The organism is Adhaeribacter pallidiroseus (assembly GCF_003340495.1).
GTDB lineage: Bacteria > Bacteroidota > Bacteroidia > Cytophagales > Hymenobacteraceae > Adhaeribacter > Adhaeribacter pallidiroseus.
Window position 1 is genome coordinate 3,458,243 of the sequence record NZ_QASA01000001.1, and the last position, 57,671, is coordinate 3,515,913.

The 57,671-nt window shown below is 44.5% G+C and carries 40 protein-coding genes, 1 tRNA gene and 2 pseudogenes (2 of these 43 running past the window's edge); 15 read left to right on the forward strand and 28 right to left on the reverse strand.

Annotation, left to right across the window (positions count from 1 at the left end):
* On the forward strand, positions 1-28 hold the end of the coding sequence (locus tag AHMF7616_RS13745; protein ID WP_115373410.1) for a ClpP family protease. 662 nt of this gene lie to the left of the window's left edge; only the last 28 of its 690 coding nucleotides appear in the window; the start codon falls outside the window, past its left edge; its stop codon occupies positions 26-28.
* A 662-nt stretch (positions 29-690) separates the two neighbouring features.
* Here AHMF7616_RS13745 and AHMF7616_RS13750 read toward each other — a convergent pair.
* Positions 691-3,924, reverse strand: coding sequence for a T9SS type A sorting domain-containing protein (locus AHMF7616_RS13750; protein WP_115373411.1), 3,234 nt, complete (start codon positions 3,922-3,924; stop codon positions 691-693).
* Between the two features lie 2,020 nt (positions 3,925-5,944).
* Between AHMF7616_RS13750 and AHMF7616_RS13755 the strand changes: the two genes are divergently transcribed.
* Complete coding sequence (locus AHMF7616_RS13755; protein ID WP_115373412.1) at positions 5,945-6,424, forward strand: group II truncated hemoglobin; 480 nt, start codon at positions 5,945-5,947, stop codon at positions 6,422-6,424.
* Between the two features lie 70 nt (positions 6,425-6,494).
* Here the strand turns inward: AHMF7616_RS13755 and AHMF7616_RS27155 are convergent.
* Positions 6,495-8,275 (reverse strand): annotated as a pseudogene (locus AHMF7616_RS27155) (DUF885 domain-containing protein).
* Between the two features lie 440 nt (positions 8,276-8,715).
* On the opposite strand from AHMF7616_RS27155, the gene AHMF7616_RS13765 reads away from it, so the two are divergent.
* The 3 genes from AHMF7616_RS13765 to AHMF7616_RS13775 are packed head-to-tail and all read left to right on the forward strand — an operon-like array spanning position 8,716 to position 10,642.
* On the forward strand, positions 8,716-9,603 hold the full coding sequence (locus AHMF7616_RS13765; RefSeq protein ID WP_115373413.1) for a sigma-70 family RNA polymerase sigma factor: 888 nt from the start codon (positions 8,716-8,718) through the stop codon (positions 9,601-9,603).
* Positions 9,604-9,616: 13 nt separating this feature from the next.
* Positions 9,617-10,045, forward strand: coding sequence for a DoxX family protein (locus AHMF7616_RS13770; RefSeq protein WP_115373414.1), 429 nt, complete (start codon positions 9,617-9,619; stop codon positions 10,043-10,045).
* Positions 10,046-10,072: 27 nt separating this feature from the next.
* Positions 10,073-10,642 carry a carboxymuconolactone decarboxylase family protein gene (locus AHMF7616_RS13775; protein WP_115373415.1) on the forward strand — a complete coding sequence of 190 codons (570 nt, stop codon included), beginning with the start codon at positions 10,073-10,075 and terminating at the stop codon, positions 10,640-10,642.
* A 303-nt stretch (positions 10,643-10,945) separates the two neighbouring features.
* On the opposite strand, the gene AHMF7616_RS26430 is transcribed toward AHMF7616_RS13775, so the two are convergent.
* The 3 genes from AHMF7616_RS26430 to AHMF7616_RS13785 form a co-directional block, all read right to left on the reverse strand.
* Positions 10,946-11,110, reverse strand: coding sequence for a hypothetical protein (locus AHMF7616_RS26430; protein WP_158546169.1), 165 nt, complete (start codon positions 11,108-11,110; stop codon positions 10,946-10,948).
* Between the two features lie 72 nt (positions 11,111-11,182).
* Positions 11,183-11,380: a BLUF domain-containing protein gene (locus tag AHMF7616_RS13780; protein ID WP_115373416.1), complete on the reverse strand. Its 198-nt coding sequence runs from the start codon at positions 11,378-11,380 to the stop codon at positions 11,183-11,185.
* Between the two features lie 478 nt (positions 11,381-11,858).
* A complete protein-coding gene (locus AHMF7616_RS13785; protein WP_115373417.1) occupies positions 11,859-12,161 on the reverse strand; it encodes a DUF1330 domain-containing protein in 303 nt (100 codons plus the stop codon).
* A gap of 321 nt (positions 12,162-12,482) precedes the next feature.
* Between AHMF7616_RS13785 and AHMF7616_RS13790 the strand changes: the two genes are divergently transcribed.
* Positions 12,483-14,396 (forward strand): CocE/NonD family hydrolase, encoded by a 1,914-nt coding sequence (locus AHMF7616_RS13790; protein WP_199474224.1) that lies wholly within the window; start codon positions 12,483-12,485, stop codon positions 14,394-14,396.
* Between the two features lie 314 nt (positions 14,397-14,710).
* Here the strand turns inward: AHMF7616_RS13790 and AHMF7616_RS13795 are convergent, their stop codons facing one another.
* Positions 14,711-17,527 carry a S8 family serine peptidase gene (locus tag AHMF7616_RS13795; protein ID WP_115373419.1) on the reverse strand — a complete coding sequence of 939 codons (2,817 nt, stop codon included), beginning with the start codon at positions 17,525-17,527 and terminating at the stop codon, positions 14,711-14,713.
* A 776-nt stretch (positions 17,528-18,303) separates the two neighbouring features.
* Here AHMF7616_RS13795 and AHMF7616_RS13800 point away from each other — a divergent pair.
* Complete coding sequence (locus AHMF7616_RS13800) at positions 18,304-19,356, forward strand: glycerophosphodiester phosphodiesterase (protein ID WP_199474226.1); 1,053 nt, start codon at positions 18,304-18,306, stop codon at positions 19,354-19,356.
* A gap of 1,035 nt (positions 19,357-20,391) precedes the next feature.
* On the opposite strand, the gene AHMF7616_RS13810 is transcribed toward AHMF7616_RS13800, so the two are convergent.
* The 5 genes from AHMF7616_RS13810 to AHMF7616_RS13830 all read right to left on the reverse strand — a co-directional run bounded on the left by AHMF7616_RS13810 (position 20,392) and on the right by AHMF7616_RS13830 (position 23,615).
* The gene (locus AHMF7616_RS13810; protein WP_115373421.1) at positions 20,392-21,024 is read right to left on the reverse strand and encodes an XAC2610-related protein; all 633 of its coding nucleotides are present in this window, start codon (positions 21,022-21,024) and stop codon (positions 20,392-20,394) included.
* 95 nt (positions 21,025-21,119) lie between these two features.
* Positions 21,120-21,569 carry a hypothetical protein gene (locus tag AHMF7616_RS13815; protein ID WP_115373422.1) on the reverse strand — a complete coding sequence of 150 codons (450 nt, stop codon included), beginning with the start codon at positions 21,567-21,569 and terminating at the stop codon, positions 21,120-21,122.
* 101 nt (positions 21,570-21,670) lie between these two features.
* Positions 21,671-22,366, reverse strand: coding sequence for a hypothetical protein (locus AHMF7616_RS13820; protein WP_147275685.1), 696 nt, complete (start codon positions 22,364-22,366; stop codon positions 21,671-21,673).
* 101 nt (positions 22,367-22,467) lie between these two features.
* Complete coding sequence (locus AHMF7616_RS13825) at positions 22,468-23,004, reverse strand: hypothetical protein (protein WP_115373424.1); 537 nt, start codon at positions 23,002-23,004, stop codon at positions 22,468-22,470.
* A gap of 119 nt (positions 23,005-23,123) precedes the next feature.
* Positions 23,124-23,615: a hypothetical protein gene (locus tag AHMF7616_RS13830; RefSeq protein ID WP_115373425.1), complete on the reverse strand. Its 492-nt coding sequence runs from the start codon at positions 23,613-23,615 to the stop codon at positions 23,124-23,126.
* 158 nt (positions 23,616-23,773) lie between these two features.
* Between AHMF7616_RS13830 and AHMF7616_RS13835 the strand changes: the two genes are divergently transcribed.
* From AHMF7616_RS13835 to AHMF7616_RS13845, 3 genes are all read left to right on the forward strand, one after another.
* Entirely contained in the window at positions 23,774-24,637 is an 864-nt protein-coding gene (locus AHMF7616_RS13835) for a chromate resistance protein ChrB domain-containing protein (RefSeq protein WP_115373426.1), read from the forward strand.
* Between the two features lie 70 nt (positions 24,638-24,707).
* Positions 24,708-26,057, forward strand: a complete 1,350-nt coding sequence (gene chrA / locus AHMF7616_RS13840) for a chromate efflux transporter (RefSeq protein WP_115373427.1) — start codon at positions 24,708-24,710, stop codon at positions 26,055-26,057.
* A gap of 595 nt (positions 26,058-26,652) precedes the next feature.
* Positions 26,653-27,222, forward strand: coding sequence for a hypothetical protein (locus AHMF7616_RS13845; protein WP_233507548.1), 570 nt, complete (start codon positions 26,653-26,655; stop codon positions 27,220-27,222).
* Between the two features lie 110 nt (positions 27,223-27,332).
* Here AHMF7616_RS13845 and AHMF7616_RS13850 read toward each other — a convergent pair whose 3' ends face one another.
* The 7 genes from AHMF7616_RS13850 to AHMF7616_RS13880 form a co-directional block, all read right to left on the reverse strand.
* Positions 27,333-28,235, reverse strand: a complete 903-nt coding sequence (locus AHMF7616_RS13850) for a TIGR01777 family oxidoreductase (RefSeq protein WP_115373428.1) — start codon at positions 28,233-28,235, stop codon at positions 27,333-27,335.
* A 252-nt stretch (positions 28,236-28,487) separates the two neighbouring features.
* Positions 28,488-30,005 (reverse strand): hypothetical protein, encoded by a 1,518-nt coding sequence (locus tag AHMF7616_RS13855; RefSeq protein ID WP_115373429.1) that lies wholly within the window; start codon positions 30,003-30,005, stop codon positions 28,488-28,490.
* 24 nt (positions 30,006-30,029) lie between these two features.
* Positions 30,030-31,457 carry a DoxX family protein gene (locus AHMF7616_RS13860; protein ID WP_233507550.1) on the reverse strand — a complete coding sequence of 476 codons (1,428 nt, stop codon included), beginning with the start codon at positions 31,455-31,457 and terminating at the stop codon, positions 30,030-30,032.
* Positions 31,458-31,696: 239 nt separating this feature from the next.
* Positions 31,697-33,010, reverse strand: a complete 1,314-nt coding sequence (locus AHMF7616_RS13865; protein WP_115373430.1) for a RagB/SusD family nutrient uptake outer membrane protein — start codon at positions 33,008-33,010, stop codon at positions 31,697-31,699.
* An 11-nt stretch (positions 33,011-33,021) separates the two neighbouring features.
* Complete coding sequence (locus AHMF7616_RS13870; protein ID WP_115373431.1) at positions 33,022-36,177, reverse strand: SusC/RagA family TonB-linked outer membrane protein; 3,156 nt, start codon at positions 36,175-36,177, stop codon at positions 33,022-33,024.
* A 504-nt stretch (positions 36,178-36,681) separates the two neighbouring features.
* The gene (locus AHMF7616_RS13875) at positions 36,682-37,314 is read right to left on the reverse strand and encodes a peroxiredoxin (RefSeq protein WP_115373432.1); all 633 of its coding nucleotides are present in this window, start codon (positions 37,312-37,314) and stop codon (positions 36,682-36,684) included.
* 31 nt (positions 37,315-37,345) lie between these two features.
* Positions 37,346-37,416 (reverse strand) — tRNA-Gly (locus AHMF7616_RS13880).
* A gap of 279 nt (positions 37,417-37,695) precedes the next feature.
* Here AHMF7616_RS13880 and AHMF7616_RS13885 point away from each other — a divergent pair.
* Entirely contained in the window at positions 37,696-38,094 is a 399-nt protein-coding gene (locus AHMF7616_RS13885) for a c-type cytochrome (protein ID WP_199474228.1), read from the forward strand.
* A gap of 323 nt (positions 38,095-38,417) precedes the next feature.
* Positions 38,418-38,984, forward strand: coding sequence for an HD domain-containing protein (locus AHMF7616_RS13890; protein ID WP_115373434.1), 567 nt, complete (start codon positions 38,418-38,420; stop codon positions 38,982-38,984).
* Positions 38,985-39,144: 160 nt separating this feature from the next.
* Here AHMF7616_RS13890 and bshB1 read toward each other — a convergent pair whose 3' ends face one another.
* The 3 genes from bshB1 to AHMF7616_RS13905 form a co-directional block, all read right to left on the reverse strand.
* Positions 39,145-39,864 carry a bacillithiol biosynthesis deacetylase BshB1 gene (gene bshB1, locus AHMF7616_RS13895; RefSeq protein ID WP_115373435.1) on the reverse strand — a complete coding sequence of 240 codons (720 nt, stop codon included), beginning with the start codon at positions 39,862-39,864 and terminating at the stop codon, positions 39,145-39,147.
* Positions 39,865-39,898: 34 nt separating this feature from the next.
* Positions 39,899-41,149 carry a sulfite dehydrogenase gene (gene soxC / locus AHMF7616_RS13900; protein ID WP_115373436.1) on the reverse strand — a complete coding sequence of 417 codons (1,251 nt, stop codon included), beginning with the start codon at positions 41,147-41,149 and terminating at the stop codon, positions 39,899-39,901.
* Between the two features lie 61 nt (positions 41,150-41,210).
* Positions 41,211-41,858, reverse strand: a complete 648-nt coding sequence (locus tag AHMF7616_RS13905; protein ID WP_115373437.1) for a c-type cytochrome — start codon at positions 41,856-41,858, stop codon at positions 41,211-41,213.
* 265 nt (positions 41,859-42,123) lie between these two features.
* On the opposite strand from AHMF7616_RS13905, the gene AHMF7616_RS26715 reads away from it, so the two are divergent.
* The gene (locus AHMF7616_RS26715) at positions 42,124-42,297 is read left to right on the forward strand and encodes a hypothetical protein (protein WP_182412163.1); all 174 of its coding nucleotides are present in this window, start codon (positions 42,124-42,126) and stop codon (positions 42,295-42,297) included.
* A 221-nt stretch (positions 42,298-42,518) separates the two neighbouring features.
* Here the strand turns inward: AHMF7616_RS26715 and AHMF7616_RS13910 are convergent, their stop codons facing one another.
* From AHMF7616_RS13910 to AHMF7616_RS13940, 7 genes and pseudogenes are all read right to left on the reverse strand, one after another.
* The gene (locus tag AHMF7616_RS13910) at positions 42,519-43,808 is read right to left on the reverse strand and encodes a YeiH family protein (protein ID WP_115373438.1); all 1,290 of its coding nucleotides are present in this window, start codon (positions 43,806-43,808) and stop codon (positions 42,519-42,521) included.
* 442 nt (positions 43,809-44,250) lie between these two features.
* A pseudogene (locus tag AHMF7616_RS13915) lies at positions 44,251-45,686 on the reverse strand (phytoene desaturase family protein).
* Between the two features lie 368 nt (positions 45,687-46,054).
* A complete protein-coding gene (locus tag AHMF7616_RS13920) occupies positions 46,055-47,710 on the reverse strand; it encodes a hypothetical protein (RefSeq protein WP_233507552.1) in 1,656 nt (551 codons plus the stop codon).
* Positions 47,711-47,741: 31 nt separating this feature from the next.
* Complete coding sequence (locus AHMF7616_RS13925; RefSeq protein WP_233507553.1) at positions 47,742-49,169, reverse strand: DoxX family protein; 1,428 nt, start codon at positions 49,167-49,169, stop codon at positions 47,742-47,744.
* A gap of 191 nt (positions 49,170-49,360) precedes the next feature.
* Positions 49,361-50,710 carry a RagB/SusD family nutrient uptake outer membrane protein gene (locus tag AHMF7616_RS13930; protein ID WP_115373439.1) on the reverse strand — a complete coding sequence of 450 codons (1,350 nt, stop codon included), beginning with the start codon at positions 50,708-50,710 and terminating at the stop codon, positions 49,361-49,363.
* A 12-nt stretch (positions 50,711-50,722) separates the two neighbouring features.
* On the reverse strand, positions 50,723-53,833 hold the full coding sequence (locus AHMF7616_RS13935) for a SusC/RagA family TonB-linked outer membrane protein (RefSeq protein ID WP_115373440.1): 3,111 nt from the start codon (positions 53,831-53,833) through the stop codon (positions 50,723-50,725).
* Positions 53,834-54,611: 778 nt separating this feature from the next.
* Positions 54,612-55,328 carry an RDD family protein gene (locus tag AHMF7616_RS13940; RefSeq protein ID WP_115373441.1) on the reverse strand — a complete coding sequence of 239 codons (717 nt, stop codon included), beginning with the start codon at positions 55,326-55,328 and terminating at the stop codon, positions 54,612-54,614.
* Between the two features lie 70 nt (positions 55,329-55,398).
* On the opposite strand from AHMF7616_RS13940, the gene AHMF7616_RS27745 reads away from it, so the two are divergent.
* Together AHMF7616_RS27745 and AHMF7616_RS13950 are read left to right on the forward strand one after the other, a co-directional pair.
* Positions 55,399-57,231: a stage II sporulation protein M gene (locus AHMF7616_RS27745; protein WP_115373442.1), complete on the forward strand. Its 1,833-nt coding sequence runs from the start codon at positions 55,399-55,401 to the stop codon at positions 57,229-57,231.
* On the forward strand, positions 57,215-57,671 hold the 5' portion of the coding sequence (locus AHMF7616_RS13950; RefSeq protein WP_115373443.1) for a DUF4129 domain-containing protein. 293 nt of this gene lie beyond the right edge of the window; 457 of the gene's 750 nt are visible here — the first part of the coding sequence; its start codon is at positions 57,215-57,217; its stop codon lies off the right edge, out of view. Before AHMF7616_RS27745 ends, AHMF7616_RS13950 begins: the two co-directional genes overlap by 17 nt.

Below are 57,671 nucleotides of genomic sequence, written 5' to 3' on the forward strand. Positions count from 1 at the left end.
AGTGCTGTTAAAAGAAAACAGAAAGTAGTTGTAAATAATACCGGGCCGCTATTATCCTGTTCAAATCTGGGAAAAGAAGTCTGTTTACCCAAAATAGATTTCTTTCCCGTTCATTCTTGATTGTAGTAAAGGGTTAGCTTAATAACCCCTTACACCAACCGGAGGCGCCGGATTGAAAAAAATTTCCCTGGTCATCTAGTTCTGACCGCGCTGCAATACAGAGTCCCAAATGCCTATAAAATTTTATAGCCTGCTTATTTTTATTCATTTACATCTACTTTGTTAATCTGAAATTGCGCCACGGCGTGTTTTATGAGCATTTTCCCGATTCCCTTACCTCTGTTTTCTGGTTTCTGAAAAGCATTTCCAGCTTTTCGTCCGCCATGCCCATAAACCCCAAATCTCCTTACCCGATTTTCTAATAACGGTAATATTCACTTGATGGAAAACCCGATTTTCTGAATTAATTGCTTATAAAACGTAATGTACTGTTCCGACAAGAAATGATGATTCGCTCTGACGGATGTCTCGCAAATCTTGGAGAAGAACCAGGTACTCGCCGGGGCTTGGTGTATCTAGTGCGTACATTCCGGAATGGTATGCTTTCTTATAGTGACGGACGGTTTTTATAAAAATAAAAAAGCTGGATAGTACCCGCAATACTATCCAGCTTTTTAAAAAAATAAGAAGTTACTTGCTCAAAAGCACTTTTTGGGTATTTCGTACGGCAGGGGTTTGCAATTGCAGCAGGTACAGGCCATTGGTTTGTTTACCGGCTTGCCATTCTACTTCGTACTTTTTATCTGCCTGCGCTTCTCCCTGAAATAATTTTTTAATTTCCCGGCCCTGACTATCGAGTACGCGTAGGGTGGCCGGTTGCGTTTTAGGTAAGCTAAACCGAACGCGGAGGCGGTCCGAGAAAGGATTAGGATAAGCTACTACGGTTGAAAGACTAGCGGTGGCTGGAGCTTCCTCCGTAAACGAAGTTGTTCTGGCCGCTGCCATTGCGCTTGTTGTGGGTAAAACTTTCACCAGCCAGAAATCGGTACTGCTTTGGCTCGGCTGGGTTTTATCGCCGCGTACGCCCGAGTTGGAGCGACCACCTAAGAGCAAACCGCCCTCCCGGGTTTGCGTTATCGTGCGCAGTTCTTCCGTACCGCTGCCGCCGAAACGTTGGTCTTGTACTTTGTTGCCATTTTCATCTACTTCTACCAGCCAGTAATCGCTTTCGCCCTGGCTGGCCTGGCTTTTATCGCCGCTTACCCCGGAAAGAGAATGCCCCGCCAGCAGGTAATGCCCCTGGCTGGTGTAGGTACTGGCCCGGAGCTCATCGTCGTTGTTGCCCCCAAAGGTTTTATCCCAGATTTTGTTTCCCGCTGCATTAAATTTGAGAAGCCAGTAATCTTTGCCGCCCTGGTTATCCTGAGATTTTTCGCCGCTCTTACCGGAGTAACTCCAGCCCGCAATAAAGTAGTTACTCCCTTGCGCTTGACCGATAGTATAAGCTTTTTCGGTATCGTCGCCGCCAAATGTTTTGCTCCACTCCAGCGTGCCTCGCGCGTTGGTTTTTACTACCCAGTAATCGCTGTATCCCCGGCTATTTTCTTTTTTATCGCCCCCGGTGTTCGAATCAGAAGTACCGCCCAGCAGCAAGCCGCCATCCGCGGTTAGAATAAAGCTACCTAGTTCTTCAGTCGCAGCGCCTCCGTAGCGTTTATCCCATACCTTGGTACCTGTTTTACTAATTTTTACCACCCAGTAATCACGGCCGCCCCGGCTCGCCTGGCTTTTATCTCCACTTATGGGCGAGTTGCTGTAGCCCCCTAAAATATACTCGCCCGAAGCCAACTGAATAACTTTTATTAATTCATCCTGGCCTGTGCCGCCAAAGGTTTTATCCCATTGTTTAGTACCGTTTTTATCGGTTTTCACGATCCAGTAATCCCGGCTGCCGCGACTAGCCTCGGTTTTATCCCCTTCTTTGCCCGAGAAAGAAGAGCCTGCCAGTAAATAGCCGCCGTCCTGGGTTTGAATAAGCCGGTTGAGGTAATCGTTACCCGTTCCGCCAAAACGTTTGTCCCAGATTTTTTGACCATTTTTATCGGATTTAACGATCCAGTAATCGTTCTGGCCTTGACTGCCCTGCGTTTTATCCCCGCTCACGCCCGAGTTGGTGTAGCCGCCGGATAAGTAGCCCCCATCCGCAGTCTTAATCACGGAAGTAAAATTATCGGTACCCGAGCCGCCGTAGCGCCTGTCCCAGGCCAAAAGTACTGGGGTTACCCGAAAGGTTTGCGTAGCTTCGGTAGGTTTAAACTGCGCATTTCCCGCTTGGATAGCTTTAATTGTAACTGTGCCTACGCCGGTTAGGGTAATAGTACTATCCTGGAGGGTGGCCGGGCCAGATACAATACTAAATGTAACGGGTAAACCGGAGCTGGCCCGGGCCGATAGAGTAAAGGGCACACTAGCCACAGTTTTATCCGGAATAGTTTCAAAGGCGATATACTGACTAATATTAGTGTTACTATTATCTAGTTTTACTAACCATAAACCCGTTTCGGCGGCTGTTTTGTCACCGCTGATTCCGGATGAAGAAGTGCCCGCCAACAAATAATTGCCATCCTGAGTTTGCAGAATAGTGTTTAACTCGTCTTTCTGATCTCCCCCAATGGTTTTATCCCATACTTTCGTACCGTTGGGGGTTAATTTTACCACCCAGTAATCTACAAATTCTTCCGGAAACTCACTATTAACATTCCCAACCGGGGCTTCGGTTTTATCTTCCCCCACTCTCGAAACCGAAGATCCGCCTACGATGTACCCGCCATCCTGGGTTTGCTGAACCCCGGCCAGAAAATCGTCCCGGTCGCCGCCAATGGTATTATCCCAAACCTTATTGCCTTCGGCGGTTAGCTTTACCACCCAGTAATCCGGTATGCCCGGAACCAGACTTTTAAAAGATTCGGATTTATCGCCGCTCTTATCGGAGTCCGAGGTACCTCCCACGATAAAGCCTCCATCTTGGGTGGCTTGCAACGACTCGAGAATGTCTTCCCGGGTTCCACCAATGGTTTTATCCCAAACTTTGTTGCCCTGCGCATTGAGCTTGATGAGCCAAAAATCTAAAAAATTAGAACTGCCAATCTCATCCTGGGTTTTGTCGCCGCTAATGTCCGAATTAGAAGAGCCTCCTAATATATAGCCACCATCCTGGGTTAACTGCACCGTGGCTAACTGATCTTGATCATCGCCGCCAAACGATTTATCCCAGGCTTTGCTCCCGTTGGCGGTTAATTTTACCACCCAGTAATCTTGGGTGTAACCAATGGAGGCGCCGTTTTGATTTTCCTGGGTTTTATCGCCGCTGATTCCGGAAGTAGAACTGCCCCCCACGATATAGCCACCATCCGGGGTTTGTTGAATGGCAGCCAGCAAATCATCCCGATTGCCTCCCAGGGTTTTATCCCACTCTTTGCTGCCATCGGCTTTTACTTTAACCACCCAATAATCAAATTGGCCTCTACTGGCTTCGGATTTATCGCCGGATTTGCCGGCGTTGGTATAACCGCCCAGAATATAGCCATCATCTTGGGTTTGTTGCAGGGCAGTTAAGAAAAAAGAAGTACCGTTCCCCACAAAAGATTTTTCCCAGATAAGGATGCCATCGGCCGTTAGCTTAATCAATCCAAAGCCTTGCTTGCTAGCAGAACGAACATTACCCGCCGTAATAAAGCCACCCTCGCGGGTTTGCTGAATCCGGGGAAAGTTACCGCCGATACTCTTATCCCAAATTTTATTTTGAGCACAGGTTACCGCTGGCAAAGTTAGCGTAAACAGAAGAATAGCACCTACTTGGCGCCACCAGGGTGTAAATATCCGGCTCTCCAGAACCAGATAAAAACAAGATAAAGGTGTTTTCATAGAGTGATGATGGAAAAGGTAAAATGTTTGATTCCGGACAGTTTCGATTAGTGACTCTTGCCCATATATACATTCGGTTCACGAGTAACTTGTTACACGTGAACCGAATAAAAATTTAAAAAAGAAGCTTGGTTGCTGGCACTAAACTTTCTAGCCCGTTTATTGATTAGCTGGGGAGAATACTTGCCCGGGAAATTGATGGGCAGCTCGGTCGCAATAATATTTCAGGAAAGAAATGCGTATATTTAGGATGATTCAAAGAGGCACAAATTAATAAGCAGCTTTATTTACCTGAACCACGAGACTCATTTTACGCCCCTTAGAAAGCAGTTCTAAAACAACTTTACAGCAGCGGGTATAAAAAAATAATCTTTTCCCAATAAATATCGGATTTAATGGTGTGAGATTTTGAAAGTTATTTATCTGCTTCGGCTCGGTAAGTTATGATTAAACCTGCATGGTATTGTTTGTTCAATGGCTAGCCTTTTTAAGTGTTTTGCAGAAAAGTACTCTAATTCTTCCCGTAATTCAGCGCATGTAACACGCGTAAATTTTTTAAATAAATGCCTCGCTTGAACTCATACGATTGATTCTACTCTTAAATAGCTACAACGCACACGCCCGCTTAACATTTCATAACCTTTTTACCGTTTTTACTTGTTCTAAGCAGCTTCTACCGCGGTTAATTGCTGTGGTTTATTGCTGTTGGATAATCACTTGATTTCCGCAGATAGCGATGATAAATGAATCGATTCACGTGCATCAATGCACAAAATGCAGCAGCGGACGCGTTAGTACATCTTGTTCCGATGAACTAAAACGTTCCACAAGAAAATAATAAAGATTTTTAAAATTTCATGCCGTTAGCAAGCGCCGCATCCGTTTCTTCATTTTTAGTGCTCCCCTAAGAGCGAAACAGAGTTGGCTTTCAGGCCCACTTTAATTTTCCCTCTCCTTTTTATTCAGCAATAAATGGTGTTGTATACTATACCAAGAGCTTGGTATAGTATACAACACCATTTGGGCATTATTCTGTATGTAAAGTAACTCGGCGTTAAAATCAGCAACCTATTTCCGCTGCTGCTCATGAATAATTCTTTTCTTTTATGATTGGGCAATATTAAATTAGTGACCTGGGCTGCTTTTTCAAATTATCGCCCTGCACTCAAAAAGCCTGAAAGCTTACTCTTCTAAAATCTTCGGGGATCGCCATCTACTCCATCTTTCAGGAGCATGGCGAAAACAGTATAATCATTCGGGCAATTAGGTACATGTTTTTCATGGTTTCCAGAACACATAGAGCATGGCACCACAATTTTCTTGTTATCAGCCTGCTGTGCATTTGCGTGTTGTAATTTGTTTTCCATCTGCTTGCTATATTTTAGAGTAGTAAAAATTAAGGTAAAACCATTATAATGGCTAAATATATTTTGCCTAATATAGCAATCTTTGGTTTTTCCGAAAAATTTTCAACCCTATTGTTGTCTATTTTTTTTAATTTTTTTTAAAATTCTCCTGTATTTATCCTATTGCTAGCTATAAAATTTTCTATTACACTTGTAATTACTGCCTTTTTTAAATCTGGGTAATTTTTAAAGGTAAAATACAGGCCATCGCTTTTATTAGGGTAAAAAGAAATATGTGAGCTTGTTTACCAGCTAATAAGCCGAAATATTTACTTTTTTGTTGTGGCCAATGCCTGTTACTTATTGAGCCTAAGAAAGTGCTTTTAACTATTTTATTGTACTAAAAGCTTCCTGGGTTTATGCTAAAAAAAAGGCTTTTTAAGACGTGGAGATTTAAAGAAATTACCCGTTGCTGTAGTATAAATAGGTTGCAACTCTTACTGCTGGTCTGGTCAAAGAATAAAATGAATGTTCTTGGTAACGTATATTTATACTTCTATTCTATCGTATCTGCCTAAATCTGATTACATTTCGCCTAAAGGGGTAAATCAACTCTAGCCAGAAACCGGGTGAATGGGTGGTTGCGTGTTTATCTACCTTACACACAGACAAGAATGAAGAATATACCTACCTTATACGAATGGGCCGGGGATACCCAGACCTTCGAAACCTTGTTTACCACTTTTTACGACAAAGTTTTACGAGATGATTTACTGGGCGAAGTATTTCAAAACATGTCGGCTAACCACGTGAAACACGTGGCTCATTTTGTAGCAGAGGTTTTTGGGGGCGATAAGCTATACACCCTGGAAGACGGGGGCAGCCATGCTTCGATGATTAGTCACCACATTGGCAAAATGCTGAACGAAGAAAAAAGGCAACGCTGGGTACACCTTTTACTTCAATCCGCGGATGAAGTGGGATTAAAAAGCGATCCGGAATTCCGTTCGGCCTTTGTGGGTTATCTCGAATGGGGTACGCGTATTGCCGTGATTAATTCGCAACTAACAGAAAATCCTATGAACCAGCAAGAACCCATGCCGCAATGGGGATGGGGTGAAACGGGTGGGCCTTATATTGCAAACGCGAATTAATAATTTTAACCCTAACTCGATTCCAGAAAGATAAAAATTATTCTTTCTGCTTGGAGTTTTGCACCTCCGCTTATTTCTTTTGCTCCCCCGGAATAAATAGCTTCATCACGGCTTCCCGTATCAGCATAGGTGATAATAGTCCTTGGGATAAGATAAAATCATGAAATCGCAGGGCATTAAACTGGGTACCCAACGCCTGCTCCGTGACCTGCCGCAAAGCCAGCATTTTGGTGTACCCGTAAAAGTAGCTATTCGCCTGCCCGGGAGCCCGGATGGTATAGCGTTCTACTTCTTGCTGGGCAAAGGCCGTAGATTGCACCACGTCTTGGGTGAGTACCGCCAGCGCTTGTTCTTGGGTAATGCTACCGGCCTGCAGTTCCGGATCTAGAAATGCGCGCGCTGCCCGTAGCAATAAATAATCCAAAGAAATGAGTTTTCCTTCGAGCGGCATATACGGACGCATAAGGTATTCGGAATACAAGCCCCAGCCTTCGGCATTCGTTGAGTTAAAAGCATATAAACTACGGGCCTGCGAAACACCTTCTTCTACCATTTTGTCGAATTGCAGTTCGTGCCCCGGGCGGGCTTCGTGGGCGGTAATCGTCCAAGACGCGGCATCAAAGGTAAAGTCATCGTATTTGTTTAGGTTTTTTTCGCCGGGAGCCGCGGGCATGTTCAAAGGCAAAACAAATACGCCGCGCTGGCCGGTATTATTTAAAAAAGGCGGGGGTACCATGTGCGGAGCCGGCGACTGCGCCGTTTCGGCAGCAGAAGCCAATCGAATAATAGCCGGCCGGTTAGGCAACGTTACCAGTTGGTGTTCATTAATAATTTTTTCAAGGTCTTTCAGGTGCCGCTCGTAAAGCGGAATAATGGAATCGCCATGAACTTGTTCTTTTTTAATTCCCGGATTACGTCGCGGTAATTACGCGAGGGCAGGTTACGCTTTTTGGCAATTTGCTCCGCTATGGGTTTCATTTCGTTCTGAATTTCGGTAAAAGCAGCGTGCGCAATTTTCGCCAACTGGGCCGGCGGAATATCAATGCCGTAATCTTCCAGAGCTAAAGCGTATTCTTCCGGCGGCAGCCGAAAATCGGTCCGTGCTTTTATTAACACCTGCTCGCGTGTCCATTGGTCGTACGCCTGCACTTGTTTTTTTAGTTCGGCGTAAGGCTGCTCCCAGCCCGTAAGTTTATGTTTTTGGCATAGTTCGGCTATACCCGTGATGATACTTTCGTTCCGGGATAATTCTACTTCCATCTGTTGGCGCGAAGGATAGATCATGTCGTGGCCGGCGATTTGCTGCGCTACCCGATCCTGCAACGTAGCTGTAAGGGGTCGGTAGCCTTTTTCCAGGCCAGCGTATTTTTGCATCCGAACAACCGCTGCTTGGCGGCGAGCAGCCGGGGTTTGGTCGTCCAACAGAATCTCCAGCCCGTCGTAAATCATCGAAGCAGCGTTCAGAAACGGTACTTTCCGGCGCATTTCAAAATCCTGCCGCCGAAAGCCTAACTTTAAGTGATCGATCAGAATATGCAAATCCTGCGCCACCGGTCCTGCTTTTTCTGTTTTAGCAGCAGCCACATACCGAGCTACTAAAGCTTCCTGCTCTTTCCGTTCGGCTCGTTGGTTGGCCAAAGTAGGAATTGCTATTTGCGTATCATATTCCGCTAAACCCTGCGCCGAACCATATTCGGGCGTATACTTTTTATCCAGATCGATGAGTTGCTTGGTATACCGGTTCGATTGATCAATCCAACTTCTATCATTTTTTTCCGGTTTAGTCTGCGATCTTACCTTAATCGGCAAAAAAGATAAAGTGAGAACAAGTAGCGCCAGGAAGCCTTTCATATTTTAAGATTCAAGTTTCTGTTTTTAAAATAACAATTTATATCCAGCAATTAGTAAATGCAATGTTAGCCCTTGTCTTTTATTTCGCTAGGCTTGCATTTTCCAGGCAAATCTACTCCTTAGTTCTACGGAGACACTCTGGCGAAAACCAAACTCTATAAAGTTTAAAAAGGGTTTGGCGCTGCTTTTCATTTTTAATTGCTCCGGATTAAAGTGTTTAAAAAGGCATATAACTGGTGGGTTGCTTCTTCCGGCTATAATTCACAACAGACAGCTTTTCAGAATTAAATTGCCGGCAGTTTATACATTTTTTAAAAAAGTGTCACGTTTTGTGGCACTCAACTGTCTTTCATAAAACCAATGTTTATCCGGGCAAACTATTAAATCAAAGCTGTAACTATAAACCCTTTAATCCCGGATAAAAGTTAAACGGAACTACCATGAACCCAGCGTTACCCCACCACACCTTTGATAAATACCTGGATGTACTATTCCCTTATGCTTATAACATTTTGGGGGTAGTAGACGACGCGAAAGACGCCGTACAAGAAGTATTAATGAAGCACTTGTCCGGTTCTAACGAGCAGGTTAAAGACGAAAAAAGTTATTTGATAAAATCGGTAATCAATCGGGCTATTAATTTAAAAACCCAGCAAAAGAAAACCGTCCGCAGCAAAGAACTTTGGTTACCGGAGCCCGTAGCCACCGACGACGCCGCGGACCGCAATCTTCATCTCGACGAAGTGCTTTCGTATTCTTTGTTGGTGTTAATGGAACGATTGAGCGCCGTGGAACGAGCTGTGTTTATTCTGCGGGAAAGCTTTGATTATTCCCACGCCGAAATAGCAGAAATATTAACGATAACCGAAGAACATTCCCGGAAGCTGCTCAGCCGGGCCAAGGCCAGCATATTTAAACCAGCCCCCAAACGCACCAAATTGCCCGATACCCACGCGCGCGAAGTGTTAGAACAGTTCTTAAGCGCCATCCGACAACGAGATACCCAAAAACTGGAGAGTATTATGGCCGCTGACATTCGCTTTTATGCCGATGGGGGCGGCAAAGTGCCGCTGGCAGCCAGTATTTGTTTGGGTGCTACCCAAGTAGCTGCTTTACAAATAATGATTTATCACCGGTTTCTCCAATCGGCCAACATCCTATACACGGTTGTCAATCACCAACCAGCCCTTTTGACATTTGTAAACAACCGGCTGACTTCCTGCTCGGTTTTCGATCTGCACCCGGAGTTGGGCACTTTGCTCCAGATTAATGTGGTTCTGGACCCGGATAAATTAAAAATATTAAAGCAAATCCACTTTCCATCTTAAATATTGTACCCTTATGACAAACCTTCTTAATTTTCCGGTAACATCCCCTTATTCTAAATACCGGATTACCGTTTATTGGCTCGTAACCGTGTTTTTAGTATTTGAACTCTTCTACGGCGCTTTATGGGATTTCAACCTCCTGAATAAAGGCTATGTCTATTCTATTTTAAATCACTTGGGCTATCCCTTGTATTTAGCTGCTATCCTGGCCATTGGTAAAATAGCCGCCGCTGTGGTAATTCTAATTCCTGGGCTCTGGTTGTTGAAAGAATGGGCTTACGCGGGAGTAGTGATTCTTTTCATTGGTGGTTTTTTATCGCATGTAATCGTGGGCGATGGTTTCGGTCAGTTTATCTGGTCGTTGTTGTTTGGAATAATGGCTTTAGTCTCCTGGAAACTGAACTACCAATCGGATAAAGTAAAATCCATCCTTATTAAATAATCTTTTAATCATTTAACTATAAAACAAATGGAAACCTTTCTGCAGCCAATTGAAAAGCCCGCTAGCTGGGGCATGAAACTAGTTTATTTTTTTACTAAAAAGCAATATGGTAAAGTAATTACACCTTTAAAAGTTTACTCGGCCCGCATGCCCCTGGCTTTTGGCCGGTGGGCGGGTAAAATTTCGGAACTAGATAAAAAAGTAGTACTCTCTCCGGAAACTGCTTTACTGATCCGGGAGTGGGTAGCCCGCTTAAATATTTGTTTATTCTGTATGGATATTGGCCGGTACCATATTATTAAAAACAACCTGAATGAGGCGAAATTTGATGCCTTGCTGGATTACTCAATTAGCCCGTTATTTACGGAAGCGGACCGGGCTGCTTTGGATTACGCCACAGAACTTACCCGGGACAAAAAAGTAGAACCAGGCACTTTTCAGCGTTTAACACAATTTTATTCTGAGCGGGAGATTTGTGACATTATCTATCTGATTGTTAGCGAGCACGTGTATAATCTTACCAATATCGGTTTAAACATTCACTCGGATATGCTCTGCGATGTTACTAAAAACAAAAAACAGCCCAGTGTTCTTTAAATTTTTAAAAACCAGGCCTTCAGCCAATAAAGCTTATGGCAACTCGATTATTCTGGAATAGAGCATTAAAATAATTTTTCTGGCTGAAACAAGTGGCATGATCCGGGAGAGAAACTATTGGTTTCAGCCAGACAACAAATGCGGGCAACACTTGTAGTTCCAGCAACGCCTCGACGCTCTTTTTGTCTGCTTATTTTACCGGACATACCGTAATGGAGTAGCGTTTTTAAAATAGCCCGCGATTTTCCCGGAAGCATTCGTAATATTAAAAGTAATGGTATCCGGAATAAGCAATGGCTACTATTAAACAGCATTGTTTTTTATGTTGTACTGCACGAATTGTTTTAGCACGGCTATCGGCGAGTTTTCTTCGGGGTCGGGTAGTTTAGCCTCAAAATGAGTACTTACCGGATTTACGTATCCTTTAATGCCAGCCAGCGATTCTTCGGCTACGCTTTGAAAACCCATGGTCCAATCAGCAAATAAACGATGCGTAATTTCCCCGTCGGCTAACTTTATGATATTGGTATGATGGTAATCCTAGTTGATCTTGATGAACAGTTTTTTTAAATTTTCAACGGGCCCTTCAATTAATTGCACGTAATGATCGCCACTGTACAACAGCATTCCCGTTATGCTATCCCTTTCGTTATTCTGCCCCCAGTGCACAACCATTTCTTTTAACTCTTCTTCCGGAATGGCTACAATAGCCTTACTAATGTACATAATATGGTGCATAGGCGTTTATTGTACTCCATAACAGTTGTAACCGGCCATGTATAAGCCGGTATTATAGCCCGGATTTATGATCCGTAACTTTTACCTAGCGGGTCAACCATTATTTCTATCCGCAGGAGCAATTATTCAAAACTTTACCACGCAGTGCGCATCCTTCACCCCACAGGTTTAAGGATACACCAAAAATATTCACCTTAAAAAGCGCCCAGAGCGGCTGACCAAGACGAATATTCCGAAAAAAGCTTTAAAACAGATGTCCGTTTTCCGGAAATCAGGCGATTCAGGGTACTGCTATTACCCTAACCAGTATTCTACAGATTTAAGAAGAACCAGGTTTTTGCAGCAAATTAAATTACGTATTACCAGCAAGTTTTTCCGTATTTATCGCCATTAAATTTACCGGCACATGCAATACGAAAATTTAAAAAATCCCGGAAAAAAGCCTCACTACGTTTTGTGTAAAACGGCAATTTTGGGATTAGAGCTTCTCGCCTTTTATCAACAAAACCGATTTTATCGATTGTTCTTTTAAGTGCAGAAACTTTTGGCGCTCTTTGTCCTGCATAAAGTTAGCCAGGTCGTGGTCCGATGCAAAGGTTACCAAGTGAATCTCATAAGGCTGCTCTATCGCGCTCTGGATGTAAGCGGCTTGGGCTGGCCGTACCCGGAACAAAAGCTGGCCCTGGTATTTGGCAATCAAGGGAATAGCCATCGCTTCAAATTGATCGAACACAGTTTCCTGCCCTTCTATAAGGTAAATAAGCTGGGTGATATAAATCATTTTTTTAAATTTTTAAGCACTTTGTCTAAGGGTAGATTCTTCCTGCACCGGTAGTTTATTGAGCGCTGATTCTACCGCAGAAATTTGTCCGGTAACTGCTGGTATCTGCTTCTAAAATAAAATGGTTTTACCATAGAAAAAACTTTATCGCGGTTATTTACTTCTCTAGAAAACAAAATGTGGCCTTTTAAAGCAACCGGTAGCCAAGTTAGGGGCATTAAACCTTGCAATCGACCTTCTTTTTTAAAAAATAAGTACGGGTGTGGTAAATCTCTTTAATTTTAAGCATTGATGTCGCTAACACTTTACTTTAAACAAACCATGCTACAAAAGCTACTTTGTGTTTTTATCATGAGTGCCTCTTCTATTTTAAATAATTATGCCCAAACGCCGGTTGTAAAACTCACCGCTCAGCAAAAAAAAGATAGTGTGTACCTGGCGCAGAACTACGAGTGGCGCCAAGAAATGATTCCCATGCGGGATGGCGCAAAGTTATATACCGAAATACTGGTGCCCAAAGACACCGGCCAAGGAAAAAAATATCCCTTTCTGATGACGCGTACCCCGTACAATGCCACGCGGTTGTACAGCCGTTTTTATACTGCCGCCAGCTTTGCACGGCTCCTGCAGGAAGGTTTTATTTTTGTAGAGCAGGATGTACGTGGCCGTTGGCGCTCTGCGGGCCAGTACGACCACGAACGCGCACTGGTCGCCAACCCCAACAAGCAAAAACAAAAGCAACCCGACGAAGCCACCGATACTTACGATGCCATTGATTGGCTTTTAAAAAACGTAAAAGGTAACAACGGCCGGGTGGGAATTCACGGGGTCTCCTACCCGGGTTTTTACAGCACCGCCGCGGCCATTAGCAACCACCCGGCTTTAAAAGCAGTTTCGCCGCAGGCCCCGGTTACCGATTGGTTTATTGGCGACGATGTGCACCACAACGGCGCTTTTTTCTGGATGGACTTTTTTGATTTTCTACCGCGCTTTAACCAGGACTCGCCCGACAAACCCGCCACCCGTACTTTTGGCGTAACCAACAGCAAAAACCGCAACAACTACGATTATTTTTTGCGCACGGTGCAAACGCCCAAACGCGCCAATACCGAATATTTTAAAGACAGCATTCCGTTCTGGAACGATATTCTGGCCCACCCCAATTACGACAGCTATTGGAAAAGCCGGAATCCGCTTTCGCACGCTAAAAATCTAAAACCAGCCTTGCTCGTTGTGGGAGGGTGGTTCGATGCCGAGGATTTATACGGGGCTTTGGAAACCTACGAGAAGCTGGAAAAACAAAACCCGAAAGCTACAAACCAATTGGTAATGGGGCCATGGTGCCACGGTTGCTGGTGGTCGGATGCCAGTTCCTTAGGCGATATAAAGTTTGGTGCTCCCACCGGCCAGTATTACCTGGATAGCTTGTTTTTGCCTTTCATGAACTACCATTTAAAAAATCAGGGCCCAGCTCCGAAACTAGCCGAAGCTACTGTTTTCCAAACTGGAGCCAACAAATGGCGAAAATTCGCGACCTGGCCGCTGGCTAACCTGGAAGAAAAGTTTTTGTATTTATGGCCGAACGGTAAACTCGGCTTTACGGCTCCTACCGGTGCTAATTCGTTTCAGGAGTACGTATCTGATCCGGCTAAACCAGTGCCTTACCAAGGTTTGGTGCACCGGTCGCGCAGCCGCGAATACATGCTCGACGACCAGCGCTTTGCCGCTTCCCGCCCCGACGTTTTAACTTTTGCCACCGAGCCGCTTGCCAGCGATTTAACTCTAGCAGGTTCCATTCTGGCGGATTTGCGCGTGAGCATCAGCACCACCGATGCTGATTTTGTAGTAAAACTGATTGATGTTTACCCCGAAGATGCCCCGGACTCCCTGGTCGCTGCCGGCCGTACGGCTAACATGAGCGGTTACCAGCAACTGGTGCGCGCCGAAATTATGCGGGGCAAATACCGGAGTAGTTTCGAAAATCCAACTCCTTTTATACCTGACACAGTAACCCCGGTTAAATACGAAATTCCCGATTTACTACATACTTTTAAAAAAGGGCATCAACTCATGGTGCAAATCCAAAGCTCGTGGTTCCCGCTCGCTGACCGCAATCCGCAGCAGTTTCTAAACATCTACGAAGCGAAACCCGAAGATTACATCAAATCCACGATCCGGGTCTATCACGATGCCCAACGTGCTTCTAAATTGCAGGTAAAGGTGTTGCGGAATTAAAAAAATTTAAAAAATTATCTTGCTATCCAGTACTTTCCTGATTTTATTTTCAGAATACATGATTTAAATTCTATAAGTTAATCAGCCAGAAAAAGCCTTTTCGGGATAACCGATAGGCTTTTTCTGGCTAATAAGCATTCCTTTTATTACGCAGATGCTTTATACTAATCAGGTTAAAAAACTTGGGCCTAACTCAGAGACCTCCTGCCATACATACCCGTTTAGGTAGCTGGCACTTTGCTATGCTGTTAAAAACAAAGCCGCCTGACCCCGGAAAATCTAAGGGACAGGCGGCAGGATTGCTTTTTTAAATTTTACTTTAGCAAGCGAATTTTCTGGTGCAGCGCGGTTTTGCCCGTTACTAAGCGACTAATGTACCAACCGCCCGGCAGCGAACCACCATTCCAGGTATATTCATACTGCTGGCCCGCTCTGGCTTCGCCGCGGTGCAGTACGGCTACTTCGGCCCCGTTTAAATTGTAAATCGTAAGCGTGGCATTTTGGGTGGCAGGTACACTAAAGCGCAGTTTAGCTTGCTGCGAAAACGGATTGGGATACACTGCCAGCTGCCCATCTTGGGTTTTAAGGCTACGGTCTATTACCCGGAAATGAACGGTTAAAGTACCGCCCGCTGCTCCGCGCGCCATTTCGTAAGGATAAATAGCTGCCGTTAAAGCGTAGTCGCCGGGTTTAAACGCAATACTCTGGCCGGAGCTGCCGGCTAAGTCGTAGGTATTAATATTTTCGACGGTCGTTTGGCCGTTGAGGTTAAACTGTACGCTGCCCACTACCACCGGGTTGGTTACCGCCCGGATGTTTAGTTGCGCCGGTAAAGTTGCCAGGTCTAATACATCATCTTCCGCGAGTTTCTGAATCATGGCGCCATCGCTGACGTTATACAACTCAAACCGTACCACTTTCTCTTCTACTGCCCGGAAACTAATGGTAAGCGGAACGCCTTTGCTGCCCTTGCCATTGGCCTGGGTATAAGGTACTGCCGTTAACGTATAGCTGCCTTCGGTTAATTTAAAAAAATCAGCCGTTGCCCCCGGAAACAGGTACGGCGTTTTGTTTTCGGTTACCTCGGTTTCGTCAAAATTAAAAAGTACACTACCTACCTGGGTCGGACCGGTACGGGCCTGAATGTATACGTTGCGCGAAGGTAATCGGGTCAGGTTCAGAATATCGCCGGTTTGTAGTACCTGAATTGTTTTTCGCGAATCGGCATCTACCAGTAACAATTCCAGTACCCGGGGCATGGCCACCCGCGCAATGGCTTTTTGCGCGTTAATAAATCCATAACCGGTTTCGTAGTCGAAGCCGGGTTCGTTCATGTTCAGGGCGGTTTGCTGCAGGGCGGTTTTAATCTGGTCGGCTTTTAAGGCATTGCCGTTGGCTTCCTGCATCAGGGCGGCTACGCCAGCGGCGTGGGGTGCCGCGGCCGAAGTACCAAAAAAGTAGAATTCATCCAAAAACGAATCACCAAAAAAAGTATTATTAACCCCGTCGGGTCCCATTATTTCGGGCTTTCGGCGGACTAACCGTGACCGGGGCTTTCCGTTTACATCAAATAAAATAGGCGTACCCCCTACCGAAGAAAAACTTTCGGCAACCGGCGTTGAGGTGCCATAAGCAGGAGAATCTAAAAAGAATACCGCCCCGGTAGTAATGGCACCGGCCGCATTACTATGCCCGAAAATGGTGCTACCCGCGTTGTAGTATTCTTCAATCGAAATCTCGTCGCTACCGCTTTTAAAAACAATATACTTTATAATACTCGGGCCTGATCCTGGACCTTCAAATTTGTCAATGAGCAAGTTAAAATAATTGCTTTCGTAGGAACCATCGTTGGTAAAACGAAACACTTCTACGGGATCGTCGCCGACGTTGGCGCGCGCCGAGCCGGCAACCACATTGGTAGTATCCTCCGAGAGTAAGTAAATATCTAAATCGGATTTAGCGCCTGCGCTGGTACCATCTCCCACCGAATAAAACGGTTCGTTGTACTGAAAGGTAATATAAATGGTGGCCCCAATCGGTACGTATATTTTTTGGGTAACATCTTTTTTCTTACCCGCCGGAGCAAAATTATGCGCGTTTTTCACTTTTACCGGGCCAAATTCAGATTTACTGCCAAAAAAAGCGACGCCCCCCGATTTAAAAGCGGCCTGGTACGCGTTACTTCCATTGTTACCAGCCGCCGTAAAATAACTGGCGCCTGCTTTTTTAACCGAATCGATGGCTTGGGCAATCACTCCATCTTGAAACATGGGTTCGGCGAAGTAAATAAGATCGTCGGTGATAATGTTGCAACCCGCTTTTTGTAAATCCAGGATGCCCTGGGCAAAACTGGCTTCGCCAAAGTTTCCGGAGTAAAAAGCTAATTCGGCACCCGGTGCCAGATCATGCACAATTTCGGCCATGGCCCGGCCCTCGTCGGGAGCCGTGTCAGCCGCTTCGTCCAGTAATACTTGCACGGGAGTGGTAAAATTATTCGGATTCTCTTTGCCGGGTAAATCACCGGATCTCACTCCGGCATCGGCTCCCCCTAAAGAATTATAACTATCGGAAATAATACCTACTTTACTGCCTTTACCGGTGATTATCTGCTGTTTGCGGGCTTCATCGGTATAAAGGGCCTTGTTGCCCTGCGAAGTAGTTTTACCAATTTTTGTAAAAGGTTTATAAGCCGGTCGGGCGGAGTGTAAGCTAGCCAGGGCCGCTACTTTATCCAGGGCCGCAATCGGCACTAGGCCCGAGACTAACCGGCCGAAGGAGGCTGGGCGAGTCATGCCTAAAGCTTGCAAATCGGCTAGCAATTGAGCGGGGGAGTTTTCGGCCAGAGCTTCTATTACCACGTAATTGCCTCGTGTTTGCAACAGGCTTGTGTTGGCGTGCCGGGTTATGGCGGGTAATGTAGCAGTACTCTGGCGGGCCACCTGCTGCTTTTTTAAAATTGCCAGCTCCGGACCTATTTTTTTTAAAGCGTCGGTAGGAGCCATTTTCAGGGGCGAGCGCCCCGGTTGGTTAGTTGGCTGGGCCTTACTTTCGGGTATAGCCAAGCAAATAGGAAATACTAATAAACAAATCCATCGGAAAGCAGCTAAATGCTTCGGGTAAAGGTTGGTCATAGAGTTAGTTAAATTTAAAAATACATAATGGTTTACAGCAAATAAAGTATTCTCCGGAAAGTAAAATTTTTAAAAAAACTTGCCGGCACCAAGCAAACAAGACACTACTTCTAAAAAACAAAAAGTACTTTTTACAACAAAATGGCACTAGTTACAGCAAAAACACCAAAGCTTATTTTAGGATTGGAGCCGTGGTTTTAGCAATTGGTTAATAAATTAAAAAATTGAAGCATATAAAATTGAAGCTGTATATAGAGAGATTACCGCTAACGCAAAGTAAATTTATTTTGGACGAAACAAAACAAGTTGTAAAATAAAAAGGCTTCGTTAAAAGGCAACTTAGAAGTATACATACTACATCCTCCCGAAATAGTTTGTTTCGATTATCCACTACGAATAAAACCTGCTTTTACTATGTGCTTATTGCTGCGTAAGGGGGTTAAGCTCCGAAAAACTAAACCCAAAATTGATTTACCAGCTAGCCCGTTTTTACAGGAATAAAGCGCTAATGGTGCGGTAAGCAAGCATTTTAAAGGTAAAAAAAGAACGCAATTCATTACTTTAACAAGCAGCACAGCTGTTTAAACTCAGTTTTTAAGAAGCCTCCGGCTTAGGAATGATTAACTAAGAGGATGGAGCATGGAAATGCTGGTTTGAGTAATAATGTTACCGCAACATTAAGCTTTTCTGATCTTTTTTAAATTTTAGTTAAGGAGGCGCCTTCTTTTTACCTCAGCTAGTATATTTAGCGTACTTTACCACCAATAACCTGCTTTATGAAGAAAATAGTGTTTCTAAGTTTTATTTTCATGCTTTATTTTTATCAAAACAGCATCGGTCAAACCAACCAGTTTTCACCGGTTTACTTGGCTAATTATACCTTTGCAAAAGACCGGTTAGTAATTGGTTTGGTTAAGCTAAGAACCGGAAAGGATCTAAAAATTCAAAGTACCAGCCTGAGCGGCAAGCACGCCGACTTTTTTAAAATAAGTAAAGATCACCAGCTTTCTGTCCGGAAAGAAAAAGTAAACAGTGCCAACAGCCCGCTGGAGGTAGTGGTAAAAGTAAAAACTGCCACTGCCGAATACCAGAATAGCTTCCGGATTGTGAAAGACGCGTTTATCCGGAATAAAGTAGTGGCGCACCGCGGCGCCTGGAAGAATACCGGCGTAGCAGAAAACTCGGTGGCTTCTTTAAACCACGCGGTAGCTCTGGGCTGCGAAGGCAGCGAGTTTGACGTGCAAATGTCGGCCGACTCCGTACTGTATGTAAACCACGATGCCGCTATTCAAGGCATTTCCATTGCTAAAGCAGCTTCTCAGGAGTTGAATGCCCTTAAACTTTCGCACGGCGAAGCTTTCCCTACTCTCGAGAATTACTTAAAGGCGGGTTTAAAACAAACCAAAACCAAGCTTATCCTGGAAATTAAAGCTTCGGAGTTAGGAAAGGAAAGCTCCCTGGCAGCCACCCGTAAAATTGTGAAAATGGTAGAAGACTTACAGGCCCAAGCCTGGGTAGATTACATTAGCTTTGATTACGATGTTTGCACCGCAGTAATGAAGTTGGCGCCTTATGCCAGAGTGGCGTATTTAAACGGCGATAAAACGCCAACCGAGCTGGCTCAAGCTAATTTCTTCGGGCTGGATTACCATTTTAAAGTATTACAGAAAAACCCCAGTTGGATGAAGGAGGCCAAACAAAACAAGCTTACCATTAACGTCTGGACGGTAAACGAAAAAGCGATGTTGGAAAATTTTTTAAAAGAAAACGTTGATTTTATTACTACCAACGAGCCGGAGATGTTGTTAGAGATGATCACTGGCAAATAGAAATTAAAACCAGTGTAAAACAGTCCCGTACGCGAAAGATTAAATCAAATAATTTTTAAAATTTTAATCTCATTAACGGATAAGATATATATATCTAGCATTTTTTAAATTTATAACCCGGTGCGGGCAGATCAGGAAACACTCTTCATCTGCCCGCACCGGGTTGTTTTGTGTTTAGGGAAGTTCTAATGCAATTGCCTGGAAAAACTGGATTACACTCGCTGCTTCGGATTCCACCTGCTTCCGTTTAGTAACTTAAAACCCAGGTGTTCCCCCAGAGTAAGAGCAAATGATGGTTTACCCTATTCTATCAATTATTTAAGATATCTTTTATATCTTAAAATGGTACTTTTTACTATATTATTTAAACCAGGCTTATACTTATTCAGGCGACTGGCAGGACCGACTTAGAAAGTTTCTTCATTGGAAGTGGAATACAATCCGGCTGGGGTAAAGGTATGGTTAGAAGGCGTTATTTTATTTTTCTATTTTAAATGCTTTGTCTCTTGCTATATCTATAAACACAATGAATCCTCTGGAATAGCTAACAGAAAATTTACATTTATCTCTTAATCGTTGATATGTGATTCCCATTGATGCGTCGAATTTTTCAGGGAGCCGCTCCCTGACTATTTTTAATCTGATGAACTTTCTGAATTATTTCTTCACTTCTAAATCTTTGCACTTTATCGACTACAAATACAGCAAAAATTTGAGAAACAATAAATGTTGGTAGAATGGAGAAGATGAATAATACCTTGTTTGTGTTCGTATTTCCAATGAAGAAGTTCAATAGTAAGTAAACTAAGGTTAATATAAAGATGATAGCAAAAGGTATGATTAGAAAAAAAGCTTCAATTATTGCCAAAGAGGGAATGAAAGGAACTACAATTCCAAATAAAAATACGGTAAAAAGCAGAAGCCTTCTTTTGTTATAATTTTTTGACCTTACCATCTTCTATTTTTATTTCCAATTACCATTAACGGATTGGGCTAAGGCATGCTTTAGTGTGCTTTAGGTGTGGTTGGGCGTTGTTATTTTTTACAATAACTTTTCAATCTATGACTCTTTTCTTTCCATTTATTTATTCTGGTATTAAAAGAATAAACATGTTTGGCTATGCTACATGCGCCAACCGGCACAATCACCTGAAGACTTGTTCTCTTTTTGTCAAACTTTGAAGGAAAGAATTCAACTTCTTCGCTTAAATAGCTATCCTTTACAAACTTCCCAGCTCTGTCTTGGATATAATAATTATACACAGGACCACTACTACCTCCGGCCCAGTATTTTTTAATTGCAAAATCTTCTTTATCGTCGAAATTAAAATCAGCCACAATAAAATCCCCATAATCGTTATCGGGAGCTTCATCCGTCTCATTTAATCCAGTAACATACGACCTAATATTGGAACAATCATCAAAATCTGCATCGAACGTTTCTTCGGCATTAAACTCTATTTTTTGTACTTCAACATTTTTAATTTTATCAATAATTAAAAGTTCAAGTTTTATAGTGTGTACAAGGCTATCCTCATTCAAACCTTTAATGGTTATTATTCTAAAATTGAAATTGTCTGATAATCCTGTTTGCAGACAATCTTGGGCAATAATTACATGACTACACAAGATTATACTGAATAGGGTTAAAAGTTGCTTCTTCAACATTCATTATTATATTCTAATTACACACAACGGTTTGTATATACAATGGCCGCAGCGAAGCTAGGATATTGTATATGCCTTGTTAGGGGAAGGCATTTTTACTTTTTTATATTTCTTATTACACCTACAGTAAGATTCAATAGGAATAATATTTGGCAAAATAACCAAATAAACATGACTGTGTAGGCAATCAAAAGAATCGCTTGGTATTGCTCATAGTTATAAAAGCTAATTCCAGAAGTTTTATTTAATAAATCAACCTTGAGGCATAAACCAGTTATTAAGAGCAACCCAATACTTGTGCCTAAAACATGCGCTGTTGTCATCCAGTCGGTAAGCTTCTTTTTTCTAACTACCCAATAAAGGCCACCAAAGCATCCTAAGATAGCAGAAAGAAGTAATCCAAAACGTAATGGCTCTATTACGAGGTAGGAGTCATGAATCTGAATATCAATTGTATTGCTAATTCCCAATAGAGCTAATAGCAGTATGATTGGGATTAGCAGGAACAAGAACCTATATGGCTTATCCGCAATTCTTTTAAGCATTCCTCTTTTTATAATTTTTTAGCTTACCCCTAACAGTTAGTATAAAAAATGTGCAAGGCCGTCGGCCGAAGCATGATTTTTATACTAACCGTTAGCAGCCGTTATTTTCTTTTTTCTATTGGATTAAAATTAATAAATCTATCAAAGCTTTCCGGAGTATCTTCTATGTTTTCGATTTCCTTCCATTCTCTTTTCACGTCAAGAATTTCAGCAATAATTCTTCCATCACGTTGGTCAACCTTTGCAAATTCTTTTAAACTGTCATTTTCAATTTTTAGGAAGTATGTTGTCTGTCCTCCGGTTAAAATTAAAGCATCAATGCAATCAAGTTTTTTATTATACAATAAATTGGGGTAGCTTTCTGAATTTTTAATCCATTTCAATGATTTATTATTAGGAGAATAAAGAATTAGAGTTTGTACAATATTTCCACCTCTAGCTGCCATACCAGTTGTGAATATAATGTCATTGAAATTATCATTATTAAAGTCTTTGATTTCCGGTTCTAATTCATTAATCCTAACAGCTTCCAATATCAAACTATCCTTTAGTCTCCATTGGTTTTTATTTTTTTCATAAAGGCAAATTTTAGCAATTGTATTTTCATCAGTACCTATTTTATAAACCTCAATCTTATTATTATTCCTTTGCCCAAAACTTATCGTGTCTTTAAAAAATTCAAGTGTATCCACACTAACTATTTTTGCAGTTCCATTTTCTAGAACTGATTTAGTTTCTGAATGCTTACCACAACTAGTAAAAATAAGTATGAGTATTAAAGGTAATAGGTTTTTCATGATGGCTGCTAACGGCTTGTGCATGAGGTGTGCGAGGCTATCAGCCAAAGCATGGCTTATGCACTTTGTTGGGCGAAGTATCTTTTTTATTAATTTCTAATTTAGCAACCGCAGTATCCAATAAATTTTTGCACTAACTTTTCATTTCCTTTAGTAACAGTAAAAGTCCCCTCAACATCTGATGTCTCTTCCATTTCAGTATTTTCTACGGTCTTTGTTATATTCACCTCAATTTGCATCGAGTTACTAGTATAAAGAGTGTTTCCTTTAACCTTTCCTTTATACTCGAATGTGTGGACCTCCTCATTCAGCTTTATCATGGCAATGTCACCCGCATCAAGATAAATGTATTTCTGCTCTTGTTTGTCTTGCTCGGTAAGGAAGAGGGAGCAACCGCATCCGCTAAATTCATCCGGATATGAAGTGAATGTTTCTAATTCCAATTTTGAAACATTGGGAGTTTCGGCAGGTTCTCTTTCTTCGGTTATAATTACTGGTTCTTTTTCAACTTGCTTTTGAACTGTTGTTGGAACAGCAGGAGCTGTTTCCCTTACTTTGTGTGATTTTGGGTCTGTGCATGAGATTATAGCAAACGCTAGCACAAATATTACTGCTTGCTTCACGAGTTTTCTCTTCACATTCTTTTAGTGTAAACTTCTTTCATTCTTAAATATTCCGCCCAACGTCTAGTATAAACGACGGCGAAGGCCTTAGGCCGAAGGCTGGCGTTTATGCCTTGTTAGGCAATGTTATACTTTTATTTTAAGGCTAACTTCATTCTTTCTATAAAAGGTCTTCGGCTGTATTCTTTTAATTTTATCTTTTCTTTAAGAGAAGACACTAATTCTTTGAAATTAGAATAGGTAAAATCTGATATTTCTGTAACTCTTTTTCCATTGGCTTCAATAATCAATATTTCTCCATTGCCAATCTTCACATTTTCATAAGAAGGGATGGCTGTTATATCAGAGTAGCCGATGGTAATTTCTTTACCTAGCCCGAACAGCTTTTTTACTCTCAACTGTTCTTTGTCTATTTCAACGATATCCCATTTATATTTTAGGTGATAGATTAAAAGCAATAGAGTACAAGCCATTAGTAATGGAAACATTAAAACTAATATTTGCTTTGGGTCTTTTAAAATCAACCCAATTGCTAGTACTGAAATCACTGTTACACAAGGAACTCCTATTAGCAGGAACAGAAGCAAAATACTAGAGAATATTCTATAGGTACTTTTTATATTCATTTTAAATGTTGCCTAATATACTGCTAAACGACATTGGTGCGTTTAGCACACCAATATAGCGGTATAAACGCACCAATTTTAGCTAATATACTATGTATAACAAATAATAGATAAATTTAAGTAAGCTCTCTTTTTCAAATTTTAGTAATTTACCCACCATGAAATGGATTACACGGGAGCGCCCCAAAATTGACCGGATTGCCTGCCCGTGGCTCATTCGGCGGTTTATTGACCCGGAAGCCGAAATTATATTCGTACCGGTAGCGGATATTCCCCGATTAGCCGCGGAGCTGCCGGCCACGCCTTTTGATATTCCCGATACGGAGTTTACCCACTACGAAGACCGTTGTACCTTTGATTATTTCCTGGAGAAATACCGCCTCACCGACCCAGCGCTACACCGCTTGGCGCCCATTGTGCGGGGCGCCGATACCGACGACCACGCTCTGGCTAGCGAATCGGCCGGTTTATGGGCTATCTCGGCTGGGCTGGCTTATAATACTACCAACGACTACGAACTGCTCGAAAAAGGCATGCTGCTATACGATAGCCTGTACAGTTGGGCCCAGCATTTATATAAAGAAAAACATACCCAGAGCCCTACCGAAAAATTGTTGTTGCAGATATTTAATACTTACCTTCATCAAAAAAAATCCGAAAAGAAAAAAATACCGGTTTGGGCCACCGAGTTAAAAGAAATTATCCAGGACCAAATGGATACCAACCTGAGTTTGAGTTTAAAGGCTATTTCGGAAGATTTAAATGTAAACCCAGCCTACTTATCGCGGGAGTTTTCAAAGTATTTTGATAATTTAACTTTTGGCGAGTACATCCGGAAACTACGCATCGAAAAAGCTACGCAATTGCTGAATGCCCCCCAGCATTCGCTTTCCGAAATAGCGTACCTTACCGGCTTTTCCGACCAGAGCCATTTTACCCGGATTTTTAAAAAATATACCGGCCAGAACCCTTCGGATTACCGCAAAAACTTAGCAAAAGGTAAAGCGGATACAAAAGGTTAATTTTGTTCTATTTTTCCGGCCAAAAACTTTGTAGCCTTGTACGAATCATTGCGAGGCATTATCCGGATTTATGAGGAACCCTTCTATCAGCAGCAGCCCCTCTACCATCGTCGTGAAACCCAGTTTTAAAGAGGCTTTCTTTTTCTGGGTTAAACTAGGCTTTATCAGTTTTGGCGGACCAGCCGGGCAGATTGGTATTATGCACGAATTTCTGGTAGATCAAAAAAAATGGATTTCCGATAAAAAATTTTTACATGCCCTTAATTACTGCATGTTGTTGCCGGGTCCGGAAGCCCAGCAGTTAGCCACTTATATTGGCTGGTTGCTGCATGGCACGGTGGGTGGTTTAGTAGCCGGAATATTTTTTGTACTGCCTTCGGTGTTTATTTTACTGGGCCTAAGCATCGCCTATGTTATGTTCGGTAAAATTGCCTGGGTAGCGGTATTGTTTTACGGCTTAAAACCCGCGGTAGTAGCTATTGTTATCCTGGCTTTAATTAAAATTGGCAAGAAATCGCTGCTGAGTGTGTTTCATTACGGCATAGCGGCTTTAAGTTTTACCGGCGTATTTTTCTTGAATATTCCTTTTCCGTACTTAATTATGGGCGCAGTACTTCTGGGTGGGCTCGGCCAAAAAATTTACCCTGATTTATTAAGTCAAAAACAAGTTGGATCGCAAAAACAAACCGACGAAACGGGGTATTATCTACATTCCGGCAGTCAAATTCCGGGTACCGGCTTTTCGAGCAAACGGCTCATCCTGCAATTAGCGATTGCCTTGCTAGTGTGGTTAGCGCCTTTTACACTGTTTTACACCAGTACGGGCGCTGCTTTCTGGCAACAATTAACTTTATTCTTTACCAAAGCGGCTTTGGTAACTTTTGGCGGTGCTTATGCGGTGTTGCCTTACGTAGCGCAGGTAACCGTCGAAAAATTCCACTGGTTGAGTAATCTGCAAATGATTGATGGCTTGGCTTTAGGCGAAACTACTCCCGGTCCGCTGATTATGGTTTTGGCTTTCGTGGGATTTATGGCGGGCTATAATCATTTTCAGAGTTCTATTTTAATGGGTAGTTTAGGCCTTTTGCTCACTACTTATTATACTTTCTTACCTTGCTTTTTATTTATTCTGGCGGGTGCGCCCATTATCGAAAAGACCCAGGATAACCCGCAGGTAAAAGCACTGCTGAGTATTGTAACGGCCGCGGTGGTAGGCGTAATTTTAAATTTAACGATATACTTCGCGCTCGCCGTGGTAGTTCCCCAGAAAACCTTCAGCAACCTGGATTATTTTAGCCTGACCTGGATGATGATTTCGTTCTTAGCCATGTACCGCTTTAAGATTGGGATGATCACCTGGATTGGAATAAGTGCTCTGGCGGGTTTAATGCATTATCTGGTTTGTAGTTTTATTTTGTAAATGCTTGAGGGAGTAGGAGTAGCTTTTCTTTGGAGCCTTTTCAAGTATCCAGGCTCCAGTGCTATCGAGTTTGACAGTTCAAGTTTTGCCTCGTAGCCAATGGGCCTCTTTTGGCTTTATCAGGGGCCTAAGCTCTCTTTCCTCGACTCCATCTTCGGAATGCCTCCGGTACCAGAACCTTAGAGGGTCTGCTATAGCCAAACTGGTGTAATTGCTTTTAATTACTCAACTAAGTAGGATAAACTTTTAGACAGAAACTAGTATCAAACAGCCTTACTATTTTTTGTTAGAATACCTGTTATAAGTACTTGGACAAAATTAAATAGATAGACAAGTTCGACTAAGTAGTTGATTTTTAAAATACTAACAATCAAACAACGAACAACTAATAACGACCAACTACTTAAGTAGTTAAAAAGTACAAATTTTTAAATTTTATAAGTAGCAGCGGAGGCTGGGGCATTAATCAATCTTTTATAAATACAAACTTGCGTTATTTTAAAAAAAGTAAATTATATACAAATGGTTATTTACATTCTATTATTCTAAAAGGTACCTGCTTAGCATTGCATGGTAAATTAATTATTCTACTCGTATGTTTCTCGTTCGCCTATTACCTGACAGCAATTTATTTGTTCATTTTTTTAAATTTTTAGCCAGGTTACTTCTTATAGCAATAATCTGCCTGCTTTTTAAACCACATGCAAGTCAAGCCCAGGCACCGCCGCCCGTAACTTACCCCAAAGTAGCCGGCTACGTCGGCATTATTCACCCACTGGTAACTTTCAGCAAAGACGAGACAACTACCAATTTCGACGGGTATTACGTAGTGGGTATGCCTACCGGCATAAATATCTGGAAAAGTGCGAAGATTGGCTTTTCGGCGGAGTTTGTGCCTTTTATTCGGGCCGAAAACGGAACGAGCCGCATGAGCAACTTTTTATTTCACCCGGGCGTACTGGTGGCCCTGGGGCACGGCTTTACCTTTGCCGGACGAGCGGCTTTTGAGACTTCCGGGCGTTATGGGTTTACGCCGGTGTTAAATTACGCGGTTAAAAAAAATACCAACAGTAATTACTTTGTAGCCGTACCCCTACCCGTGCGGTTCGGGAACGATCACCCGACGAGTTTAACCTTAGGCTTTCAATTTGGCTTAGCTTTTTAGGCGGAAGGTAAGATAAAGCTGTTTCCAAACGATATATTTAGTTAGAAGCAGCTTTATTTAGGTAATCAGAAATACCCTTAAAACAGCTGAAAAGCCGCCGCATGGCTAACTTAAAGTAATTGTCTTAAAGCTTGTTGAATTTGCGGAAATTTAAAAAAGAATTGTTTTTCGGCCAGAATCTTTGAAACTACCCGCCTGCCCGATAGCACTAACTCGGCTTCGGTGCCGATGAACAAAGCGCCAAAACGCGTTAAAAAAGCGGGATTAGGTAAACCAATCGGTACTTTTAAAGCCTTCCGGATTTCCCGTATAAATTCTTTGTTCTTCACCGGAAAAGGACTGGCCGCATGAATAATACCGTTTACTTCATTCCGGATTACCCAATCGATTAAGGCTACAAAATCCTCTTCGTGAATCCAGGTCATGTACTGTTCGCCGGAGCCGATTTTACCGCCAAAACCGGTTTTCGCTAAGTTCGCGAAAGGTTTGAGTACGCCTTTGCCCGATTGCAGGACTAAACCAATCCGCAGAAAAACCTGACGCACGCCGGAGATGGAAATTTTAAAAAAAGCTTGCTCCCACTGCTTACAAACCTCCGGCGAAAAGCCATCGCCGGTTACCGAACCTTCATCCTTTATTTCCTCGCCTGAATTACCAAAAATGGCCGCCGAACCGGCATTAATCCAAACCGCCGGCTTATGCGCTAAACCCTGAATGGCCTGCCCAATTACTAAGGTGGAATCGACGCGGGAACGGATAATTTCTTTTTTATTCTCCTCCGTATACCGGCAATTCACCGATTTACCCACCAGATTAATAATGGCCGTGCTTTCTTCTAGCTCTTGCGTCCAAGGGCCGAGGTTTTTTGCATCCCAGGCCACATACCGGATGTTTTTATCGTTTGGCTGGGTGCGCCGGCTTAAAATTATTATCTCGGTTTCGGTATTGTAATACCGTGCAACAATAGCGCTCCCTAAAGCACCGGTGCCGCCGGCAATTACTATTTTTCGCATGATATTTCTTAACTCTGAAAAAGCTTAATACGCATTCTTCTACCTCGAAGCCAAAGTAGTTCTGTACTGTTATGTGTAACTGTCGGGAGCGTCCTCGCTCGTGACTAAAATTTGGTAGGCCTCCGGCCGGGAAAACCGATGTACTTTTTTAATAGCCATTCCGCAATAACTTACCTCCGGCCAGAGGCCGGACCATGAACCTCACGAGCGAGGACGCCCGCGATAGCAGAAGGTGAAACTACTCCTTCTCCCTTAAAATGAACTGAGCGTAGTTTGCCTTCCTTCCACCAAGGGGTACTTTTTCTCTACTTTATCCAGCACCACGTAAATAGAATCGTTAAACTCATTGCGGCCGCTTAAAACAATGCGGTTAGCACTGGGGCGGCGGTAGTGTAATTCCTGGGTTTCTTGGGCGTGGTTTTTATTTTTATTCTGTAAATGCAATACTTGTTTTTCAGGATCGGCCTGGTAAAAGAAGTAACGGCGCTCGCCGGCCATGCCGCCCACCTCCCAACGGGTTACGCCTAAATCGCGGTTCAGTTTCTTTTTGGCGAGCTGATCGGAATCCTGGGTATTTACCTGGTTTAGCTTGGTGTTCTTTTTATCGTTTTTCACGCGCAAAGGCGAGTAGCCAATCATGCGGTCAGCAATAGCGCCGCGGTTGGTGCGGTAACTTAACGACGACCAATCTTCGAAAATAGCATCCTGCCACCGGATAGAATCGGTTGGGGAATACGGGAGCACCTGGTTGTTTAAACGAAACTCCGTAACATTGTACAGACCTTTGGTATCGGGCAAACCGGGCGTACTCGGGATATTATAATTGTTGCCGTTGAAAAAGCCGTAGGCCCACAAACCCGCCGCTACCGGAACAAACACCATATTAAAAGTCCATTTTACGCCGTTTACCAGGTATTTCTGCCATTTTTCGGTAAAAACGGGGTTAAAGCGGTAAGGCTGCAGAATATCTTTTTCGTTCACCAGCAGGTTCCAGATTTTAGGCAAATCGTACCAGGCTATAAATATGCCGATGATGGCAAAGTAAGCAGCCGGTACGGCTACCCCGGCATCGTAGGCGTGGTTGGCAATGCAAATATTAAAAGTTACTACCGCCGCTAAAGCCGCTCCGAGCACCGCGGTTTTGCGGTAGAGCAGCAATAAACCCGGAACAATTTCGGCAAAACCCAGAAACACCGTATACTCAAAAGAAATACCCACGTGCGACCAGTATAGTTTTTTTTCGGCAAAATCAATGAAGGGCGTATTGAGCATGCCCACGGTGGGGTAAACCATTTGCATCGGGAAGGCTTTTTTTAAGCCCCAGCCCACCATGCCGTACGCTAAGCGGTAGCGTGCCAGCACCCGAATCCAATAATACAATTTGCTGTATTGGGTCGATTTTTTATCGAGTAAAGTCCAGATAGTGCCACCGATGACGGCTCCCACAAAAACCAAAATCAGGTTGATGTAATTAAGTATGCCGAATACGCCTTCCTCCGATTCGATTAAAACGATTTGCGGCGGCCAGAATGCCACAATGCTTTGCCAATTGTGGTAGGTTATTTTGGAGAATTTCAGCTCCAGCAAATCCGTATAAAACTTAGGATACGTGGGAATGCATAAAAAAAGAATGTACAGAAAAGCGATCCGGAATGCAATTTTCTGAACGTTTGTCCAACTTTTCGGTTTCTTTCCTTCGGCGGGCGGTTTCGCCACAGGGGGCAACTTCTCCACGTAAGGAGTTTCCAGGCTTAATTCGTTTACTGCCATAATAGTCTCTTTAAGTTCAATTTTTTAAATTTTTACCGCTTTGCGCCGCCCTTCGAAGAACATGTACTTTTTATTTACCTTGCTGAGCACTACCCGAATGGAATCCTGATTTTCGTTAATGCCGGAGAGCACCAGGGTACTATCGTTGGGTCTTTGGTAATTCAGAAAGAGCTTTTCGGAGCGGTGGTTTTTATTTTTATTCTGGAGGGCCAACCGATGGTTTACCGTGTCGGCTTCGTAATAGAAATAATGCCGGCCCGCATGACCGGCTAGTTCGTAGTTGCGGTCAATGTCTTTTTCGTGGACGGCTTCGGCGCTGGTAAAATCAATTTTTACCGGGCGATTTACTTTAATGGTTAAAGTCGACCATTTTTCAAAAATAACGTCTTGCCAGCGGTTCGGGTCAGTTCTGGAATACGGAATGGTGTCCTGGTTTAAAATAAATTCTTGCACCCGGTAGTAGCCGTAAGCATTTTTCAGGCCGGGCGTCCGCGGAATTTTATAGGGATCGGTGACGTAGTTGCTAAAAGTTTTATAAGCGAAAAGCGCCACAAACACCAGAAAGGCACTTCTTAAACCCAACCGGAAGTTCCTTAGTACTTTGTCCGAAAAATCAGGAATAATTTTGTTCGCGTAGGTAGGTCCTTCCTCGATTAATAAACGGTATAACCGGGGCACATCGTTAGCCAATAGAAAGGCCGCCAGCAACACAATAAACGTACTGAGGACCTGCTCGCCCACATCGTACAAGCCATTTACTACCGCTACGTTCCCGATAAAGCCGAAAATTAAACCTACCCCGAAAGTAGTGGTACGTCGGTTGAATAGTAAAAAAGCCGCCAGGATCTCGACAAAACCCAGAAACGATTGATATTTTGGCGCAATGCCTACCGTTTGAAAGTAAATTTTCCAGGCAAAAAAATCGCCGTAATTCGTAAATAAATTACTCAGCGACGGGAACGGCATTTGTAAAGGGAAGAGTTTTATAAAGCCATAAGTTATTAAAACAAGGGCTAAACGGTAGCGCACCATTACCCGCAACCAGTAATACAAAACGCTGTATTCTTTCCGGTTAACATCTATCCGACCCCAGATTACCGCCCCCAATAAAGCCACTACCAGGGCCACCGCCCAATTGGCAAACTGGCCGAAGCCCCATTGCGGTAAATGCTCCGGCGGAATAAACTGATTTTGGTAACGCGACAACCGGAACAGATCGTGAAAGTGCAGGTGCGCCCAGTCGATGGCAAAAAAATCGCGGTAAATTTTCCAATCCAGGGGCAGAATGAGTAAGCTGAGAAAAAGGAAAAAGAAACGAAACAAATACTTTTCCCAAGGTTTCCATTCTGGTTTGGGTTGGTTGGGCTTAATAATGCTACCAAAGTGGCGTCGCCCTTTCTCCCAAAGTGAATTGGTATTTGGTTGTATACTGCTCATAAACAAGTACTCCATTTTATGTTTTAAATATTTTTAAAATTTTCGCAAACTGAGCTATGCTCCTGGCGCGAGCGTCTTCGCTCGTGTCTAACCATGTGGTAGGCCTCCGGCCGGGCGAACCAATAGGCTTTCCCTAAAGCAAATCAGCCGGCAAGTTCCAACCGGCCAGAGGCCGGACGATCATCATCACGAGCGTGGACGCTCGCGATAGAATTAAAATTTAAATCTCCTACTATAGGCAAAAATTTAAAAAATCAATTGCCGTAACCGGGATTTTGGGTTAAAGCAGGATCTGCCAGGATTTCTCCGGCTGGAATCGGGAAGATGTATTTATTCGGATCATTCAGGTTATAAACTACGGGTGCTCTTCCGGTCCGCACAATATCAAACCAGCGATGCGGTTCCAGAGCAAACTCTACGCGGCGTTCGTTCTCAATGGCCAGGGTAATTTCTTCGGGAGTAAGGGCCGTACTATTCGGCACATTGGCCCGGGCCCGTACCGCATTTAAATCACTTAAGGCTCCGGCTACATCCGGATTAGCTTTTTTCGCGCGGGCTTCGGCCCGTATTAAATACAATTCGGCGGTACGAATGCCATAAGCGGCGGAAGTATTGGTTGGGTAAATACCCCCGATAAACTGACCCAAGGCATTTTGCACCGATAAAATTTTCCGGTCGCCGCCTACGGTTGGGTCGTTTAACAAGTTGTGAATGACGGCTTTGGGCTCCAGTTGCCGGTTACTCGTATTCCATAAACCATAACCGGTATTTAAATCAGTAACGCTATACGAAAACTCCAGCACCGACTCCGGGGTACCCGCGGCTAAACTAAAAGGCTTCACGAGCTGGTAACTGGTATTAGCCAGAATACGGTTCACGTCGTTTTCGGCGGCCTCCCAATTACTCTGGTAAAGGTGTAATCGGGCGCGGAGTGCGTAAACCGTGAATTTGGTAGCCCGGTTCCGGACGACCGTGGCGGGTAAAAAAGTTTCGGCCTGGTTTAAATCAGCTAGTACCTGGGCATATACTTCGGCCTGGGAGCTTTTGGAAACACCCAGTTTATCGGCTACTACTTTGGTGGGCGTCAGGAAAATTTGCACGTTGCCGAATACCCGGGCCAAATCGAAATACGAATACGCCCGGATAAAATAAGCTTCGCCCAGAAGCTGGTTTTTTAAATCGGGGGTGAGTTTTACATCATTCACCAGCGGCACTTTTTCAATGACGTGGTTCGCCCGGTTAATGGTATTGTAGAAGTTGGCCCAGTACGTCGATAAAAACCCGATATCCGAACGCAAATCGTAGTTAATTACATTTAAGTCGGTTTGGGCATTGTTTAACGACCGCACATCGCCGCCCGATTGCAGAATGGTATTTTGGAAACCGCTGCTGTAGTTTAAGCTGGCTAAAGAACGGTAAGCGCCCCGCACGGCGGTTTCGGCCGAGGCTTTGTCGAAGATGGTATTTTCGTCGGATACCCGGTCGTACGACTCTACATCCAGGTAATTTTCGCAAGATGATAGCAGCATGCTTACAAAAAGCACCGGCCAGATAAGTAGCTTCTTCATGATAAAAAAATTTAAAAAGTAAGGTTCGCGCCAAATTGAAGTCCGCGGGGTTGCGGCGGGGTAGCCGTATCTAAGCCATCCAGGTTTTGCCCCGCGCTACCCGATGATTCGGGGTCGGCGCCGGTGTATTTGGTAGCAATCCAGAGGTTGGTACCCAAGGCGTATAGCCTGACTTTGTTTAATTTTAAGCGGTTGGTTAAGCTTTGCGGTAGGGTGTAGCCCAGCGTAACGGTTTTTACCCGTACAAAAGAGGCATCTTCCAGGTAGCGGCTGTTTTGCTCGATGTTGTAGTTGTTCCCCACGCTGGTTACCCGCGGCGTATTGGTAATGTCACCCGGCTTTTGCCAGCGGTCCAGTTGGCTTTTCAGGATAGAGCGGGAAGCATCGCGGGTACCGCCGCCTTCCAGAATGTATTTGTTAAAGTTAAAAACTGAGTTACCGTACTGGTAGGTGAGTAAAACGTTTAAATCAAAGCCTTTATAAGAAAAAGTGTTGGTAAAACCGCCGTAGAATTTCGGAATTAAATTACCTAGTAGTTGCCGGTCGGCCTGGGTGAGTTTACCGTCTTTGTCGACATCGTCAAACACGGCGTTACCGGTTTCGGGGTCGACGTACAATTGCTTATACAACCAGAAACTGCCTAATGCAGCGCCTTCCTGGGTGCGGCGGTATTCGCGGGCTTCGAAGGTAATGGGGCTCACCAGCTTTTCGGCGCGGTTTACGTTCCGGGCCAAATTAAAATTAGACGTCCAGCTAAAGCCGTTAACCTGGTTTTGGATGTTTACCGTAGAGATGCCGAGTTCAATGCCTTTATTGCTTACTTCGCCGGCGTTGGCCAACGTGCTGCCGTAACCCGTGGACGATGGTACCGGCAGGTACAATAAAGCATCCGTAGTGTATTTGTAGTAAGCATCCACATTTACGAGCAAGCGGTTAGCGAATAATCCTACATCCAGGCCAGCGTTATAGGTGGTGGTTTTTTCCCATTTTAAATCTGGATTTTCGAGTTGCGAAGGAGCAATGCCGGGTTTGGGACCGCTGGTTAAATTATCCGGGTACTGGGCAATGCCCGTCCATAAACCGCGGGAAGCGTAATCGTTAATCCCGTTTTGGTTACCCGCCGAACCGGCACTCACGCGCAGCTTTAACTCGGTCAACTGGTTTAAGTCCTGCAGAAAATCTTCTTGTTTCAGGCGCCACGAAGCCCCAATGCCGGGAAAGTAGCCCCAGCGATTATTTGCCCCGAATTTAGAAGAACCATCAGCCCGCAGAGAACCTTCCAAAAAGTACTTATCGGCAAAACTGTAGTTAATCCGGCCAAAGAAAGAAGAAATAGTAGACTTGGATTTCCGTTGCTCCGAGGTGCGAATGGAAGCCGCCGATATTTGCTGAAAAGAGTTATTAGGGAAACCAGACCCGGTTTGCGCAGCAACTGTTTGCGTGGTGCCTTGAATACTGTTACCCAGTAAAACGGTAATGGCGTGTTTGGTGCCTAAATCTAAATTATAGGTTAAGGTTTGTTCGTTTTGCAGTAAGGTTAGATTGGTAAAAACCTCGTTCACGTACCCCGGCGGATTAGGCGCTCCTCCAATAATGGTTTGGTCGTTAAAAAACTCGCGCTCGTTATAATGGTTATAATCCAAGCCCACCGAAGTTTTAAAACGAAGCCCCGGCAGTATGGCCACTTCCACAAATTGGTTACCAATGTAGCGAATGCTGCGGGTAGAAATATTGGTAATATCGGTATTGGTTAAATTATCAATGTTTTCGTAAATGGAACCCCGGGCGGGCGTACCATCCGGATTGGTGAGCGGCAAATAAGTAGGATGGTGCAGCGCGGCCAGTAAATGCCCGGCTTGCTGACCAGCCCCGCCCCTAACCTGCTGCCGGAACGAGCGGTAGGCCCCATTGCTGGAACTAAACGTTATTTTTTTGCTGAGCTTGGTATCCAAGTTAAGTTTAAAGCTGGCCCGTTCAAATTTGGCCGGTTTCAAAATTCCTTCCTGGTTGGTGTAACCCGCGCCTAAATTGTACCGGATATTTTCGCTGCCACCCTGAATATTTAAATCGTAGTTTTTCGTTTGCGCCGTCCGGAAAACCCTGCTCATGCGGTCATAAGTTTGCTGTTCTTCGGGTGTGCCGCGGCCGGGAACCCCGTTAATGACTTCTTCTTTCGGGCGGAAAGGCCGGTTGGCGTACGTTTGGTTTAAACTGGGTTTATCTATCCCGGAGTTGATCCATTGCTCGTTCACGAGCAGCGCGTGTTCCGGGCCGGTAGTTAACTCCCACAACCGGCTTTTATCAGCTTGCTGCCAACCCTGCGAAACATCTAAACTGTATCGGGGCTTGCCAGCTCCGTATTCGCCGCGCTTGGTGGTAACCAGAATAACGCCGTTGGCTCCCCGGGAGCCGTAAATGGCAATGGCACTGGCGTCTTTTAAAACTTCCATGCTTTCAATATCGGCGGGGTTGATGTCGGCTAAAGGAGAAGTTTTTTTATTTCCTAAATCGATAGATGCTAGTGAGTTATTATTTACCAGCACCCCATCAATCACGTACAAAGGGTCGTTGCTGGCATTAATGGAGGCAGTTCCGCGGATTTGTACTTTCACGCCTTCGCCGGGGGTGCCGGAAAACGTATTCACCTGGATGCCGGCGGCTTTCCCCTGCAATTGCGCATCGAAGCTGGCCACCGGGGTTTGTTTGGTTTCGGCGGGGTTAATGGTGGTAATCGCGCCAACCAGACTTTTCCGGCTTTGGGTACCGTAACCCACCACCACAACTTCGTTCAAGGCTTTGGTATCTTCCTGCAGCGTTATTTTTAAATTTTTCTCATTTTTAAGAGGTATTTCTTTAGCTACGTAGCCAATAAATGAAAAAACCAGCACACTGTTTGGGTCCGGAACGGCCAACTGAAAACTTCCATCCGCCGCAGTTGTGGTACCGATATTCGTGTTTTTAACCAGCACCGAAACCCCGATTAAAGGTTCGCCGGATTCCGTAATTACTGTACCCGATACATTTTCATTAAAGGCAGCTTTAAATTTGAACACACTTCTGGATTTAGCCAAATCCGGAGCAAAAACAGCTTCGGAAGCGAGGGATGTTGATTCCGAAAGAACAAGCAATAGCAATAACTTACTACTCTTTTGTAGTAGTTTTTTCATAATTTACGTAATTTGGGTTAACAATTTATTACCGGCTTTCCCGATTCTTGGCCTGGTCCAGAGGTCTTGTGATCGGGAAAGCTATTTTTTTAAATTTTTACCGGCAAACCACTTCTCACCGGTAATTATTAATATTTATCTATCTGTACTTTATCGCATAGGCATTCGTTAAAATCATTAAAAGTTAAAACAAGCATTGTTTGCCAGACTGATTTGGCCATTAGCAATAGTATTGCAGAGCTTTATATTTAATTAGATACCCGGGATTGTACATAACCCGACTACAAGAATTGGAGGCACCCAAAACGAGTACCATAGACTGATTACACCGATCTATCAACACAGAACAATTTTAAATTTTACACTGGTTTTGTCGATGAGGAGGAACTCGAAAGTAAATGTTTTTACAGTAACCATAGTATTATGCGTTTTAGGTGATAGTTAATAGTCGCGCCGTTTAATCCAGGAAGTTTGCTTGCCGGCTGGCGCGGCTTTTTACCAGTTTTAACTAGGCTGCGGGGTAGTGCGCAGGTACGGTTTTACTATTTTATATCCTTTCGGGAAAGTGGTGGCTAGTTCTTCGTCTTTAACCGCCGGCAGGATTAAACATTCTTCGCCGTATTCCCAATTAGCGGGAGTAGCCACGTCAAAGCTTTCGGTTAGCCGCAAAGAATCAATCATGCGCACAATTTCCTGGAAATTACGACCGGTATTGGCCGGATAAATTAAGATGCTCTTGATCCGTTTGTCGGGGCCAATAATGAACACGGAGCGGATGGTTTCGGTGTGGCTGAAAAAAGGATGAATCATGTCGTATAAGTGAACCACCTTTTTGTGCGGATCGGCGATCACCGGAAAATCCACGGTGGTTTGCTGCGTTTCTTCAATATCGTAAATCCAGCGTTTATGCGACTCCAGGGTGCCGGCGCTGATGCCCAAAACCTTGGTTTGGCGTTTTTCAAATTCTGCTTTTAGTTTAGCCACCATGCCTAACTCGGAAGTACAAACCGGGGTAAAATCGCTGGGATGCGAAAATAAAATGGCCCAGTGGTTTTGAATATACCGGTGAAAAGAAACAATTCCCTGCGTGGATTCCGCTTTAAAATCGGGAGCAATTTCGCCAATGCGCAGTGCCATAGCTATTTGTTTAAAAAGTAAATAATTTTCGCGTCGCGGAACGGACTCGAACCGTTGTACAAGATCTGGCGGACCTTTGCTTAGCCACTCAGCCACTGCGACGTATTTGTAAGCCTATTCTTTCTGCTCTGCCCTTCTGCGACAAATATAAAAGCTGCTTTTGAAAAAACAAATAATGTCTATAGAATTAATAGACTTAATTATTTTAACTCATCAATTTTTAAATTTTTATATCTCTGGTGGTTGTAATCCGGTCACCTTTTTAATTATACTACCTGATAACTAGCTATTTTGACTATATTAAAACCACGCAACTATGCTCGATAGTATATATTTGTGAGGAATAGATTAAGAAAGGTTAACTGGCTAATCCCGTACGGTTTGTTTTTCAACAGCTTGTGGTGGACAGCCTGCAATAAACCCAATAAACCGGAGGTGAACCACCACCAGCGAAGAATAGAATATATCCGGAAAATTCCCGGAGAAAGTAACCCCATACCCATAAAGACAGCCCAGCAGGGAGAAGTATTGATCGCCTACTCCGATTGTTATACCTGCCATAAAGAAGACAAAGATTCGGTAGGTCCGGCGTTTAAGGCTATTGCCGAAAGGTATCCGGCGCAACCTGTTTATATAGATTTGCTGGCGCAAAAAGTAATAAGCGGCGGAAAGGGTTCATGGGGCAATGCTTCCATGAGTGCTCACCCCAAAGTATCTATGGCGGAAGCCAGATTAATGGTTAGTTATATACTATCCTTAAAAGGAGATTCGATAAAATAATTTTTTGGTATACCTGGTCTTTTTTAAAAGTATATACCTATTGAGGTTAAATACCGCAATTTTACAAGTTCAGAAATTATCCAGCACCTGGCAATAGCCGTTATTTCTAAAAAGGCCATAGCTGTTTTGCTGTTATCCTCATTTGCTGCCAGAATTTGAGCTATTTGGAATATAGCTTACGCAAAAAGACTTTGAAGCCGTTTGTGAAGACACAAATGGCGGCATTAAGTCCCGCATCGTGGTATTGCCCATTATCTGTGTCTTCACGTACGAATTTGACGTAAATTCTAATAAAATTTAAAAATTAAACTATATGCAGCAACATGGAGGCAATAGTGTTAAATAACCAGTTTACCGAAACAGAGCTAAAAGTACTTGCCTTCGTAACCGAAAAACATGGTCAACAAAAGCGAAAGTATACCCATGAACCTTATGTAAACCATTTAATTAGGGTAGCATTAAAAGTAAAAGAGTATACCCAAGATAGCCGCATGGTGATGGCGGCTTTATGCCATGATTTACTGGAAGACACAAAGTGTACCGTAGTGGAGCTTTATCAATTTTTCATAGGCATTAACCTAACAGAAGCCGACAGTGATTATATCTGTTTTTTAGTAAAAGAATTAACCGATGTGTTTACCGCGGAAGCTTTCCCTCAGTTTAACCGAAAAACCCGAAAAGAACTGGAAGCCGCCCGGCTGTGGGAAATTTCACCGGAAGCGCAAACCATTAAATACGCTGATTTGATTGATAATACCTCATCTATTGTTCCACACGGAGGCGCGTTTGCTAAAGTTTATCTGAAAGAGAAGAAACGCGTGTTAGCCCAAATGGATAAAGGCCATCCGGAGCTATATCAACTGGCTAGTTCTATTGTAGAAGCGGTTTGAGAATTATAGAATAGTAATTTTTCTGTCATTCAGGAGGAACCTATTTCGCTACGTAGCAAAATGGTTTCCTCCTGAAGGACAGATATTTTTAAATTTTTTTGTTTGAAAGCAGCCCAATGCATTCTACAAAAATCTAAAAACAACTGTTTTGATCTTCTTCTTACCGCAAATGCTGCAAATTATCTACGCCCAGAAACCGCTGGCACGTGAAGCCTTCGGCGAACGGGGCGTTAATGTACTTGCCAAATTCCCGGGCGCGGCCTTCGTGAATGAGAAAAAAATCGGGCGCGGAAATATAGGTTACGGCGGGTTCATTATATTCTGGGTGGTAGAATTGGCTCCGATAGGCCTGGATAGCGGCTAATTTTAAATCCCAGTAATGGGTAATATCCACCAGAATATCGGGTTTGATGTAGGTGTTTTGGATGTATTGCAGTACCAGTTCGGGGCGCCAGGCTTCCTGGGGTTCGCCGTCGAGTTCGGTTTTAATTTGCGGTAAGCCCGCGATAAAAGCGGCTTCGGTTACTAATTTACAGGCCCGGCCATGGTCGGGGTGCCGGTCGTGGGGCGCATTTGCCAGTACAATACGCGGTTGGTATTTGCGTACCGCCCGGATAATCTGCATGGTATGGGCTTCGTCGATCACGAAAAAACAATCCCGCATCCATAAGTTTTCGCGCACCTGCAAACCCAATAATCTTTTTGCTTCTAACGCTTCTAGCGCCCGGATTTCGGCGGAGCCGCGCGTTCCCAGTTCACCACGGGTCAGATCGATCATGCCCACTTTATCGCCGAGCGCTACTTGTTTTAAAATAGTACCCCCGCAACCTACTTCCGCATCGTCGGGATGCGCCGAAAAAACCAGAATATCTAATTTCATGGTGTAACTTCTGTTTATCCGGAAAGATAGTGTTTTATTTTTCCGGTTTGTTTAAAACCTGTCCGTCCCTTTGAATCAGCCAGGTAGTAATGGGGTTGAAATGGTAGCCCCCTTTGTTATCGCCGCGGGCGGCAACTAATTGGCTAAAGGTGGGTTGGGTATAACCGGTTTCGTCGACGGCCCGGCTCATGATTTCGGTTTCGCTGCCGTTCCATTGCCACAAATGCCGGAAATAGGTATGGGCTTTATCCAGCACGGGATCCTGCAAACGGGCGAGCTGCCAGGTTTTACCGGCGTCGGTGCTTACTTCTACTTTCGTAATTTTGCCCCGACCGCTCCAGGCAATCCCGCGTATTTCAATCCAGCCTTTTTCTACCTGCACCGGGTAAGCCGGGAAAGTAATAATCGAGCGGGCATCCATATCGAAACTAAACTGCCGGATTTTGCCGTCTTTTACGGGTTCGGTGTATTTAGAAGTTTCTTCGCGCGTCATAAACGGTGCATCCGAAAACTCCAGGCGGCGCAACCATTTTACGCTGGTATTGCCTTCCCAACCGGGTAAAAACAAGCGGGCCGGATACCCTTGCTCCGGACGAATAGCTTCGCCGTTTTGGGCGTAAGCAATCATCCCGTCCTGCAAGCCTTTTTTTACCGGAATACTGCGGGTCATGACGGCAGCATCGGAACCTTCGGCCAGAAACCAGGTGGCATTGGGTTTTACGCCTACTTCCCGGAACAACGTGGAAAGCAGCACGCCTGTCCATTCGCTTTGGCTGGTTAAACCGGCAATTTCCTGGGGCGTAATTTTACCGACCGGGTTGCTCCGGAAATTACCCGAACATTCTAAAAAGCAAATCCGGGAAAAAGCCGGGAACCGCTTTAAATCTTTTAAGGTGAATTTCATGGGCTTCTCTACCAGACCATGAATATACAATTCGTACTCCTCCGGGTTGATGGTGGGCACACCGCCGTGGTGCCGTTCGTAATGCAAGTCGGCGGGCGTAATGGTGCCGTACAAATCCTGCAAAGGCGTGCGCGAGGACGTGTCGGAGGGTTTCCGGACCGGCTTTTCGTACCCCGACCGGGTGCCTAACTCACTGGGCAAGGGCCCTTGTTTTTTGGTGGGATCGTCCGGTATTACGGCGGCTTCCGGTATGGCCGCCTGCACGGTTTTGCCAACCGCAGTTTGTACCAATACTACCGCCGCAGTTGCCGCTCCGCCCAGCAATTTCCGGCGACTCAGCGGTTTATGAAACAAAGGCGTATCTTCCGTTTCCGACTTCACTTTAATAATTTTTTAATTTTTTAAAATTTTCAACTTGCTACAAACTCTGTGCGTGCTTGATTTAACGCACTTCCGGTCCACCTTTCCGGTCGTCGGGCACAAAAAGCTTTTGGGCTGGCATCACAACTTTGGGCAAGGTTTCGGCATTAATACTGGCTTCGGAAGGTATAATTTTGTTGGCATTTAACAGAAAAGCCGTTAAGGCATACACTTCTTCGTTGGTTAAAGAACCCGGCGCATTAAACGGCATGGCTCTTCGGATATAATCGAACAAGGTGGTGGCGTAAGGCCAGTAATTGCCAATGGTTTTTTCTTTGCTGGTTTCTGCTCCGGCGGTTTCATTTTCTGCAACCGAAACCAAGCGATTATTCGGTCCTTCCACGCCGGTTTTTCCGTGACACGCCGCACATTTCACGGCGTAAACGGCCTTACCAGCCAGTACCGTTCCTGACCCGCCGGGTAATCCTTTTCCATCGGGCCGCACATCTATATCCAATAAGGCTATTTCCTGAGCAGTGGCCGGTTTTCCAAAACCAAAGCTAACAGGCCAATTGGCGGAATCAGCTTTTGTTACTTGGGTTGATGGAACAACAGCAGTGGCAGTAGATTTATTTGCTGTTAGGGAACGGGTACAGGCTGCTCCTAACAAAATCAGTCCGGTTAAAAGCCAGTTGAAGCCCGAATTTTTTAAAATTTTTAAATTTTCCATTAACTGTTTAGGACGATAGCTTGCTTTTATAACCAAGCTAGTTTTCAATACAATTTTCTGCTTTTCCGTAGTTAATCAGTTGACGCTGCAAACATTAAGTTTCATCTTGAATATCACTTAACTAGGTTTTCTGAAGTTATTTTCTTCGTCAACCCTTACTATTCTCCCTATTCCAACTTATTTGTCGGAATTAAACAAACACAAGCCAGTAGCAGCCGTAACTAAAAGAGTGAATCATTTATCTTCCACTTAAAAGCTTTTTGCCATGACCAAAGGACATAATAAAGACATGCACGAGGATGAGAACACGTCTCAAACCAATAAAGACAAAGGCCAAAGCACCAAGCTGAAGCATTCTAAAAAAGACGATAGCCCCAACCAAGGCCGTCACGCCAACCCCGACCAAAGCGGTGGCACCAAAGGAGCCAACAGCATTTAAATTTTTAAAATTTTTAATCCAGGCCTGAGAATTATCTTGAGATAATTCTCAGGCTTTTTTATTTCTATTTACTTGTTTTAATAAGCAATTACGCTTGCAATAAATTGAAAATAAATTCCTGTCATTCAGGAGGAAACTATTCGGCTACGTAGCTAAATAGTTTCCTCCTGAATGACAGATTTTTTTAAATTTAAGTTGATTACAATTATTCAATCTGCTCTTTACTTACCTCCAAACAAGACAAAGGCAATTACCAGCGTAATAAAAATATTGAAGGTTTGCGCAATCAGGAAAGCGTAAAGAGGCTTTTTGCTTTGCTTGTTAAACAAATCGGCAAAATTAGTTTCCAAGCCAATGCTGGTGAAAGCCAAGGCAAACCACAAGCCTTGCAAATTCTTTAAACTGTCTTTTACCTGAGCCGTAGTTTCGGGCGAGATGAAGAAAGAAAAAAGCAAGGAAGCCCCGATAAAACCTAACACGAACTTTGGGAAACGCTCCCAGATAACCCCTAACGTTGGCTTGCTGTTTGGTTCCTGGGAATTGGGATGTTTGGTGTAGGTCCAGTAAACCGAAATAGCGAAAGCCGCTAAACCGAGTAACACATTCTGCGAAAACTTTACAATCGTGCTTATTTTTAAAGCCGTTTCGCCCACCAGCGTACCCGAGGCAACCACAGCTCCGGTGGTATCAATGCTGCCGCCTAACCAGGCGCCGGTAACTTCCTGCGGAAAGTTAAAATACTGCGCCACGTAGGGCATAAAAATCATCATGGGGATGGCCGTAATTAACACCATCGAAATCACGTACGACAGCTTCTTGGAATCACCCTTAATAGCCCCTGAAGTAGCAATTGCCGCCGAAACCCCACAAATAGAAACCGCGCTGGAAATCATCATGGTGAGTTCGTCGTCTACTTTTAGTTTTTTGCAAGTCCAGTAAGCCAGGTACCACACCGATACGACTACCAGCAAAGCCTGAATTAAACCCAACGAACCCGCTTTTAAGATGTCCGAGAAAATAACGCTGGTGCCCAGCAGCACCAAACCAATTTTCACGAATAACTCCGTCGTCAGCGTAGAGCGAAACCAATCGGGTAATTTAAAAAAGTTGCCGATGATCAAACCGATGGAAAGGCTAAAAATAACGGCTTCCAGGTTTAAGGCTTTTACCTGCTGGTTACCCGCCAGAATTAAGGCCAGAATGGTTAGTACATAGACCACCGGGAAAACGAGCAAATACGATTTTAAAGGTTTCCCAATGAGGCTGGCTCCCAATCCACCAATGGTAAAAACCAGCAAAAACTGCAAAGCAATAATGCCCAGGTTACCGGCATTTAAAACTTTCGCGGTTAATTCCGCCGGATTACTCCAGCCAAATACCGGTACCGGCAGTAGAAATCCCGCAATGGCTAACAAAATGATTAATCCTCCTAAAATAACGACGGTCCAATCTTCCGAAACGGCAAACCGGGTTTTGGGCGGAGAAGTAACTGTTGCTTGGGTTGACGACATAAATTTTTAAATTTTCTTTTATGTATATAGAACTAGTAGACAAATCTATTGCATAGTTGTCACTTTCGCTATTATTTCTTATGAAAGTTGTTTAAAGTTTAGGGATTAACCCTTCCGCCCTAAAGGGCACCTTCCCTAAAAACAGGGAAGGAGAGGCAGCTTTTTACATTTACCATTTACCAGGTATCAATTACCGGTTTGTAACGTAGCTATGCAACAAGCAGCTGTGACCAGGTGTAAGCGTTACCGGAAAATTGTTCTATTTCTCTCCTATGGCGCGGAAGTTACTTCCGTGACTTGCTTATTCTATATTAGAAATGGCTGCTTTTTCCTAAGTTAAAAAAGGCACGGAAGTAACTTCCGCGCCATAGTGCGGCTATAGGAAAGCGCCCCTCCTAAGATTAGGAGAAACAGGGGTGGTTGACCATATGCACAATAACTTTTATACTTTACTAATTTTAAAAACATCCTTTAAAGCCCGGTTAGCTGCGTGAAACCCACACATGCCGTGTACCCCCCACCCGGCGGCGTGGAAGAAGAACAGATATAAATTCCTTTGGCCGAGGTGCGATAAGGTGAAAGGCTGATAACTGGTCGCGTATACAATTGCTGTACGTCGATAACGCCCCCGTTAATGTCGCCGCCAATGTAATTGGGGTTATACGCTTCTATCTGGGCGGTATTCATTACGCTGCGGCCAATAATTAAATCGCGGAAACCGGGTGCAAAACGCTCTACTTGTTTTTCGATTATTTCGGTCCGGTCGAGCGTGGAGCCGTTGGGTACGTGGCAATAGGCCCAGGCCACCTGCTTGCCGGCCGGGGCCCGGGTTGGGTCAAATAAGCTTTGCTGCGCTAATAATACGAATGGCTTATCGGGGTGCTGCCCGCTGGCACTTTGCTTTTCCGTGGCCGCAATTTCCTCGAAGGTATTGCCGATGTGGATGGTGCCGGCGTTCCGGCATTCGGGGGCGGTAAACGGAATCGGACCATCCAGAGCCCAATCAATTTTAAAAACGCCCATGCCGTAGCGGTACCGATTGAGTTGCCATTTATAAATCGACGAAAAGCGATGCCCCGCGATTTCTAGTAACTGCCGCGGCGTTACATCCAGCAAAACCGCCTTTGCAGAAGGCAGCTGTTCTAATTTTTTTACATAGTAACCTGTTTCAATCTTCCCGCCTAACGAGACAAAGTAAGAAGCCATGGCATTGGCCATTTGCTGGGAACCTCCTTTAGGAATTGGCCAACCCCGTAAGTGTCCCACGGCCATTAAAACCAACCCAATGGCCGAAGTAGCCAGATTGTTTAAGGGCTGAATGTTGTGCGCCGCCATTCCGCCCCAAAGCCCCCGGGCTTCCATGGTCCGGAAACGTTTGGCCAAGAGAGTAGACGGCGGCAAGGCTTTTAAACCAAACTCCGCCATGGCAATCGGGTATTTGGGAATAGGCAAAGGCCCTAAAACATCCGGGGCCAGCTTAGGCCAGTCCCGCACGGTAGGCTCCATCAGACTGAGGTAAGTCTGTTTATCTGCCCCCAACAATTCAGCTGTTTCTGTTATCGATTTTTTTAAAACCGCGGCGGTGCCGTTATCAAAAGGGTGCGCGGCTGCAATTTCCGGGTAAATAAAATCCAGGCCGTGTTCGTGCAGCGGCAAGGTGCTCATGTAAGGCGAACCGGCCGCCATGGGGTGAATGGCCGAGCAAACGTCATGCACGAAACCGGGCAAAGTTAATTCTTTCGACCGTAATCCGCCCCCGATCGTGTTATTGCCTTCAACTAGTAATACCGAAAGCCCGGCTTGCTGCAACCGGATACCGGCGGCTAATCCATTGGGCCCGGAACCCACTATTACGGCATCAAAATCTGTTTTCGTCACTGTTTATAATATTTAGAATAGCGAAAGCAATATACGTTATCCTTCCGCTATTCTCTTAATCTGGTCCGGTATTAACCTGTTTTAAGTAACATTTGTTTACCTGCCACCGAAAGCTGCTTGATTTTTTAAATTTTTAATCCTGAAAAATCAACCACTCCTGCCCCTCTTTATCTCGGGCGGGAAGCTTAGAATTCCAATTTTAAGTTTTAGTTCTGCAGATTTATTTACATCCATGGCGCGGAAGTAAATCCGCGCCATGGATGTAAATAAATTTAAAAAATTGTTCTCATTTGAACGGATTTGTTCTAAAAGTTTCGCTCTTGGGACAAGGAGGGATAAGGGTAGTTTACCTTTCTGTTCAAAAATTACTAATACTTACCCGCCTCTAAAGTACTTTCGGAAAGAGCATACTGTTTGTTAGCTTTATCCAGGACAATGTACACGTTGTTTTTCTTATCGTCGGTGCCGGTTAAAATTACCCGGGAACCGTCGGTAGTAGAATATTTTAGAATCATGCGGTTGCGTTTTTCGTTTTTAGGAGCTTCGACAAACTCGCGGTCGCGACGGGTAGAAGCGGCTCTTTTATCAATTTTTAAATTTTCGTCGCCAATGTTGGCCAAAGCTTCTTTCGGGATCCAGTTATCATCGTACACCGGCGCGGCCTCTTTTTTCTTCTGCTGGGTATTCGAGTTATTTTGGCCGCCATCGCCCCCTACGCCGGCTGCCCGGTTACGGCGGCCCTGGAAGGGGAAATATTTATCCTGCAAATACAAAACCTGGTTCACCGTATCGGCCTGGTAGTGAAAAATACGCCGACCGCCGCCCACCCCGGAAATCTCGAAGGTACGGTTAATATCGCGCATCGGGTCGCCGCCGCCGTTGGATAAATCCAGAGGCAAAGGCCGGTTTACTTTGTAGGTCAGGGTGGTCCATTTTTCGAAAGTTACGTCTTGCCATCGTACCGAGTCTTCCGGGGAAAACGGCAGCGATTGATTGTTAATCCGGAATTCCGTTACGTGATAGGTACCGCGTAATTTCTTCACGCCAGCCGTGGAAGGTTGCTTATAAGGGTCGTACAAAAAGTTAATGAGCTGCAAATAAAACAACACGCCCAGAAATAACACGATCACGCCGGCTTTTAAACCAATGCGAGTTAACTTTTGCCAAGTTTGGGCAAAGGCCGGATAATAATTTACCGGTACCGTAAACCGCTCTTGAATAAGCAAGCGGTAAATTTTGGGGATATCGTGGATAATCAGGAAACCGGCCAGCAATACAAAATACGAACTGTACACGTGCACGCCGCCATCGTAAGCAAAGTTCACGTACACAATATCACCCAGGGCTCCGAATAACAAAATGGCTCCTAAAGTAGTCGTACGGCGGAAAAACAACAAAGTACCGGCGGCTACCTCTACTACGCCCGCGAAAATCTGGTACCACGGCACAATACCGATGGATAACCAGTAAATTTTCTGAGCGGTAAAATCACCCAGATTGGTTTCCAGTAAACCCAGCGAAGGATACGGCATTTGCACCGGCAGCAATTTGGTAAAACCAAACCCGATAATACCAATTCCCGCCCGGTAGCGCACGATTACGCGCAACCAATAATACAGCAGGTTGTAGTTTTTCGGCGAAGAGATTCTTTTGGCATCCACAAAGGTCCAGATTAATCCGCCCACCACGGCTACTAAAAAGGTGAAAATCCAATTGGCGTAACCATTTAGTTTGCTCCCGAATATGGTGTTGCCGAACAAATCAATTCCGGAACCAAAGCGGGCAATATCGTACAAGTCGCGGTAATGGAGGTTGGTCCAGTCCATATTGGCCACTTGTTTGTACCATTCCACCCCGTTCGGAATACTCAGGCAAACAAAAAAGATAAAAGCGATCCGGAAGGCTACTTTCTGGTAGGTTTTCCACTCCGCAATAATTGGCGCATTGGATAGGGTTCCGTTACTATTACCGCTAGCAATAGGGGTGGGCCGTTCTACGGTATCAATCGTTTCTATTGGCGACATAATTTTAATATTTTTAGCTAAACTCAGGAAACTACAACTTCATGGGCTTTTGGCGGCCTTCGCGCTCCACTTCTTCGAGCAGGTATTTTTTATTTATTTTTTCCAGCACCACGTAAACCGGTTCCTTTTTTTCGTTTGTTCCGGATAAGATAATCTGGTTCGCGTTGGGCCGTTCGTACTCCAAGGTTAATTTATCGTTCGGCCGATTTTGGTTTTTGTTCTGCAAAATTAAGGTTTGATTAGCCGCATCAACCTGATAGGAATAGTACTGGCGGCCACCGGAACCGGCTTCTTCGTAATGGCGGTCCTGGTCGTTCAGGAATATTTCTTCGGTTTTGGCTGCTTCCAGCGGAGCTTTTTGGTTCGAGCGGATGCTGATGGTGGCCCATTTTTCAAAAACCACGTCTTGCCAGCGAATGGGGTCGGTAACGGAATAAGGTAAAACCTGGTTATTAACCCGGAATTCTTTCACGTTGTACAAGCCCGTGGCGCCGGGTAAACCAGCGGTTTTCGGGAAGTGGTACGAGCCTTCTTTATGGTAAACAGCGTAGGTTTTATAGCCATACAGCATTACAAACACGAATACAAAGGCGCTTTTTAAAACCAGCCGCGCACTTTTTTGCTGATCGGTAAATTTCGGATGAAACCGGTTCGGGAGCGTTGGTTGCTCCAGCGTGAGTAAAGTAAAAAGCCGTTTGCCATCGTAAGCAAACAAAAACAAGGCAATGGTGATCAGGTAAAAACTGTACACGTACTCGCCGCCTTCGTAAGCCAAATTCGACATAAACACGTTACCGGTAAACGGCAGCACCAGAAAAGCCCCAATAGAAGCGGTTTTCCGGAAAAACAATAACCCTGCGGCCAGTAATTCTACCAAACCTAGAAACGACTGGTAATCCGGCACAATTCCTAAGGTCAGCGAGAAAATTTTCCAGGCGTTAAAATCACCGTAATGCGTGTTCAGGTTACTGAGCGAAGGAATCGGCGACTGCATGGGGTAAATTTTTAAAAAAGCGTAGGCAATCAACCCTATCGCCAACCGGTAGCGCAGAATAACCCGCAGCCAATAGTAGAGCTGGTTGTATTCTTTGCGGTTGCGGTCCACCGTGGACCAAATAACAGCTCCTATAACCGCAATAACCAGAACCACACCCCAATCGGCGAAAGAATTAAGGCCCCAACCCGTGGCATTTTCGGGCGTAGCGAAATACTGCGGCGTGTACCGGCTCAAATAAAAAATATCCCGGAAATGCAAATCGAGCCAATTAATGGAAAACAGATTCCGAAAATACTTCCAATCGAGCGGTACGGCCTGGATGAAAAAGTAAATAAAGAAAAAGCGGAAAGCAGTTTTCTCCCAGCCGTTCCAGTCGGAAGTAGGAACCGATGGTTCCGGTACATATACCTTTTCAGAGGCTTTCTTTTTAGAAACAGGTAACGAAATTTCTGCGGTAGCCATATTTTTTTAAATTTTTGGAGTATCAGGTATCAGGACACAGGTATCAAGACTTTCTGTATTTTTAATTAGTAGTTCTGTCGCAAACGTCTTCGTTTGTGACGACTATGGGTAGGCCTCTGGCCTACGCTGGCCAGAGGCCAGCCCATGGGAACCACGAAGCTGGAGCTTCGCGGTAGTAATTTATTTTTAAATTAATAACCCGGATTTTGTTCCAACCCTTTATCAGCGTTCAATTGGTCAATCGGAATCGGCAGCACGTATTTATTCGCATCGGTTACTCCCAAAACTTCGGCCACCCGGCCAATCCGGATTAAATCATACCAGCGGTGCGGTTCAAAGGCAAATTCTACGCGGCGTTCGTTTTCAATGGCCAGCAATACTTCGGGTTGCGTAATGGCCGGACTAGGCGCTAAATCGGCGCGGCTGCGTACTGCATTTAAATCCGCTAAAGCTTCCGGCAATTTATTTAGTTGCGCCCGAGCTTCGGCCCGGATTAAAAACAACTCGGCAATCCGGATCACAAAAGTAGGATCGGTAGCCGGGCTGCGGTAATACATGTTGCCGTACCACAATCCCTGGGTAGTTTTCGCGACTAAGGCGTTGCGGTTCCCTCCTACCGTAGGGTCATTTACCAGGTTTACAAAAGCATCGTTGGGTGCCCATTGCCGGGTGCCCCCGTTGGCCGGCGGTTGCCAGCTGTTGCGGTGGGTGTTCGTGGAAGTCGGGCTATAGTAAATTTCAAAAATAGACTCTTCGGTGCCGCGGGCATTGTTGGCGAAGAAAGCGCTGTACGGTTTTACCAGTTTGTAATTCGCCACGTCATCCACCAGTTTACTGGCGTAGGTTTCGGCTTGGGCCCAATCTTTTTGGTACAGGTAATAACGGGCCAGTAAAGCCCAGGCGGTTTTTTTAGTAGCCCGGTACCGGTTAGTTGTTTCGGGTAATAGTTTTTCGGCCTCGGTTAAATCTTTTAAAACCTGGGCGTAAGTTTCGGTTACCGAACTGCGGCGAATGCCTTCGTTGTCGGTGAGTTCTTTGGTAGGCGTGAGTACTAACTGTACACCACCCCAGGTACGCGCCAAATCGAAATAAGCCAAAGCCCGCACGAAGTAAGCTTCGCCTAATAATTGGTTTTTTTTCTCCTGGGTAAAAGTAGCATCCGTAACGGCCGGTACTTTTTCAATGATATGGTTGACGCGGTTGATGGTCTGGTAAATAGCGGCCCAGGTGCTGGCCACCGTAGCATTATCGGCGGTTACGTTGTGGTTTATAAACTGCGCCACGATAGACTGCGAACCCGTCCATTGAATATTATCGCCCTGAAAATAACCGATGGATTGAAAATTGGTGCCGTAATAATTCGCTCCCGCCAGCGCTCCGTATAAACCCCGTACGGCCGTTTCGGCGGTTACGCCATCCACAATGGTTTGGTCGTCCACGATGGCTTGCCGCGGTTCTACTTCCAGGAAATTGTCGCAGGAAGCCAAACTCAGGGTCAACACGAAGGGCAGTATATATCTGGTATTTTTAAAAAATTTCATCTCTGTGAAAACTTAAATGGTAATGTTAATTCCGAATTGAATGGTGCGCGGCTGTGGCGGCGTTCCCAGGTCTAAGCCCTGTGTATTCTGGTCGGTGTTGGTTACGTTTGATTCCGGATCCGGGCCGGTGTACTTGGTGAGAAGGAACAAATTAGTACCCACTACGTACAGGCGCAGATTATCAATTTTAACCCGGGATAACAGATTTTTGGGCAGCGAATACCCTAGGGTAAGCGAACGAAGCCGCAGGAACGAGCCATCTTCTAAAAAGCGGCTGTTTTGCTCTAAGCGGTAGTTGTTGCCAATGCCGGTTAAGCGCGGAACATCCGTTTCGTCGCCGGGCTTTTGCCAGCGATCCAGTTGGCTGGCGAAAATGATCCGGTTAGCATCGCGGGTACCGCCGCCTTCGCCGAAGAACCGGTTGTGGTTCCAGACTTTATTGCCGTATTGGAACGAAATCAGCACGCCGGCATCAAAACCTTTGTAAGTAAAGTTATTGGTCAGGCCACCGAAGAATTTGGGCGAAGCAGTGCCCAGAATCTGGCGGTCAGCGGCGGTGATTTGGCCGTCTTTGTTTACATCTTCAAACACGGCATTACCGGTTTGCGGGTCTACGTAACTTTGTTTGTAGGCCCAGAAAGAATACATCGGGTAACCTTGTTGCGCCCGCAATAAATCGCGGCTACCGTAAACGGTCGGGATAGGCAGTTTTTCAATTTTATTGATGTTGCGCGATACGTTTAAATTCGTGTTCCAGGTAAAGTCGCCGGCTTGAATATTGACGGTGTTGATGCCTAACTCAAAGCCTTTGTTGCTGATTTCGCCGGCATTGGTAATGTAGGTCGCAAAACCGGTGCGGGCGGGTACGGGTAATTGCAGCAAGGCATCGGTGGTGTATTTAGAGTAATAATTAAACTCCAGACCAATGCGGCCATCAAATAAACCTACGTCTACCCCGGCGTTTACCTGGCGGGTCCGCTCCCATTTTAAATTGGGATTAGCCACTTGTTGCGGCGCAATGCCCGGCTTATCGCCGCTGGTAGCATTATCGACGTAACTCACGCCACCGGCCCACAAACCTAAAGGCGCAAAATCGTTGATGCCGTTTTGGTTACCGGTTACCCCAAAGCTACCCCGCAGTTTTAAATCGCTCAGAGCGGTTACATTTTTTAAAAAATTCTCTTCTTTTAAGCGCCAGGCACCCCCAATAGACGGGAAGTAACCCCATTGGTTATTGCCCCCGAAGCGGGAAGAACCGTCGGCCCGAATGGTAAACTCCAGCAGGTATTTTTCATCAAAATTGTAATCCAACCGGGAGAAGAAAGAAGCCAGCGAATTTTTCGTCCAGGTTTGGGTAGACGTACGCGTAGCTGCATCCGAAATTAGGGTAAACGAGTTACTCGCGAAGTTACTGCCCTGGGCCGAAGTGTTGTTCAGGACATCGCTTTGTAAAGTATTACCTACTAAAGCGCCAATAGTATGTTTGCCGCCAAAATGCTTGCGGTAAGTAAGCGTTTGCTCGTTTAACCAGGAAGTTTTTTGAGTTAAGCCCGAAGTAGCTAAACCATTGGTGGGAGCCGCGCCGAGCTGGGTTTTATCATTCCAGTATTCCGATTCGTCGTAGTTATTATAATCGACGCCCCAGCTGCTGCGGAATTTTAAGCCCGGGATAATTTCGGCATCCACGAACAAGTTACCGATGTAGCGCAAGCTGGTAGAGTTAACGTCGTAGTTATTCAGGAGTACATCCAGGTTATCAAAACCGGCGTAACGGGCCGGGCTCCCATCCGGGTTGTTCTTGGGCAGATAAGTAGGCGTATGCAGCGCTGATTGCAGTAAACCACCCTGCGGACCGTCGCCGGCGCGGGCCTGGTTGCGGTACGTACGCGACACGGTATTACTCACCCCAACCTGCACTTTGTCGTTTACTTGCTGATCGATGTTTACTTTAAAGCTGGCGCGTTGCAGGTAAACCGGTTTAATAATGGCTTCCTGTTTGGTGTAACCGCCGCCGATGTAATATTTGGTATTGGCGTTACCGCCTTGCAAAGATAAATCGTAGTTCGACAAGGTAGCCGTCCGGAAAACATCGCCTAAACGATCGTAGGTTTGTTGTTCTTCGGGCAAACCACGGCCGCCTTGAGCTACGGGCCGAAACGGGCGGTTTTCAAAAGTTTGTTTTAAAGCCGGATTATCTATCCCGGAGTTGATCCAGTATTCGTTGATCAAGGCGGCGTGCTCCGGACCAGTAGTTAAATCCCAGAGTTTGGCAGCTTTAGCAAAACCTTGCGACGTGTTAAAAGTTACTTTGGGTTTGGTATTATAGCTACCGCGTTTAGTCGTCACAATTACCACCCCGTTGGCGCCCCGCGAACCGTAAATAGCGGTAGCATTGGCATCTTTTAAAACTTCAATGCTTTCAATATCTGCGGGGTTAATATCCGCTATGGGCGACGTAGCTTTGCCGCCGGTATTAACGGTTTGTAAGCTAGTATTATTTACGAATACCCCATCTACTACGTACAGCGGGTCGTTGCTGGCATTAATGGAAGTAGCGCCCCGCACCCGGATAAAAATACCTTCGCCGGGTACGCCGGTGCTCGACGAAATCTGCACACCCGATGCCTTGCCTTGCAACTGCGCCGCGAAATTACCACCCGGTATGTCTTTGGTTTCGGAAGGATTTACTTTACTTACCGAACCTACCAGGTTTTTACGCTCCTGGCTGCCGTAACCCACTACTACCACTTCTTTCAAAGCTTGGGTATCTTCGGCCAGAGTAACCTGCACCGGATTCGGGCCATTTACCGGAATTTCTTTGGTAGTGTAGCCAATAAACGAAGCCACCAAAGTACCCGCGCCGTTCGGTACGGTTAACTGAAAGGAACCATCGTTGCCGGTGGTGGTGCCAATGGTAGTGTTTTTTAAAACAATAGTTACGCCGGGCAACGGTTCGCCGGAAGGTCCGGTTACTTTGCCGGTAACGGGTACGTCAGGATTATACAATTTCCGGTTTTTGATACCGGAGGCAAGGGGAGTAGAAAAAGAATTGGCTAGTAAAGGTGTTCCATAAAGTATAAGCAAGAAGAATACTTTACTGCTTCGGGAGAGCAGCTTTTTCATAAGTTTCGTATATTTGGTTTAACAATTAATTCCTGGGCTTTTCCGGTAATGCCTGGACCAGAGGTGTTGTAACCGGGAGAGCCCTTTTTCTTTTATAAGCTATCAGTAAGTGTTTTTTCGACTGATTTTTAAAAATCCAACATCGGTGTTTTCCGCGTATTAGACCTGGCGGTGTTTTTGGGGATATAATTCATTACGGGTTGCTTTAACAACCTTCTTCGGCGGGTAGTTGCAAACCAAAGAAACTGGCTTTTTTGTGCAAAAGCACCAGCACCAATATAAATAAAGTTAAGCTCATCATAGGTATCAGAATTTTAAATTTTTAAAAATGAAACTGTTAGTAAAATCAAAAACTAACCGCCACAACAACCAGAAAAAATCTGGTTTGTACCGTAGCGATGTTCTTTTTTACTAGCCTTAATAACGGCCATCTGATTTTTTAAATTTTTAAAATCCTGTAGCATTTTTATGTAATTTCTTATTCTCTATAGAATTAATAGACAAATAAAGGCAAGGTTTTTAATACATCCAAATTTTATCTACAAATTTATTTAATTAGGCAAGTATTCCGGATTACCGAATTGCCATATCAATTTGTCTTATAACCATCCACCAGCTCGGGCCAACCCGAATATCCTTAATCTACCCGGTGAATTTTTATAAGTAGCTATTATCCGGGTTGGGCAGATGCCGGCCTGTTTTTATTCCCCAGCTAGTTAATATAAAATTTAAAAATTATACTGGTTACGTAGCTTCTGGTTATTATTGGAACGTTTTCTTAAGAAGTGGTTGACTCAGCCATCCGGTGCTGATAATCTTTTAGTACGGTAATTAAGAAATCTGCGGGCGATAGGTCATGGGTTACGTGCATCGTTTCCTGCGTTTTTTCGGCTACCCGCTCCAGCAAAGCAAGATTTTGGTGCTGGCGGGCTTTATATAACAACTTACGGATAAGAGCTACATCGGCATCGGTTAGTTCCCGCACTTCCGGAAATACTACTTGATAATCTTCTTCCAGGGGAATATGAAGCAACGGATTCCGTTTAACTCCACGAGTACGGATAACGGTGGTGCCCGCCGCCAAATCACCAAGCCGCTGCCCGCGTCCGGTCACCGCCATAGTAATAATGGCAATAATACCAAAAGAAACTGCCGTATCCACAATCAGAAAAACCCACCGCAGCAAATAATCGCCAATGCTGGGAGAGCGGCCATTAAGTTTAATTACTTTTATATCCCGCGCTTTTTTGCCGATGGTCTGACCATTTAAAAAAATCTCGCATAGTAAACTATAAAAAAATAAGGGCAAGTAAAATACAATCATTATTACGGGTCCGTACCCTATACTAAACCCCGACATAATCAAGCCGCCAATCATGAACCAACCCATGTAAACCGCATAATCTATTAACTGGGCCAAAATGCGGTTGCCAATGCTGGCTGGTTCGTACTCCAGCACCACATTTTGCGACGTGTTGATGCGAATAGTATTCATTAATTTAAATATATATTTTTAAAAATTTGGCTAATTTAAGTATATTTGACAGGAATAAAAACCCGAACGGATGCGTGAAGCAGCTTTTATCAAACAAAATGCGGCAAAATGGAAACTCTTCGAAAACCAGGACTTTCGGGACCCCGATTTGCTGGCTGATCGTTTTATTCAACTTACCGATGACTTATCTTATGCCCGTACTTTTTACCCCAACTCCGATAACACCGCGTACCTGAATGCTTTGGCCGCCAAGGTTCACCAAGCCATTTACAAAAATAACCGTACGCCTGGTAACCGCTTCGTCCAATTCTGGCATTACGAGTTGCCCCTATTGTTCCGGCAATATCAAAAACAGTTACTTTTTGCTTTTATTATATTTAGTGCGGGAGCAGCTATTGGGGTGCTTTCGGCGGCCTTCGACGATACCTTTGTCCGGTTAATTTTAGGCGATGGCTACGTCAATCAAACCATAGCCAATATTCAAAAAGGCGATCCTATGGCTATTTACAAGCAAGACGGCCAAACCGAAATGTTCCTGGAGATTACCCTCAATAACATTCGAGTTTCTTTTTTCGCATTTATATATGGGGTATTCCTGTCAGTGGGTACTTTCTGGATTTTGTTGCGCAACGGCATTATGCTGGGAGCTTTTCAGTATTTCTTCTATAAACAAGGGCTGCTGCTACCTTCCGTTTTAACGGTCTGGATTCATGGCACGTTAGAAATTTCGGCCATTGTAATTGCGGGTTGCGCAGGGTTTATACTGGGTAATAGTATATTGTTTCCGAAAACGTATTCCCGCCTGGATTCTTTTAAAATTGCCGCCCGCCAAGGGCTAAAAATAACCGTTGGCCTGGTACCGGTATTTATCGTAGCCGGTTTTCTGGAAAGCTTTGTAACCCGCCACACCGAGATGCCTATGGCGTTGAGTTTATTTATCATTCTAACCTCTTTGTTTTTTATTCTTTTTATTTTATCTATTACCCGCAGGCACTTCACGCCAAAAATACGCATGACCAGCAATCTTCTTAATTTTCGCGAAGAACGCGATTTGAGCCAGAAAATAAACGCCACCTTCGGGTTTATCAAACAACATTTTAAACCCTTGTTCCGGCTACTCCTGTTTATAGTATTGCCGTTGGCTTTGGTTGGGGGCTTGTTTCTGGGTATTTACCAGCGCCGGGCTCTTACGCTAAACCGGGGCGAACGCGATATCGAATACGGCACTTATGCCGAGTACGAATTTTATAAGCAGATTAGCTCCTTTAATTATCTGATTGGCGTTTTCTGCGCGTATGTCAGTTTCCTGCTTTTGAGCCTGGTACTTTATAGCTATATTTTAGAGTACATGGATAACCAAGGACAGGTACTCCCCGGAACTGTATGGTACCGGGTAAAGCAAAACTTTATGCGCGTGTTTTTTTCTTCTTTTGGCATATTTTTACTTTGGGCACTCGGTAGTGTTTTGCTTATTGTACCCGGCATTTATCTGGCCGTTGCTTTAAGTTTTTACCTAATGGTTATGCTGCGCGAAGATCTGGGTTTTGTAGAAACGGTAGAGCGCTGTTTGTATTTAATAAAAGGCAATTGGTGGAGTACCTTGGGAATGTTACTGATTATTTCTTTGATACAAGCCCTGATGGCTTTGGTACTGGGATTTCCGGTTTGGGTATTGCAGATTATGCAGGTACTGGATTTGCCCGGCGCGGATAACGATTTTCTGATGATCAGTGCCAATACCTTATCGTCGGTGCTGAGCATTTTTATGTACGTTATTATTATTGTAGCGCTGGCTTTCCAGTATTTTCATCTCGTCGAAATAAAAGATGGGATTGGTTTACTCGAGCAAGCCGAATTAATTGGTTCGCGCCATACTCCGGTTGCAGATGAAGAGGATTTTTAAATTTCTACTTATTTTACTCGTTGGTCTGCTAAGTGGGCTAAGCCCTACAGGATACGCGGCTTCCGTTCCCCCGCTTGCGGACACCGCCCAAATTGCGGCGGATACCAGTCGGGTAGTGGTGCGTCCCTTTGCAGTTGATCAATTAAATACGTACCGCGATAATCCTGAATTTCAGTATGGCACCGATGTGCGTCCTTTAACCTCGGCCTGGGACCGTTTCTGGCGACAAGTTCGGGAGTATATCTGGAGTATCTTGCGGAGCCGTTCTTACGAAGGTTTTTGGAAGTATATCATTTACGGTTTCGTGGTTGTTTTAACGGTTTACGTGGTACTTAAATTACTTCAAGTAGAGTTTACCGGTCTTTTTGGTAAAAAGGTAAAAGCTTTTACGGTGCCTTACGAAACACACGCGGAAAACATCCACGAACTGGATTTTAATA

Bases quoted from the DNA above. Each gene is read 5' to 3' on its own strand.
- AHMF7616_RS13750 (WP_115373411.1), bottom strand. From the start codon at position 3,924: ATGAAAACACCTTTATCTTGTTTTTATCTGGTTCTGGAGAGCCGGATA.
- AHMF7616_RS13755 (WP_115373412.1), top strand. From the start codon at position 5,945: ATGAAGAATATACCTACCTTATACGAATGGGCCGGGGATACCCAGACC.
- AHMF7616_RS13765 (WP_115373413.1), top strand. From the start codon at position 8,716: ATGAACCCAGCGTTACCCCACCACACCTTTGATAAATACCTGGATGTA.
- AHMF7616_RS13770 (WP_115373414.1), top strand. From the start codon at position 9,617: ATGACAAACCTTCTTAATTTTCCGGTAACATCCCCTTATTCTAAATAC.
- AHMF7616_RS13775 (WP_115373415.1), top strand. From the start codon at position 10,073: ATGGAAACCTTTCTGCAGCCAATTGAAAAGCCCGCTAGCTGGGGCATG.
- AHMF7616_RS26430 (WP_158546169.1), bottom strand. From the start codon at position 11,110: ATGGGTTTTCAAAGCGTAGCCGAAGAATCGCTGGCTGGCATTAAAGGA.
- AHMF7616_RS13780 (WP_115373416.1), bottom strand. From the start codon at position 11,380: ATGCACCATATTATGTACATTAGTAAGGCTATTGTAGCCATTCCGGAA.
- AHMF7616_RS13785 (WP_115373417.1), bottom strand. From the start codon at position 12,161: ATGATTTATATCACCCAGCTTATTTACCTTATAGAAGGGCAGGAAACT.
- AHMF7616_RS13790 (WP_199474224.1), top strand. From the start codon at position 12,483: ATGCTACAAAAGCTACTTTGTGTTTTTATCATGAGTGCCTCTTCTATT.
- AHMF7616_RS13795 (WP_115373419.1), bottom strand. From the start codon at position 17,527: ATGACCAACCTTTACCCGAAGCATTTAGCTGCTTTCCGATGGATTTGT.
- AHMF7616_RS13800 (WP_199474226.1), top strand. From the start codon at position 18,304: ATGAAGAAAATAGTGTTTCTAAGTTTTATTTTCATGCTTTATTTTTAT.
- AHMF7616_RS13810 (WP_115373421.1), bottom strand. From the start codon at position 21,024: ATGTTGAAGAAGCAACTTTTAACCCTATTCAGTATAATCTTGTGTAGT.
- AHMF7616_RS13815 (WP_115373422.1), bottom strand. From the start codon at position 21,569: ATGCTTAAAAGAATTGCGGATAAGCCATATAGGTTCTTGTTCCTGCTA.
- AHMF7616_RS13820 (WP_147275685.1), bottom strand. From the start codon at position 22,366: ATGAAAAACCTATTACCTTTAATACTCATACTTATTTTTACTAGTTGT.
- AHMF7616_RS13830 (WP_115373425.1), bottom strand. From the start codon at position 23,615: ATGAATATAAAAAGTACCTATAGAATATTCTCTAGTATTTTGCTTCTG.
- AHMF7616_RS13835 (WP_115373426.1), top strand. From the start codon at position 23,774: ATGAAATGGATTACACGGGAGCGCCCCAAAATTGACCGGATTGCCTGC.
- chrA (WP_115373427.1), top strand. From the start codon at position 24,708: ATGAGGAACCCTTCTATCAGCAGCAGCCCCTCTACCATCGTCGTGAAA.
- AHMF7616_RS13845 (WP_233507548.1), top strand. From the start codon at position 26,653: ATGTTTCTCGTTCGCCTATTACCTGACAGCAATTTATTTGTTCATTTT.
- AHMF7616_RS13850 (WP_115373428.1), bottom strand. From the start codon at position 28,235: ATGCGAAAAATAGTAATTGCCGGCGGCACCGGTGCTTTAGGGAGCGCT.
- AHMF7616_RS13855 (WP_115373429.1), bottom strand. From the start codon at position 30,005: ATGGCAGTAAACGAATTAAGCCTGGAAACTCCTTACGTGGAGAAGTTG.
- AHMF7616_RS13860 (WP_233507550.1), bottom strand. From the start codon at position 31,457: ATGGAGTACTTGTTTATGAGCAGTATACAACCAAATACCAATTCACTT.
- AHMF7616_RS13865 (WP_115373430.1), bottom strand. From the start codon at position 33,010: ATGAAGAAGCTACTTATCTGGCCGGTGCTTTTTGTAAGCATGCTGCTA.
- AHMF7616_RS13870 (WP_115373431.1), bottom strand. From the start codon at position 36,177: ATGAAAAAACTACTACAAAAGAGTAGTAAGTTATTGCTATTGCTTGTT.
- AHMF7616_RS13875 (WP_115373432.1), bottom strand. From the start codon at position 37,314: ATGGCACTGCGCATTGGCGAAATTGCTCCCGATTTTAAAGCGGAATCC.
- AHMF7616_RS13890 (WP_115373434.1), top strand. From the start codon at position 38,418: ATGGAGGCAATAGTGTTAAATAACCAGTTTACCGAAACAGAGCTAAAA.
- bshB1 (WP_115373435.1), bottom strand. From the start codon at position 39,864: ATGAAATTAGATATTCTGGTTTTTTCGGCGCATCCCGACGATGCGGAA.
- AHMF7616_RS13905 (WP_115373437.1), bottom strand. From the start codon at position 41,858: ATGGAAAATTTAAAAATTTTAAAAAATTCGGGCTTCAACTGGCTTTTA.
- AHMF7616_RS26715 (WP_182412163.1), top strand. From the start codon at position 42,124: ATGACCAAAGGACATAATAAAGACATGCACGAGGATGAGAACACGTCT.
- AHMF7616_RS13910 (WP_115373438.1), bottom strand. From the start codon at position 43,808: ATGTCGTCAACCCAAGCAACAGTTACTTCTCCGCCCAAAACCCGGTTT.
- AHMF7616_RS13920 (WP_233507552.1), bottom strand. From the start codon at position 47,710: ATGTCGCCAATAGAAACGATTGATACCGTAGAACGGCCCACCCCTATT.
- AHMF7616_RS13925 (WP_233507553.1), bottom strand. From the start codon at position 49,169: ATGGCTACCGCAGAAATTTCGTTACCTGTTTCTAAAAAGAAAGCCTCT.
- AHMF7616_RS13930 (WP_115373439.1), bottom strand. From the start codon at position 50,710: ATGAAATTTTTTAAAAATACCAGATATATACTGCCCTTCGTGTTGACC.
- AHMF7616_RS13935 (WP_115373440.1), bottom strand. From the start codon at position 53,833: ATGAAAAAGCTGCTCTCCCGAAGCAGTAAAGTATTCTTCTTGCTTATA.
- AHMF7616_RS13940 (WP_115373441.1), bottom strand. From the start codon at position 55,328: ATGAATACTATTCGCATCAACACGTCGCAAAATGTGGTGCTGGAGTAC.
- AHMF7616_RS27745 (WP_115373442.1), top strand. From the start codon at position 55,399: ATGCGTGAAGCAGCTTTTATCAAACAAAATGCGGCAAAATGGAAACTC.